Below are 57,425 nucleotides of genomic sequence, written 5' to 3' on the forward strand. Positions count from 1 at the left end.
ACGCCCTCGGAGCGGTCGGCATCTCCCTCGTCTTCGGCGTCATGAACGTCGTCAATTTCGCCCAGTTCTCGTTCTTCGGGCTGGGCGCGATGCTGTCGTGGTTCTTCGTCGTCAAGCTGGGACTGCCGTTCTGGCCGGCCCTTCTGCTCGTCCTCGCGATCTGCGGTGCGCTCGGGCTGCTGATCAACGTGGCCGTGGTCCGTCCGCTGGCGAAGTACCTGCCGCTGGCGGCGATGCTCTCCACCTACGCCATCTCCCTCATCCTCGACAACGCGTCGCAGGTCGCCTTCACGGCGCAGTTCCGGGTCTTCCCCGAGGTGCTGCCGACCTCCGATCTGCACATCGGAAACATGCGGTTCGGCACCTCCGACCTGGTGATGCTCGGCACGACCGCCGCGGTGATGGTCGTGATGACCGTGTTCCTGAAGTACGGCAAGGTCGGCAGGGCCATCCGCGCCACCGCGCAGGATCAGGAGGCCGCACTGCAGATGGGGATCCCCGTCGGGCAGGTGCAGCACGTCTCGTTCGTGATCGCCTCCGCTCTGGGCGGCCTCGCCGGGGTCTTCATCGCCCTGTACGTCGGCGTGGCGAACCCGAGCTCCGGGCTGGATGTCGGCCTCACCTCGTTCGTGGCCGCCACGCTCGGCGGCCTGGGCTCGCTCGTCGGAGCCGTGATCGGCGGCTTCGTCCTCGGCGTCCTGGAGGCCTTCGGCATCCATTTCTTCGGCGACACGGCCCGCGAGATCATCGTCTTCGTCATCCTGATCGTCGTGCTGATCGTGCGGCCGGGCGGCCTCTTCGGCAGGGTGCCGCTGATCTCGACGGAGCCCCTCACCGGCACCTTCCTCGGCAAGGGCCGCCCGCTGCGCATCCCGCGCTGGGTGTGGCCGCTCGCGTTCGTGGTGCTGGGGCTCGTCGTGCCCGTGTTCGGCAACGACTACCTGGTGACGACCGGCACCCAGGTGCTGGTGTACGCGATCATCGCGGCCGGCTTCACCGTGACCGCCGGGCAGGCCGGCGTGCTCGCTCTCGGCCAGGCCGGCCCGATCGCGATCGGCGCGTACGCCTCCGCGCTGCTCACGCTGTACGTCCATGTGCCGTTCTGGGTGGCCCTGCCGCTCGCCGGCATCGCCGCGGCCGTCGTCGCGTCGATCCTGGCCTCGCCGATCTGGGGCGTGAAGGGTCACTACGTGTCCATCGCGACGCTCGGGCTGGGCATCGCGATCGTCGCCGTGATCCAGCTGATCCTGCCGCAGGGGCTCTACAACATCCCCGTGCCGGAGTGGTTCGGCACACCGCTGAACACCCCGCAGGCGTACTACTGGATCGACTTCGGCGTGCTCGCCGTGACGCTGCTCGTGATGTGGAGGCTGCGCGGCTCGCACCTCGGGAAGGTGATCTCGTCGGTCGGCTCCGACGAGGTGGCCGCGCTGTCGTCGGGCGTGCGCGGCCGCGACTACAAAGCCCTCGCCTTCGCGGTCTCGGGCTTCTTCGCCGGGATCGGCGGCTCGCTGCTCGCGCACCAGTACACCTACATCGACCCGACCATCTTCACGATGCTGATGTCGCTGCTCGTGGTGACCATCGTGATCCTGGGCGGCGTCAGCCTCCCGTACGGCGCCGTGGTGGGCTCGATCGTGCTGATCGGTGCGATGGAGCTGCTGCGGTTCACGCCCGAGCTGCGCATCATCGTCTACGGCCTGGTGCTCATCCTGGTCGTCCGCTTCCGCCCCGGCGGCATCCTGGTGAGGAACTCATGAGCGCATCAGCTCCGACCGGGACGCTGCTGAGCGTCCAGAAGCTGGAACGTCACTTCGACGGGCTGAAAGCCGTCGACGGGATCTCGTTCGCGGTGCACCGCGGGGAGGTGGTGTCGATCATCGGCCCGAACGGGTCGGGCAAGACCACGACGCTCAACCTGGTCACCGGCGCCATCCGGCCGAACGGCGGCACCATCACCCTCGACGGCGAGCGGATCGAGCGCGCCGACAGCGCCCGGATCGCCGAGCACGGCATCGCGCGCACGTTCCAGAACGGACGCGTGTTCGCGACGCTGTCGGTCGCCGACAACATCGAGGTCGGCCTGCACACCACGCTGCGCGCGCACCGGCCGTTCCGCAGGCTGTCGAACGTGTTCCTGCTGCGCTGGATCCCGCTGCTCGCGGAGCTGTACATCGCGATCGCCGGCACCCCGGCCTCCCGTCGCGAACGCGCCGCGATCGACGCGGTCGTCGCGTCGGAGATCGACCGGTTCGAGACGCGCCTCGGACCGCGCCGCGACGACCCGGCGTACTCGCTGAGCTACGCCAACCGGCGGCGCACCGAGATCGCCCGCGCGCTGGCGCCGGCGCCGAAGCTGCTGGTGCTCGACGAGCCGACGGCCGGCATGAACCAGTCGGAGACCGCCGAGGTGCTCGCCCAGCTGCTCGAACTGAAGGCGGCCGGGCAGAGCATCCTGCTCGTGGAGCACAAGCTCGACCTGGTGATGACCGTCTCCGACCGCGTGATCGTCATGGACGGCGGTCGCATCATCGCGGAGGGACCCCCCGACGAGGTGCGCCGCGACACCGCGGTGGTGGAGGCGTACCTCGGCCGCCGCCGGGGCCTCGGAGGGGTGGACCTGGCATGAGCGAGCTGCTCGCACTGGAGGACGTCGACGTCTACTACGGACCGTTCCATGCCCTGCGCGGCAACTCGTTGACGGTGGGGGAGGGCGAGATCGTCTCGCTGCTCGGCGGCAACGCGAGCGGCAAGTCCACGACGATGAAGACCATCCTGGGTCTCGTGCGGCCGAAATCGGGCACGGTGCGGTTCGCGGGCGACGACGTCACGCACGCCTCCACCCGGCGCCGGGTCGCGGCCGGGATCGCGTCGGTGCCCGAGGCGCGCCGGGTCTTCCCCGAGCTGACGGTGGACGAGAACCTGATCGCGGGCGCGTACACCAGGCGCTCGCGCTCGCGGGCCGACAGGGCGGCCATCGCCGAGGACCTCGACCGGATGCGCACCCACTTCCCGCGACTGGCCGAGCGGCGCAGGCAGCAGGCGGGCACGCTCTCCGGCGGAGAGCAGCAGATGCTCGCGTTCGCCCGCGCCCTGATGAGCCGGCCGAGGCTCGTCTGCATGGACGAACCGACCATGGGCCTCTCGCCCAAGCTCGTCGACCAGGTGCTCGACGAGATCATGCGCATCAACACAGAGCTCGGCGTGGCCGTCCTGTTCGTGGAGCAGCAGGCCGAGCTGGCGCTCTCCATCGCCTCCCGGGGCTACGTGCTCGCGACGGGCGCGATCGTGCTGCAGGGCACGGCGCGCGAGCTGCTCGACGACCCGCAGATCCAAGAGGCCTATCTGGGAAAGGCGGCCCGCGAATGACCACGACCACTCAGGAGGGCGCACGCCGGCGGCTCGGGTTCTTCACCCGGCTGCTCGACGACGGCACGGCGCTGCAGCGCTACCGCAATGCGCTCGCGCAGTTCGTGCGTGCGGAGGAGGTGGGGCTGGACACGGTCTGGGTCGCCCAGCACCACTTCCACGAGGCGGAGGGCGGCCTCCCGTCGCCGTTCGTGCTGCTGGCGCAGGCGGCGGCCCTGACCTCCCGCATTCGGCTCGGCACCGGAATCGTGACCCTGCCGCTGGAGGCGCCGCTGCGCGTGGCCGAGGACGCCGCCGTGCTGCACCTGCTCTCCGGCGGCCGGCTGGAGCTCGGGATCGGCTCCGGCGGAACGCCGTCGTCGTTCCCGCCGTTCGGGCACGACCCGGCCGACCGGGCCGCGATCTACGACCGCCACCGGGAGGCGCTGGTGTCCGCCCTGCACGGCGAGCCGCTGACCGCAGACGGCGGCGCGCTGTACCCGGCGGCGCCGTCGCTGGTCGACGTGATCTGGGAGGCCACCTTCTCGGCCGAGGGGGCCGCCCGCATCGGCCGCCGCGGCAACGGGCTCATGCTCTCGCGCACCCAGCCGCGCAGGGAGTGGGCGGCGCCGTCGTCGCCGCAGGTGCAGGAGGCCGTGGTCGACGCGTACCTCGCCGCGCTGCCCGACGGGGTCGCGCCCCGCATCCTCGCCTCGCGCTCGGTGCTGCTGGTCGACACCGAGGCCGAGGCGGCCTCGTGGGTGCGGCGCGGGATCGATCGCGGCCGGTCGTTCGTCGACGCGCAGGGCCTGGCGATCCCGGCCGGGACCACCGACGCCGAACTGCTCGCCTGGCTCGACATCCACATCGGCACGCCGGAGCAGGTGCTCGCCGCGCTCGCCGCCGACACGATCCTGGCGCGCGCGACCGACGTGGCGTTCCAGCCGCACCCGGTGGATCCGCCGCACGAGACCGTGCTGCGCTCCATCGAGCTCACCGCCCGGGTCGGGCGCGAGCTGCTCGACTGGTCGCCGGCGGACGCCGTCGCGGTGAACTGAGCCACTCCCTCCGATCCGACCCCACCGAAAGGACCTCCATGACCGCCGATGTCATCGACCAGCTGGTCGGCATCCAGCCGGGCGACGCGCTCGACACGCTGCGCGACCAGCGTCCCAGCGCGCGCGCGAACGCGCAGGCCGCCTTCGACGCGCTGCTGCGCTCCGACGAACCGACGGAGGTGGACCAGCGCGCGCGGCTCGCCGTCGCCTACTGGACGGTCGCGCTGTCGACGTCGCCCGCCGCCGCCTTCTACCGCGACCTGCTGGCCGCTGAGGATGCCGCGCTGCTCGACGCGCTGGAGGCGGCCCTCCCGGGTGCGCTGACCGACGGTCCGTACGGCGACTACCCGGAAGGACCGCTGACCGTCGAGAACGTCGACGGCCTGCACTGGGCGCCGCAGGCCGGGCTCGCCTCCGCTGCCGGGCCGCGCCTGGCCGCCGCGCTCGCCCACACGCATCTGCTCGTCTACCGGCCGCGCGACGCGTCGCCCGACGCCCTCCAGCACCTGCTCGATGCCGGCTGGTCGACCACCGGCATCGTGACGCTGTCGCAACTCGTCGCCTTCCTCAGCTTCCAGCTCCGCGTGGTCGCGGGGCTCACCGTCCTGAAAGGAGAGCTCGCATGAGCGAGACGATCACCCGTCCCGGCACCGAGGCGCCGGACCGCTTCACACGGGAGCAGCTGGGCTGGGAGGCCTGGCTCGAGCCGCTGCCGCTGGAGGAGCTGACCGAACGCCACTACGCAGGACTCGTCGACAAGGGCCGGGCGAACAGCCCGTACTTCCGGTTGCTCGTGCGCGACCCGGACATCCTGGGCGCGCGCACCCGCGCGGACAACGACATCTTCTACAACGAGAAGGGCGGGCTGACCCGCGCGCTGCGCGAGCTGTCGGCCACGGCGGCCTCCCGCACCAACGGGTGCATCTTCTGCGCCTCCGTGCACTCGCGCTTCGCGAGCCACCACTCCAAGCGCCCGGAGGACGTGCAGCGCCTGCTCGACGAGGGGACCGCAGCGCCGCAGGACGACCCGCAGTGGCGCGCGGTGATCGACGCGTCTGTCGCGCTCACCCGCATCCCGGCCGAGTTCGATGCGTCCCACGTGCGGGCGCTGCGCGAGGCGGGCCTCGACGACGTGGCGATCATCGACGCGATCAACGGCGCCGCGTTCTTCAACTGGGCGAACCGCCTCATGCTGTCGCTGGGCGAGCCCACCCTGCCGGCGGAATAGGGCGTCCGGAACTCCGGAGGTGGCGGCCCTAGATCTCGACGTCGCTGCCCATGGTGACCGTGCGCAGGGCCGGGAGGCCGAACCGGGCGGCCGGGTCGGCCGCGTTGTGCGCCAGCGCCACGAACAGGCTGCGGCGCCACGGCACCATCCCCTTCTGGCGGGTGACCCGGATCGCGCCACGCGAGATGAAGTACGACGCCTTCTTGAAATTGGCCGAGTCGAGCGGCAGCGCTCCGACGCGGACGGCGGTGCGGAGCGCGCGGGGGATGTCCGGATCGTCCGAGAAGCCGAACCGGACGCTCAGGAACTCGATCCCGTCGTCCGCGTAGCCGAGGGTGTCGCGCTCGAAAGCCTCCTCGGCCGGGACATGGGGGACCTGTGCGAAGCTCACCGAGACGATGATGACGTGCTCGTGCAGCACGTGGTTGTGCTTGACGTTGGCGCGCAGAGCAAGCGGCACGGTCTCCTTGCTCGGGTGGGGGAAGATCGCGATGCCGGGCACCCGCGGCAGGCGCATCCGGCGCACCTCCTCCACGAAGGCGGCCATCGACCCCTCCTTGCGCTTGCGGTCGGCCTGCACCAGCTGCCTGCCGCGCCGCCAGGTCGTCATGACGAGGATGACGACGCCGGCGATCAGCAGCGGCACCCAGCCGCCGTTGATGATCTTGGAGAGGTTGCCCGCCAGGAACGTCAGCTCCAGGCCGCCGAAGGCGACCGCGGCGAGCACGATCTTCCACGGAGCCCAGTGCCAGAGCGGGCGGGCGACCAGCAGCAGCAGGACGGTGTCGACGACCAGCGCCCCGGTCACCGAGATGCCGTACGCCGTCGACAGCCGGTCGGACGAACCGAACGAGAGCGTCACCGCCATGACGCCGATGAACAGCAGGATGTTGACCGCCGGCATGTAGATCTGGCCGCCCTCGCGCAGCGAGGTCTGCTGGATCTTCAACGGCGGCAGGAGGCCGAGCTGTACCGCCTGCCGCGAGAGTGAGTACGCGCCGGAGATCACGGCCTGGCTGGCAATGACGGTCGCGGCGGTGGCGAGGATGACCATCGGGAGCCGACCCCAGTCCGGGATCAGGAGGAAGAACGGATTGGCACGCGCGGCCGGGTCGTGCAGCACGAGGGCGGCCTGGCCGAGGTAGTTGAGCACGAGCGCCGGGAACACCAGGAAGAACCAAGCCCGGCTGATCGGCGTGCGGCCGAAGTGTCCCATGTCGGCGTAGAGCGCCTCCGCGCCGGTGATCACGAGCACGACGGCGCCCAGGGCGACGAAAGACAGCACCGGGCGCTCGAGGATGAAGGCGATGGCGTAGGTCGGTGAGAGACCGAGCAGCACCGAGGGGAACCGGATGACCATCGCCAGCCCGGCCACGGCGATGGCGACGAACCACAGCACCATCACCGGGCCGAACAGCACGCCGACCCTTCCGGTGCCGAAGCGCTGCACCGCGAAGAGCGCGACCAGGATGACCGCCGCGATCGGGATGACGAGGTGCGAGATCGCCGGGACGGTGACGTGGAGGCCTTCGACCGCCGACAGGACGCTGATCGCGGGGGTGATGATCGAGTCGCCGTAGAACAGGGCGACGCCGACGATCCCGATCACGAGCAGGGTGCCGGCCTTGCCGGCCCTCGACACGTAGAGCCGCTGCGCGAGCGCGGCGAGAGCCATCACGCCGCCTTCGCCGTCGTTGTCGGCACGCATCAGGATGCCGATGTACTTGATCGACACGATGATCGTGACGCTCCAGAAGATCAGCGAGATCACGCCGAACACGTCGTCCTGCTGCGCACGCACCGCTCCGTTGTCGAGGAGGAAGACGGTCTTCAGCGCGTACAGCGGGCTGGTGCCGATGTCGCCGAACACGACGCCGAGCGCGGCGAGGGCTGCGGCGTACAGGACTCTCTTGCGGCGATCCGTCCGCACCGGAGCGGGTGTCTCGTCGTCCACGTCTTCGTGCGTGACGGCCGGGTGTTTCTCGTGCACGCGGGACACGCTACCCCGGTTGCGGCGCGGTGCTGATGCACGAACGGCGCGGCGAGTGACGCCGGGCGTCTGAGAGTCTCCGCGACGACCGGTCACCGGCCGCTCCCGGGCCGCTCACGCGGGCGTCGCTCTCGACGCCCGCACTGCCGCCCCGTCGACGGAGTGCACGATCGCGCCCGCGAGCACGGTGAGGCGGGCCGTCGCGCCGAGCAGCGCCTCCGGACCGTCGCGGAAGGGGTCCGTGTCGATGACGACGAAGTCGGCCGCCGCTCCGGTGCGCAGCACGCCGAGCTCCCCGTCCCACCGCGAGGCGTATGCGGCGTCGCGCGTGGCCCGGCGCACGGCGTCGGCCACCGCCATCGCGTTGGCCGGGAGGTTCGCCGGCAGGCTCGGGTCGGATGACGAGCGGCGGGTCGCGGCGATGTAGAGATTCGCGAACGGGCCGTACGGCGCCGTCGGCGCGTCGGTCCCGAGCGCGATGGTGGCGCCGGCGTCGGCGAGCTCGCCCCACGGATAACCGCGCTCGACACGCTCATCGCCGAGCATCGCACGCCAGTTCTGCTGGATCGCGGGGTCGCTGTGCACGGGCTGCACCGAGGCGATCACGCCGAGGCGGGCCAGACGTGCCGGAGTGGCGGCATCCACCGTCTCGAGGTGCTCGATCCGGTGCCGGCGATCCGCGCGCGGACCGTTCGCCGCGACGGCCGCCTCGAGGGCGTCCAGGGCGAGAGCGGAGGCCGCATCCCCGATCGCGTGCATCGCGACCTGGAGGCCCGAGGCGTCGGCCGCCGTCACCACGGCCGAGAGGGAGGGCAGGTCCCACAGCGCGTCCGGCCGGGAGCCGTCGGCGAAGGGTGAGCGCATCGCGGCGGTGCAGCTGTCGATCACGCCGTCGACGAACAGCTTGATGCCGGTGACGCGGAGCCACGGGCCGGGGTGCTCGGCGGCCAGCTCGATCGCTCGCGCGACCCCGGCCAGGTCGCCCGCGGTGGTGCCGGTGCGGTTGACGACCCAGTGGGCGGCGACGCGCATCGGCAGGGTGCCGTCGCCCTCGGCCTGCACGGCGGCGAGCGCGCGGAGGTCCGACTCGCGAAGCGCCATGTCGACGGCCGCGGTGACGCCGGCCTCCAGATAGGAGTCGAAGGCGGCGCGGAGGGCGTGCTCGCGCTCGGCGTCCGAGACGAGCCCGTCGAGCCGGTCGAGCATCAGCCCGAGCGCCGCGCTCTCGAGAAGCCATCCCGTCGCGGCCCCGGTGGCGTCCCGCTCGATCCGGCCGCCCAGCGGGTCGGGCGTGTCGGCGTCGATCCCCAGCTCGGCGAGCGCCGCACTGTTCACCCAGGCCGAGTGGACGTCGTTGGCGTGCAGGTAGACAGGGCGATCGGCGACGACCGCGTCGATCAGGTCGCGGTGGGGCGCGCGGCCGCCGAGAGCCGAGAACAGCCAGCTGCGGCCGAACAGCCGGGCGGCATCCGGGGCGGCCGCCGCGGCCTGCCCCAGCCGGGACTGGATCCCGGCCACGTCCGCGGCGTCCTGCAGATCGACCTGGGTCAGCGACTCGCCGAGGCTGACGAGGTGGGTGTGCGCGTCGACGATGCCCGGGAGGACGACCGCGCCGTCCAGCTCCACCGTCTCGTCGACCGGGAACGCGTCGGCGGTGACGGTGTCGCCGACGAAGGCGATGCGGCCGTCTTCCACGACGATCGACTCGGCCCAGGGCTGGACGTCCGAGGTGAAGACCGCTCCGCCGCGGTAGTGGGTCAGGCTGCTCACAGGGACTCCTTCGAGAGGCGCGACGAGCGCACCAGGACGAGATAGACGACGAACGGGACGATGAGGCCGACCGGCACGGAGAGGTCGATGCCGCCCATCGCGGCCGCGACCGGCCCGACGAACACGAGCGTCGCGCTGCACAGCAGCGAGGCCCCGATGCCGACGAGCACGGCCACGACGCCCGCGAGGTGGAAGCCGCCGCTGAACCAGAACCGGCTGCCGCGGGAGTCGTCGGCGAGAGCCGGCCCGTCGTAGCGGTTGCGCCGCCACAGCATGTCGGCGAGGTAGACGCCCATGATCGGGGCGAGGATCGTGACGCCCAGCTGGAGGGCGCTGGAGACGCTGTCGAGGAAGTTCCAGACCAGGAGCGCGAACAGCGTCATGGCGACCCCGACCGTGCCGTCCAGCAGCACCGTGCGGGAGCGGGGGAGCTTGATGCCGACGGCCTGCAGCGCGAGCCCCGAGCTGTAGGCGGTCATGGCGTTGTTGGCGATGGTGCCGACGATGACCGAGATGAGGAAGATCGGCGCGAACCACGACGGCAGGAACTTCTCGAGTCCCGCTTCCGGCGACGTCATGTCGACCGCGCTCGCCGCCAGGCTGCCCACGAACGTCGCCAGGATGCCGGGGATCACGAGGCCGAGCGTGGTCCACAGCGCCACGTCGCGCACGCGCGTGCCGGACGGCAGGTAGCGCGAGAAGTCCGCACTGTTCGTGTACGAGAGCGGGGCGGAGGCGACGAGCGCGACACCGGCGGCCATCATCGCGACGAGCTCGACGCCGGAGAGCGGCTTCGCCGGGGCGAAACTCCAGTGCGCCCCGCTGACGACGAAGATCGCCATGACCGCGAAGATCAGCGCGAGCAGGACGGCGAGCGGCTGGTAGAGCCGCATGATCAGCCCGTGGCCGTACACGCTGATCACCATGGTCGCCGCGGCGATGACGACGGCGCTGATGGCGATGGTCCAGCCGGTCGAGGGCACGCCGACGCGTCCGAGCAGGCCGACGGCGACGGTGGTCGCCGCGGCCCAGTTGATCGCGAGGTAGCAGACGCTGATCAGCCAGCCGGCGATCGCGACGTTGAACCGGTTGCCGGTGATGCCGTACATCGCGCGGGTGATGACCTCGCTGGGAGTGCCGGCCGCCGGGCCGGAGCCGGCGACGATGCCGGTGATGATGGAGAAGACGTTGCCGATCACGATGACGGCGAGGGCCTCCCAGAGACTGAGGCCCATGACCATGAGGGTCGCCCCGACCACGACGGCCAGGAAGTTGACGTTCGGCGCCGCCCAGACGGCGAACAGGTCGCGGGCGCGGCCGTGGCGCTCGCTCTCCGGGATGAAGTCGATGCCATGCGTCTCGACGCGTGTGGCGCTGTCGATGTCGGTCGTCGACGCTGACTCCTCCGACAGGGTCTCGACGGGTGATCGGTCTGACACGGGTCCTCCAGGTCATTCTGCAGAAGCGCTCGGTGCGCGGAACGTCGTCGTCCGCGTCGGAGGGCACGCTACGTATCCAAAACGATTTGGGCAAGCGGATTCCGAGAAATAGACTGCGGGGGTGGCCCGAGAGCGTTCGACCATCCGCGATGTGGCCCGACGCGCAGGCGTGTCGGTGACCACCGTGTCGCACACGTTCTCGGGCAACGGGGTGGTGAACACCGCGACGCAGGCACGCGTGCGTGCGGCCGCGGCCGAGCTCGGCTATCATCCCGATGTCGTGGCGAGCGGCCTGCGCCGCAGCCGGCTCGGGGTGGTCGGCCTGGTGCTGCGGCCGGCCGTCGGCGCGCACCCGGAGCACGTCGGCGACGTCGACTACTTTCCGCGATTCGCCGGCGCCGCAGCCCTCACCTGCCTGGAGCACGGCTACGCCCTCATGCTCGTGGCCGACCCGACCGTGCCGGGAGGGTCGGTGACCGCGTACGCGTGCGACGGTCTCGTGATCACCGACCCGGTCGCCGACGACCCCCTGGTCGCCTCCCTCCGCGCGAGCCGCACGCCGTACACGCTGGTCGGCGCCGACGTGAACGACCCGGACGATCCCCGGGTCGTCGACATCGCGACCCCGATGATCACCGACCGCGTGCTCGAGCACCTCGCGGAGGCCGGCGCGACGCGCGTCGCGCTGGTCACCGGGTACGACCCGATCGAGTGGAACACGGCGACCGAGCAGCGCTACCGTGAACGGATGCGGGAGGCCGGCGCACCGGAGCTCGTCGTCCACGCCGTGGAGCTCGACGGTGGCGAGGCGGGAGCGCAGGCGGCGGACGAGCTCCTCGCCCTCCCCGTCCGCCCGGACGGCGTGTACTGCCAGACGAGCGACCATGCGCGCGGCCTGGTCGACCGGTTCCTGGAGCGCGGCGTCCGGGTGCCCGACGACATCCGCGTGATCTGCGGATCGGACGCAGAGCGACTCCGCAACACCGAACCGTCCATCACCTCGGTGGACCTGCTGCCGGAACCGCTGGGCCGGCAGGCGGCCGCCGCTCTGCTGCGCCAGCTCGAACCCGGGCTCGACCTCTCGGTGCCGGTGCCGGACCACGGTCGCATCGTCGCCCGTCGCTCCACGGCGCGACCCGGAGTCTGAGAAGGTCCGCAGAGACCGTTCACCGGCCGGTCGGCGCCGGTTCACCGGGCCGTCGCTCCCGGAATCGAGGCTCGCTTCAACCGGGTGAACTCACACTCGTCACTCAGGAGGAGCTCACGATGCGATCTCGTGCCCGCACGTTCACCTTCGTCGTCGCCGGCGTCGCCGCGATCACGCTGTTCGGCACCGCCGCCGCTGTCGCCGCGCCCGCGATCGACAACGGCTGGCCGTACGACCACGCCGTCAAGGCCCGGAACGACAAGACCTACACGCTCGCCGCCGTCGGCGACATCGCGTGCGAGCCGGGCGACGCCGACAATGCGTCGAACCCGGCTGCACTCAAGTGCGGCAGCCCGAACCTCGGCGGCTACGACGCCGAGTTCGCGACCGCGAAGCAGGCCGACGCGATGAAGCCGGACGCCGTCGCCCTCCTCGGCGACGAGCAGTACCAGGTCGGCAAGCTGAGCGACTTCGAGGGTTCGTTCGAGCAGGCCTGGGGAGGTCTGAAGTTCCTGGAGAAGCCGGCCCCGGGCAACCACGAGTACTACCCCTACACGAAGAAGGGCGACAACGAGGCCGGCCAGAACGGCAACGGCTACTTCGCCTACTTCAACGGCCACGACCAGGCCGGCACGCCCAACGCGTCGGGCCAGGCCGGTGACGACACCTCCGCCGACCAGGGCTGGTACTCGTACGACCTCGGCAACTGGCACATCATCTCGCTCAACGTCGAGTGCAACTCGCCCGCGTTCGGCAACGACTGCTCCACCACCGACAGCGGCCTGCTGGCGCAGGAGACCGCGTGGCTCGCCGCCGACCTGAAGCGCAACCAGCAGCAGTGCACGATCGCGTACTGGCACCAGCCGACGTTCAGCGCGACGACCGCCTCCACGTCGACGGTCGCCGCTTCGGCTCCGGGGGCCGGCGGCCAGGAGGGCCAGGTCGCGGACGCCTGGTGGAAGCTGCTCTACGCCGACCACGCGACGCTCGTCCTCAACGGGCACGAGCACGCGTACGCCCACCTGAAGCCGATGAACCCGGCCGGGCAGTACGACCCGAAGCGCGGCATCCCGGAGTTCATCGTCGGCAGCGGCGGCGAGGCGCTCGACACGCTCGCGAAGAACGCCGACGGCAGCTACGCCAACAGCAACGTGCTGACCGGCTTCGACCAGGGCTACGGGACGATGAAGCTCACGCTGAAGGAGCACGGCTACTCGTACTCGTACACGCCGGCGCTCGCCGGGGCGGGCCAGCCCGCCAGCGTCCTGAACTACTCCGACACCGGCTCCGGAACCTGCCGCGGCTGACCCGCAGACCGCAGACATTCGTCACGAATGTCGCTTTTCGTGCCACGAATCGCGACATTCGTGACGAATGTGCGCGCGGCTAGAGGCCTTCGGCGACGGCGGCGGCGGCGTGCAGCCAGGACCGGCGGGTGCGCGGGGCGAGCGTGTCGAAAGACAGGCGGCCGCCGTGCATCTCCGGGTCGAATGGGATGGTCACCGCGCGACGGGCGAGCGGCTCGAACCCCGCAGCGACCCGGCGGACGTCGGACGCCGGCCCGGTGCGCTCGGACTGCGACACGATGACGACGGCGTCGCGGGCCAGCCGCGCCGAGTTCGCGTCGCGCTGCAGCAGGGCCTCCAGCAGGAGCGCGCCGGCTTCCGCGTGCTCGCCCAGGGCGGTGGTCGCGATGACCAGCTGGTCGGTATGGTCGATCATCCGCAGCCAGCGCTCGGCCGACTCGTCGTTCCCGCTGTCGATGAACACGAGCCGGTAGAACTTGGTGGCGACCGTGTGCAGGCGGTCGAAGTCGGCGGAGGAGATCCGCTGCTCGGTGGCGAGCATCGTCGGGTTCGAGCGCAGCACGTCGTATTTGTCGGCGTTCTGGTGATGCACGTAATGCCCGATGTCGGCCGTGCGGGCCTCCGCCGAGAGCAGGGAGTCCGTCGCCGGGAGCAGTGACTGCACTGTGGCGTCGTGCTCGTCCTGCTCCGTGCGCCAGCCGAGCGTGCCTCGCGTCTCGTTGTTGTCCCAGGCGAGCACACCGGAGCCGCCGTTGCGCGCGAAGACCGCCGACAGCAGAGCGGTCGTCGGGGTCTTGTTCGCGCCGCCCTTGCCGTTGACGATGGCGATCGTGCGCGGGCCGGCCCAGTGCCGGCTGACCGCGTCGAGCTCCGCTCGCTCGCGGCGTTCGGCGGCGGAGGGCTCGAGCGGGAAGCCCGCACGCGCGAGCGCCCCGCGGACGCCCCGCCGCGCGCGGTCGGGTCGGGGCCGTTCCACGTAGAGGAAGGACTCGCGCTCCGGGCCGGTGCGGGGTGGCAACGCGACAGGCTCGCCGGTGGAGGTGCCGGAGCCGTCGGCGGACGAATCGGCGGACGAATCGGCGGGGGTGTCGGGCGCGAGGTCTGGGCGTGCGAAGTCTGGGCGTGCGAGGTCGGGGCTCACGTGGTCGGGGCGCGCGCGCTCGGGGGAGGACCCCGCGAAGAGCCCGGCGGATGGGGAGGTCGCCGCGGGCGCGGGCGCGGGCGCGGGGGCGGGCGCAGGGGCAGTCGCCGCGTCCGCCTCGGGAGCCAGCTCCTCCTCGTCGCCGATCGAACCGTCGGGGTGCACGGCGAGCAACCAGTCGCCCTCGTCGTCGGACACCATGAGCTGCACCGGGTGGCCGGCGGCGGCGGCGATCTCGCCCACGCGGCTGAGGACGACCTCCCGCAGGCGTTGGGTGCTCTGCTCCACGAAGCGCTCCGACGCGCCGTCGACAATGAGCTCTCCGGTGGCATCGGCGCCGAAGCGAGCGCTGAGAGTGGGCGACAGGGGCAGGTTGAGGGCCACGGGACTCCTTCCGTGCCGGCGTGGCGGGGGCGCACGCAGGCCGACCGTGGACGGTAGCCCTTTCCGATCGCGAGTTCCAGCCCTTGCCCAGGGCTTTCCCATCCGGCCCCCGTGCGCCGAGGGGTCCGCGAAGGGCGCCCAAACGCCCCTAAAACCGCGCTTGAGGGGCAATTACGCGCCCTTCGGCCGCCCTTCGGCCGCCCTTGGGGCGCCCCTCGCGTGGGGCGCGCGGGGCGCGGCCCATTGCGTTCGGGGCGAGAAGGGGCACAATCGGCGGCATGGACGAGCTGAACCCCGGAAACGACGCGGCCACGCGCTCCTCGCGCGAGGGCCCGGCCGACGAATCGGTCGCCCTCGAACACGCAGCCCAGCGCATCAGCGAGAAGTTCCCCGACGTTCCGCGGGAGGACATCGACCGGCTGGTGGAGGAGCACAGCGAGGAGTACGACGGAGCGCCGATTCGCGACTTCGTCCCCGTGCTCGTGGAGCACGAGGTCAAAGCGGAACTCCGCGAGAGCGGCGCCTGAGGGCGCCCGCCCGGGCACCGAGGGGTCCGCGAAGGGCGCCCAAACGCCCCTAAAACCGCGTTTTAGGGGCAGTTAGGCGCCCTTCGCGCGCCCTTCGCCGCGGGCGGCGGAAGGGCTTTAGGGGGCGGTGAGGGGCTCGGGTTCCGGGGCGGCTTCGGGTGCCGGGGCCGGGGCCGGGGCCGGCTTGCGGCGCCGGTACAGCAGGGCCGAGAGCACGGCGCCGAAGGCGAACAGGCCCGCGCTGAACCAGTACGCCGTCGAGTAGCTGTGCACTGCGGCCTCCTGCAGCACCTGCGGCGTCGGCGGCAGGTGGCCCGACACATAGTCGGTGAGCGCGGTGGCGGCGAGCGTGTTCAGCAGGGCGGTGCCGATCGAGCCGCCGACCTGCTGGCTCGTGTTCACCAGTGCGGAGGCCACGCCGGCGAAGTGACGGTCGACGCCGAGCGTCGCCGTCTGGATCGCCGCCGGCATGATCGAGCCCATTCCGACGCCCATCACCATCAGCGCCGGCAGGATCTCGGTGGCGTAGTTCGCCGTGACGCCCAGCCGGGTCAGCAGCAGCATCCCGGAGCCGGCAATCACCATGCCGATCGGCACCATCACCTTCGGACCGAAGCGGGGGACGAAGAGGTTCGTCGAGAACTGCGCGGCGACGACCAGCATCACGATCATCGGCAGGAAGGCCAGACCGGTCTGGATCGGCGTGAACTTCAGCGTCGTCTCGAGGTAGTACGTGACGAAGAGGAAGACGCCGAACATCCCGGAGCCGGCGATGAGGATCGAGCTGTAGGAGGCGCCGCGGTTGCGGTCGAGCACGATCGGGAGGGGCAGGAGCGGGTGCGTCGCGCGCCGCTGCCAGAGCACGAACGCGATCAGCAGCACACCGAATGCGGCGAGGAAGCCCCAGGTCAGCGGCGAATCCCAACCGTCGCTCTCGGCGTTGGAGAAGCCGTAGACCAGCGAGAACAGTGCACCGGAAGCGAGGATCGTGCCGGGGATGTCGAGCTTCGGGCGCGGTTCGCTGCGGTGACCGGCCGTGACGAAGACGGTGGCGAGGATCACCGCGGCGATGGCGATGAAGACGTTGATGTAGAGGTTCCAGCGCCAGTCGAACTGCTCGGTCAGCACACCGCCCAGCAGCAGGCCGACCGCGCCTCCCGCGCCGGCGATCGCGCCGAAGATGCCGAACGCGCGGGCACGTTCCTTCGGGACGGTGAACGTCGTGGTGAGCACGGCAAGAGCGGTCGGGGCGAGCAGCGCACCGAACGCCCCCTGGAGGGCGCGGGCGCCGACGAGCATCCCGAACGTGCCGGCTGCGCCGCCCAGCGCGGACGCTCCGGCGAAGCCGATGAGACCGATGATGAAGGCGCGTTTGCGGCCGATCAGGTCGGAGATGCGGCCGCCGAGGAGCAGGAGGCTGCCGAAGGCGAGCGAGTAGGCGGTGACGATCCACTGGCGGTCGGCGTTCGAGAAGCCGAGGTCCTGCTGGGCGGACGGGAGGGCGATGTTCACGACGGTCGAGTCGAGCACGACCATGAGCTGAGCCAGGGCGACGGTGACGAGCGTCCACCAGCGCCGCGAGTGCGGGGCGGAGCCGCCGGAGGTCGCGGGCGCGACCGGGGGAACGGGGGAAGTCTGGGTCATGCGGGCCAGCATATACGAAACTCAACAGTTTCGGATCTACTGAGTTCTAAAATTAACCTTAGAATGGTCGAAGCGAAATGGAAACACCGGAAACCGACACCAGGGGGACAGCCGCAATGACGCAGCTCGATACCACCGGGTCCGCCCCGCGGCTCGGCCGCAAGCGCGACCACTCGCGCGATGCCGACATCCTCGACGCCGCCCTCGAGGTCCTGGCCGAAACCGGCTACGACCGGATGACGATGGACATGGTCGCGGCACGTGCCAAGGCCGGCAAGGCGACCGTCTACCGGCGGTGGGCCTCCAAGGGCGAGATGGTCGTCGAGGCCGTCGCCTGCATGAAGAAGAACGACATCGACTTCGAGCACCTGCCCGACACGGGCACCCTGCGCGGCGACCTGGTCGCGATGATCAGGCCGCACGCCATCGAAGACGGCGAGCGCAAGCTGCAGATCATGGCGGGGCTGACCTCCATGCTCGCCCGCGACCCCGACCTGGTGGACGCGGTGACGGCCGCGATCGTCGAGCCGCGGGCCTCCCTCAACCGGCTCTTCATGCAGCGCGCCATCGAGCGCGGCGAGATCCCCGCCGACACGGATGTCGAGACGCTCGCGATGATCGTGCCGTCGATGACCGCCTACCGGGTGCTCATCCTGCAGCAGCCGGTCGATCGCGACTACCTGCTGTCGCTCATCGACGGCGTGCTGCTGCCGGCGGTGGGGATCCGGCCCGGGAGCTGAGTCGTCTCAGCGCCGGTCGACGTCAGCGCCGGTCGCCTCAGCGCCGGTCGCCTCAGCGCCGGTCGACCTCAGCGCCGGTCGAAGCGTGCGCCCTCCGGCTTCGAGGGCAGCAGATAGAAGACCAGCAGGATGATCCATCCGACGAGCGGGATGAAGCCGAGGAAGAAGAACGGGCCGGCCAGGTTCGCGTCGTGCAGCCTCCGCCAGATCAGCGCCAGGCTCGGCACGAGGATGGCGAGCCCCCAGAGCGAGTACAGCACCACCAGCACCCAGCCGAAGGCCCCGAGTCCGCTGCCGCCGTTGCCGAGGGTTCCGAGCGACGACAGGAGGATCCCGTAGACGGCCCCGATGATGATGGCGAACAGGTACCACCACCAGAACTCGCTGCGGCTGGCCCGGCCGGTGAAGTCGGCGTACTTCTTGAAGAAGCGGCGGATCGCCTCCCCGAACGATGCGCCGTAGAGCGGCTGGTCCAGCGGGGCGGCTGCGGGAGTCTGCGGTGCGGTCATGGTGGGTCCTTTCGAGCGGTGCGGTGCGTCGAGCGGGAACGGCCACAGTCAAGCGCATCGACGGCCGCGGGCGCGCGCATTGTGTCGCGGCGTGTCGTTTCGCAGGGCTAGTGCATTCGTGACGAATCCCGACATTCGTGCCACGAATCCGCGCATTCGTGACGAATCCCGCGTATTCGTAGAAGGGGATGGCCGTCAGTCGACCGCTTCGCGCGCGGCCCGGGCGACGGCCGAGCGGAACCAGATGTGCCCCGCGTCGCGCTCGTGCATCGGGTGCCACCACAGCGACTCCATGACCGTTCCGAGGTCGAACGGGCTGTGAGCGGTGCGGATGCCGGAGCCGTGCATCGTCTCGAGCGCGCGTCTCGGGCCGATGCCGATGCGTTCGGAGCCGGCGATCAGGGCGGGAAGGGTCACGAAGTTCTCGATGACGATCGCGGCGTGCGGCCTGATGCCCGCGCCCCGGAACTGCGCGTGCAGGGATGACGCGCTGGAGGAGCGCACGTACGGGAGGACCCAGGCGGCCCGGCGCATCTCGTCGAGGCTGAGTTCCTCGCCGTACGGTCCGTCCTCGGAGACGACGCACACCCAGGCGTCCGAATAGAGGTCGATGTGCGGCATCCCGGAGAGCAGCTCCTGCGGCAGCATGAGGGCGTCGACGCCGCGGAGCACGACGTCGGGCTGTGCGATGAACTGCTCGGTGCTGTGGTGGAGGCGGAGCACGCTGCGGGGCGCCTCCCGTGCCATCAGCTCGGCGAGGGTGCGACCGAACGTCACCTGGTGGGCGTCCGACGCCACAAGGCTGAACACCCGTTCCGTGTGCAGCGGATCGTAGGCGAGGCGCACGTCGAGGACCCGGCTCACCGACGACAGCAACTCGGGGAGCTGCGAGGTCAGACGTTCCGCCAGCGGCGTCAGGACGTAGCTGTTGCCTCGTCGGCTCAACAGTTCGTCGTCGTAGTGCACCCGCAGCCGCCGCAATGACTCGCTCATCGTCGGCTGGCTGAGCTGCAGGCGGCTCGCGGCCTTCGTCACGCTGCGCTCTTGGAGGAGGGCGTCCAGCGCGATCAGGAGATTGAGGTCGAGCGTCGCCGCCTCCCATCGGTCAGGCTGATAAGCGTCATCGGTGAAATCGGATTCCTTGGGTGCGTCGGCAGCGTAACACTGGAAGGGTGCCGATGCTCACGCCGAGGTGGGCCGGGTGCTGGACGCCCGTTGTGCGGCTGGTGAGGAATGCAGATGGTGAACCCGCAGAGGATCCTGGTGGTCGGAGCCGGCATCGGCGGCCTGAGTGCCGCGATCGCCCTGGCGCAGACCGGCGCCCGGGTCGACGTGATCGAGATCAAGAACGAGACCGCCGCGCAGGGCGTCGGCTTCGGGCTCCGTCCGAACGGTTTGAAGGCGATCGAGGAGATCGGGCTCCTCGAGCAGTGCCTCGCCTTCGGCAATGTGACGACGGGGATCACGTACTACGACACCACGGGTCGGCACGTCTGCGATCTGGACTACGGGCACACCGACGGGCGCGCCGACCACAACATCATCATGCCGCGCCTGGAGTATCTGGAGGCGGCGACCGCCCGCGCGCTCGAGGTCGGCTGCGACCTCCGCCTCGGCACGACCGTCGTGGAGCTGACGCAGGATGCCGACGGCGTGGACGTCGCCTTCAGCGACGGCGAGACCCGGCGCTACGACCTCGTCGTCGGCTACGACGGCATCCACTCGCAGATCCGCCACGACTACTTCGGCAGCCGGTTCGATCCGACGCCGGCCGGGGGAGTGGCCTGGCGCTGCGCTCTGCCGCTCGCTCCCGGCCTGACCGACACCATGTTCATCCAGGGGCACGGCGGCAAGATCGTGCTCGCCCCGCTCGCGGGCGGCCAGATGTACATGGTGCTGACCGTCGCCGAGACCGGTCGCCCGCGGCACGACCCCGAGAAGTTCCGGCAGATCATGTACGACCGCGCGCGGGCGCTCCTGGGCGATTCGGAGTTCATGTCCGAGTCCATCGAGCACATCCTGGACTCGGACAACGTCGCCTACTCGCCGTACTCGCTGACCTGGGTTCCGTATCCCTGGTTCCGCGGCCGCGTGATGATCATGGGCGATGCGGTGCACGCGATGACCCCCTACCTCGGCTCCGGGGCCGCGATGAGCATCGAGGACGGCGTCGTCCTCGCCCAGGAACTGCGAAAGGACCAGTCGCTGCTCGACGCCCAGCTGGCCTTCATGGCGCGCCGGCTCCCGCGGGTGCGCGTCATCCACGAGCTGTCGACGCAGGCGATGCTCGCCGAGTTCGACTCGGTCACGCCCGAAGCCCTGCAGCGGCGGCTCGACTATCTGGCCGCCGACGAGCCGATCGCGAACGAGTTCTCGAACCGGTTCCTGGCGCAGGGGTACTGACATGCGGCAGACACGAGTGGATGACGCGGTCCGGGTTCTTCAGGTCGACGCTCAGGCCGTCAGCGAGTGGAAGCCGCTTCGTGGCGCGGCCGGCATCCCCGGCCCGGTCCCGGAGCACCCCGGCTACCCCGACGTGACACCGTTCTGGACGGACGCGGGCGTGACGCTCGTGCGCTCCTACGACTGGGTCTCCCGGCTCGACACGACCGACAACCCGCTGAGCCTGTTCCCGGTTTGGGAGGCCGACCCGGCCGATCCGGCGAGCTACAACTTCGCCGCGACGGACCGGTGGGTGGAGGCGGTTCACGCGAGCGGCGCCGAGGTCCTGTTCACGTTCGCCAGTGCCATCCCGTCCGGCACCGGCCCCGCGGCCGATGTGGAGAAATACGGCAGGGTCGTCGAGGGGATCGTCCGCCATTACGCGCGCGGATGGGCCGACGGTCCGGAGCGGCCGATCCGGATGTTCGAGTTCGGCGATCAGCCCGACTTCGGACTCCTGCACTTCTCGGGAACGCCCGAGCAGTTCTTCGAGATGTACGAGGCGTTCGCGCGGGCCGCCGGGCGGGTCGGCGACGAGTTGATCGTCGGTGGGCCGTCCCTGGCGTTCCCGCTCAACCCGGACTCGCCGTACCGCGAGGGCTTCCTCTCCTTCGTCCGGGAACGGAAGCTGCCGCTGGACTTCTTCTCGTTCCTCTGGTTCGCGGACGCCACCCGTGATCCGATGGACGTCCCGGTGGTCGCGCGCGAACTGCGGGAGCTGCTCGACCGTCAGGGGTTCGCGGACACCGAGCTGATGCTGTCCTACTGGAACTACCTCGGCATCCCCACGTCCGAGGCCCCGTCGGACGAGCGAGCGGCGTTCCAGGCGGCGTCGGCGATCCATCAGCAGGACGCTCCGCTCGATTCGGCGATCTTCTTCCGGGCGGACAGCGGAGCCGATCCGCACTACGACGTCGTCGACCCGGCGGGAATCTTCACGGACGGTCGCGACGCCGACGTGCAGGCGGTCGCCTTCTCGCTGATCGGCCACGCGCTGTCCGGTCGACGGCTCGCGGTGAGCGGGAGCGACGACTCCGGGTTCGCCTGTGCCGCGAGCCGTGACGGCGACACGATCCGCATCCTCATCGCGAACTTCGTCGCCCCCGAATCGGCACTGGCGCCACGGCAGAGCGACGAATTGCGGTTCCGGGTGCCGTACGGCACGAAGCATGTGGAGATGGCGTTCCGCCTGCCTCCGCAGCGCGAGGGGTTGGTGTCGGCCGGTGTCGAGACGGCGCGAATCGTGGTGTCGAACCTGCCGTGGAGCGGGCAGCCGGTCTCGATCGGGCTGCAGACGCTGCGCGGTGAGAGCGGGGCGCCCCGCCGCGAGAGGGTGGGCGACTCGGGCACGCTCGAGCTGGACGTGCCGGTCGAGCCGCAGTCCGTGATCCTCGTGGAGGTCCGGGCGCAGCACGGCTGAGCAGCCCGCCGTTCTGCGTCAGCCGGCGTCGGAGCTCGTCGCGGCCTCCGACGCTGAGCCGTTCGAGTTCGACCACGGCGTCCCTTCTCGATCGTCGCGTGCGGCCAGCACGCGCACGATCGATTGCACCAGCTCCCGTCGTCGCACGTCCGTACGGCCGTCGTCACCGTCCGCCCGGAAGGGTGCGAGCTGCCACACTTCGCACAGCCCCCAGATGATGACGTAGAAGTCGCGGGGATCCCAGGCCGGCGAGACCCCGCCGTCCCGCTGCCACGTGGCGATCAGCTCCTCGGGCACGGGCAGCCCGCGCAGCTGGGCGGTCGCCTCCTCCCACGGGTCCGACTCCAGGCGAGCCCAGGAGAGCAGGCGGAGGCTCTGGGGGTGTCCCGCGATGAAGTCGTAGACACGTCCTGCGAAGTCGACGATGCCCTCCGCGTCGGTGCCGATCGTCTCCGCGACCTCGGTGATGACCGAGACGACCGTGGCCACGAAGAGCGCGCGCTTGTCGCCGAAGTACGCGTAGATGCGCTCCTTGTTCGCTCCGGCGCCGACGGCGATCCGGTCGATCCTGCCGCCGCCGAAGCCGTTCTCGGCGAATTCGGCGCGGGCGGCGGCGAGGATGCGTTTGCGTGTGGCAGCAGCGCGGTCGGAGGGAGGAGTCGTCGCATCCGTCGGTGCTGCCATCTCGTCGTCTCCTCCGGCTGCTGTTGCGTCGAGCGTCTACCGGGATACTATTACCCAACTGAACAGTTGGTTGGCTTCGAAGGGGAACCATGGCCGCGCATCCGCCCATCGTCTCGATCACGAGCGTCGAGTACCGCCGGGACACCGCCTTCGTGGCGACGCCCGAGCCGCAGCTCACCTGGGCGACCGAGACCGACGCGCCGGGCTGGCGTCAGGCGTGGGCGGAGGTCGAGAGCGGGGGCGATGTCGTCCGGACCGAGGGCGACGAGTCGGTGCGCGTCCCGTGGCCGTTCCCGCCGCTGCGTCCGCGCGAGCAGCGCGTGGTGCGGGTCCGTGTCGGCGGGACGGACGGCTCGGTCTCCGCCTGGAGCGGCGAGCGCGTCATCCGTGCCGGCTTCCTCGCGCCGCACGAGTGGACGGCATCGATGATCGCCCTGTCCGAGTCGACGCGGCCGGGGCAGCCGGCCCTGCTGCGCTCGGAGTTCACGGTCGAGAAGGAGATCGCTTCTGCGACGCTGTACTCGACGGCTCAGGGGGTCTACCAGGTCGAGATCAACGGAGCAGCGGTGGATGCGGACACGCTGAAGCCCGGATGGACCTCGTACCAGTGGCGGCTGATCCATGAGACGCAGGATGTGACCGGTCTGCTCCGGCCGGGCCGTAACGCTGTGGGCATCGAGCTCGCCGCGGGCTGGTTCGCCCAGCGCTACGGGTTCGGCGACGACGCGACCACCTTCTACGGCGACCAGCCCGGTGCGGCGCTGCACCTGGTCGTCGAGTATCGCGACGGAGAGGTCGCGGTGTTCGACACCGACGACGACTGGACGGGCTTCGGCGACGGACCCGTGGTCGAGGCCGGACTCTACGCCGGGCAGCACGAGGACGCCCGCCGGGAGCGGGCGGGATGGTCGAGCCCCGGCTTCGACGACGAGGGATGGTCCGCGGTCGCGACGCGCTCTGCGCCCGTGCCCGAGCCCCGGATCGCGCCGCCGGTCCGGGAGATCGACGAACTGCGTCCGGTGTCCGTGACGGCGTCCCCTTCGGGAGCGACGATCCTCGATTTCGGCGCGAACATCGTCGGCCGGCTCCGTGTCCGCGCGCACCTGCCGAATGGCACGAAGCTGGTCTTCCGCCACGCGGAGATCCTGAGCGGCGGCGAGCTCGACACGCGTTCGATGAGGGGAGCAGCCGCCACGGACTCCTTCGTCTCGGCGGGCGAGCCCGTCGTCTGGGAGCCGCGGTTCACGTTCCGGGGCTTCCGCTATGCGAGCGTCGAGGGATGGCCCGGCGAGCTTCCCTCCGAAGCGATCTCGGCCGTCGTGATCTCCAGCGACCTGGAGCGGATCGGCTGGCTGGAGACGTCGGACCCGCTGGTGAACCGCCTCCACGATGCCATCGTCCGAAGCACCCGCGGCAACTTCGTGTCGCTTCCCACCGACTGCCCGCAGCGGGACGAGCGGCTCGGCTGGACGGGCGACATCGAAGTGTTCGCGCCGACAGCTGCAGCGCTCTTCGACGTCGACGGGTTCCTCGCGAGCTGGCTGCGCGACGTCGCGCACGAGCAGGCGGCCCTTGCGGGGATCGTGCCGTTCATCGTCCCGAACGTCATGGGCCTCTTCACCGCACCCACTGCCGGCTGGGGCGACGCGTCGGTGGGAGTGCCCTGGACGCTGTACCAGCGCTTCGGCGACCGGACGGTGCTCGAACGCCAGTACCCGAGCCTGAAGGCGTGGGTCGAGCTGGTCGCTGAGCGCGCCGGTGAGGGCCGCCTGTGGAAGGGCGGCTTCCAGTTCGGCGACTGGCTCGATCCCACGGCGCCGAAGGACGACCCGACAGCCGCGAAGGCCGACAAGGAGCTCGTCGCGACGGCGTACTTCTACCGGTCCGCCGGCATCGCGGCCCGGACTGCGGCCCTCCTCGGGGAACGGGAGGACGCGGAGTACTACGAGCGGCTGGCCGAGGAGATCAAGCATGCCTTCGGTCGCGAGTACGTCACGGCGAACGGGCGCCTGAGCTCCGACGCGCAGGCGGCCTACGCCCTGGCGATCGCCTTCGGGCTGGCCGAGAGCCCGGAGGTCGAACACCTGATGGGCGTCCACCTGGCACGCCTGGTCCGACGCAACGGCTACCGGATCGGGACGGGCTTCCTCGGCACCCCGGTCGTCGTCGAAGCGCTCTGCCGCACGGGACAGCTCGAGGCGGCCGACCGGTTGCTGACGCAGACCGAGTGCCCGTCGTGGCTGTACCCGATCGCCGTCGGCGCCACCACGACGTGGGAGGCGTGGGATGCCCTGTTGCCCGACGGTTCGCCGAGTCCGGCGTCGACGTCGTTCAACCATTACGCATTCGGCGCGATCGGCGATTGGCTCTACGGATCGCTCGCCGGCCTGAGCGCGGCGGAGCCGGGGTATCGCACCCTCCGCGTCGCTCCGGTGCCGTTGCCCGGCTTCACCCACGCGTCTGCGGTCCGGACCACGCCGTACGGCCGGGCATCCGTCGAGTGGGAGCGCGACGGCGACGAGATTCGGGTGCGCGCCCTGGTACCGCCGAACACGTCGGCGACCGTTCTGCTGCCGGACGGCCGCGACCCCTTCGACGTGCCGGCCGGCCACCACGAGTGGACGGTCGTCGACGGGGCTCAGCGGCGGCCCTCGATCGACCATCTGTCGATGGAGTCCGACCTGGCCGACATCGTCGACGACCCCGCGGCCTACCGGGCGGTGCTGTCGGCGCTCGACACGCACGCGCCGCACGCAGCCGAGGCTCTGCGCACGCGCACCCGCTGGGAGGAAGGGGTCGCGCTCGGCGTCGAGCTCTTCATCCTGCCCCGGCGGACCCAGGCCGCGATCGACGAGGAGCTGCGGCTGTTCGTCCCGGCCGCCCGCTGACCTGAACGAAGGAGAGAACACCGATGCTCACCCTGACCGCCAACCTGGAGCTGAACTTCCCGGACATCACTGCCTTCCCGGCGCGCATCGAGGCAGCGAGGGCGGCCGGCTTCGACCAGGTCGACCTGTGGACCACGTTCGACAAGGACCTTCCCGCGATCCGGTCGGCACTCGAGGCCACAGGCACGCGGCTGATGTCCGTCCTCGCCGAGCCGCGCACCGACGTGGCCTGGCCGGACGCCGACCTGGAGGCGTTCTTCGGGGGTCTGGAACGGACCGTCGAGAACGCCCGTTCGCTGGGTGCGCCATTCGTGATCGTCGACTCGGGGCTGGGTTTCCCCGGGCAGTCGCGGCGCGTCCAGCTGGACCGTCTCGCCGAGGTCTACGCCCGGGCGGTCGAAAGGATCCGCGGTTCGGGGATCACGGTGCTGCTGGAGTCCGTGAACACCCGGGTCGACCATCCCGGTCTGCTCCTCGACCGCAACGCCGACTGCCAGGAGCTCATCCGGGCGGTCGACGACCCGTCGCTGCGCTGGCTGTACGACGCCTACCACTCGTTCTGCGAGGGGGAGGACTTCGCCGCCGAGCTCGCTGCAGGGGCCGACCTGTTGGCCTGCGTGCATCTCGCGGACGCGCCCGGACGCCAGGAGCCGGGCACGGGGGCGGTCGACTGGAGCCGGTGGCTCGACGCACTCGTCGCAACCGGGTACTCGGGATCGGTGCAGCTGGAGTTCGTGCCCTCCACCGACTTCCCGTCCGCCGTGGCCGTGATCCGCTCGCTCATCCAGGCAGTGAACCTCGCGACAGCCGGTGCTTAGGTTGAAAATATACCTAAGTCTGTCTTAGACTGGCAATGACGTCGGGGCTCCGGCCCGTTCCTCACCGCGATGTCGCGGCGAGGGCACAAACCGTCGCGTCGATCCCCCGATCGTTCGGGTCTCGCGTATGCCGCTCTCGCCAGTGAGGTTCCGTCTCCTCGTCATCTCCCTCCTCGTCGTGTCGTTCCTCGGGGCGCTCGACAACACCGTCGTGAGCACCGCGATCGCCACGGTCGCCGGGCAGCTCGGGGCGCTCGAGCACATGAGCTGGATCGTCGTCGGCTACACGCTGGCGAGCACGGTCCTCCTGCCCGTGCTCGGCAAGCTCGGCGACCGGATCGGGCCCCGCGCGGTGTTCATCGCCTCGGTCGCCGTCTTCATCGTGTCGTCGGTCGCCTGCGGCTTCGCCAACGGGATCGTCTGGCTGATCGTCGCCCGGGTGGTGCAGGGGATGAGCTCGGCCGGCCTGCAGCTGATGTCGCAGACCATCATCGCCGAGACGACGACGCCGCGGCAGCGACCGAAGTACCTCGCGATCATCGGCGCCGCCTTCCCGGTGGCGATCCTCATCGGGCCGGTCCTCGGCGGCGTCATCACCGACTACTGGGGCTGGCCGTGGGTGTTCTGGATCAACGCCCCGGTCGGTATCGTCGCGCTGGCGCTCGCGCTCGTGGCCGTGCCGCACATCGAGCCGGGCCGTGCCGGGAGGTTCGATGTCGCGGGAGCCGTCACGCTCACCATCGGGCTGGTCGCGCTCGTGCTCGCCGTGACCGGGGTCGGCGACGGGTCGCAGGCGGCCGGGACCGCGACCGAGTTCGTGATCGCCGCCGTCGCACTGGCCGCCTTCTTCGTCGTCGAGACCCGGGCCGCCGAGCCGCTGGTCCGGCTCGGCCACTTCCGCGACCGGACCGTGGCGACCGGCACCCTGATCTCGGCCATCGTCGGCATCGGGCTGTTCTCGATCACCGCCTATCTGCCCACCTACTTCCAGATGGCGTACCGGACGACGGCGACCGTCTCGGGCCTCGTGCCGATCGCGACGGTGTTCGGGATGCTGGTCAGCAACCTCCTGACCGGCTGGCTCGTCAGCCGCACCGGGCACTACCGCCTCTATCCGCTCATCGGCACGGCCCTCGGGGCCGCAGGCCTCGGAGCGATGGCCCTGCTCCCGGCCGGATCTCCGCTCTGGGCGCCGACCGTGGCGATGGCGGTCGTCGGCCTCGGGACGGGAGCGTTCATGAGCCTCATCGTCGCCGTCGTGCAGAGCGCCGTCCCGCGCAGCGAGACGGGCACGATCACCGCGACCACGAACCTCGTGCGCCAGGTCGGGGCCACGGTCGGCACGGCGCTGATCGGCGGGATCATCGGCACGAGCGTCATCGCGCTCCTCCCGCCCGGCCTGGACGCCGCGACCCTCACGCCGGCGGTGGTGCACGCCCAGGATGCGGCGGCGCAGCAGCAGATCGCGCAGGCCTACCACGCCGTCTTCGTGCCGCTCTTCATCGCGCTCGCCGTGACCTACCTCGTCGGCGTCGCGGCGTCCCTCCTGCTCCCGAACAGCAGGCTGTCCGACGACCGGGCTCCGGCCCCCGACGCCGCCCCCGCGTCCCTCACCACCTGACCACCGCACCGCACAGGAGACCACCATGACCACCCCACCGGAGACGACCGTCGCCGTCGTCGGAAGCGGCCCGATCGGAGCCGCCTACTCCCGGTTGCTGCTCGAGGCGCTGCCCGGCGCGCACGTCATCATGTTCGAGGCGGGTCCGCAGCTGACCGCGGTCGCCGGCGAGAACGTGCGCAACATCCCGGACCCGGAGGAGAAGGAGCGGGCTCGCGAGCGGTCGCAGGGGCCGCAGGCCGGCGCCTTCCGCGAGTCGCTGGGCATCCCGTCCTCCGTCGTCGCGGAGGGGATGTTCACCGCGCGCGGCGGGACGCACCTGCTCGACTTCGGCGGCCCGGGTTCGGCGCACGCGGAGAGCTTCCCGGCGGCCGCCGCCTCGACGAACGTCGGCGGGATGGGGGCGCACTGGACGGGCGCGACGCCCAGCCCGGCGTTCAGCGAGCGCATCCCGTTCATCCCCGACGGGGAGAGGGACGACCTGCTGGCCGAGGCCGTCCGGCTGCTGCACGTGCAGACCGCCGCGTTCGCCGATTCGGCGATCGGCGAGGCGATCCGGTCGCTGCTGGCGGAGGAGTTCGCCGGCGAGCTGCCCGAGGGCTACGGACCGAGCACACTGCCCGTCGCGGGAGACCCGCAACCCGACGGCACGATGCGGTGGGCGGGCACCAACACGGTCCTCGGCCCGCTGCTCGACCCTGCGAGCCCTCTCGCCGAGCGGTTCGAGCTGCGCGACCTCTCGCTGGTGCGCCGCATCGAGCACACCGACGGCCGCGCGACCGGTGTCACCGTCGAGGACCTGCGCAGCCACGAAATCCACGCCGTGGATGCGGACCTCGTCGTCGTCGCGGCCGACGCCTTCCGCTCCCCGCAGCTGCTCTGGGCGTCGGGCATCCGCCCGCGGGCGCTCGGGCACTACCTGACCGAGCATCCCGTCGTGATCTCCACCGTGGCCCTCGATGGCGAGAGGATGGGCCGCTTCGCGACCGAGGACGACCTCGCGCGGGAGCACGCCCGTCGTGCGGTCAATCCGGCCGACCCGGTGGCAGCGGTGAACCGCATCCCCTTCTCGGAGCCGGGCCACCCGTTCTCGCTGCAGGTGATGTACGTCGAGAACCCGCCGTTCCCGCTCGACCCGAAGCACCCGGCGGCGGGCAACCGCTGGGGCTACGTGAACATGGGCTACGGGATGCGCAAGCGTCCCCGCTTCGAGGACGCCGTGACTTTCGACGACGACGAGCCCGACTACCGCGGCCTCCCGAACATGACGATCACGTACGAGCTCACCGAGGCGGAGCGGGCGGAGATCGCCGAGGCGACTCAGCGGCTGCGCCGCGCCGGGAACGCGCTCGGCACGTTCGTCGCCGAGCCGCGGCTGCTGCCGAACGGCTCCAGCCTCCACTTCCAGGGCACGATGCGCCTGGGCGAGGAGGACGACGGCACCTCGGTCGCCGACCCGTATTCGCGGGTCTGGGGCTACGAGAACCTCGTCGTCGGCGGCAACGCGCTGATCCCGACCGCCACCGCCATGAACCCCACCCTGATGAGCGTCGCGATCGCCGTCCGCGGAGCCCGTGAGGCCGTCCGCCGGCTGACCGCGGCCGCCGAGACGGCGCAGATCGCGCACTGAGCACCCCACGAGACCTGAGGAGGATCGAATGCTCGAAGAACAGTTGATACAGACGGCGGGCTTCCGCAATGTCGGACCGGAGGGCGCCCGTACGGGCTTCCAGCTCCGTGTGCGCAGCCCGTACTACCGGGGCCTGTGGGCCGACCTGATCGAGAAGCCCACGGTGACCGTCGACGGCGAGCGCTTCGACGGCGAGACGATCCGGTGGACGCTGCCCGCCGGCGAGTTCTCGTTCGGCGAGCTGCAGGAGTCGACCGACGCGCGCTGGCCGCTCGGGCACGCCGCCACGCTGACGGTGCCCCGCGAGGGCGGGCTCGCCCGCGGCATCCACGACGTCACGCTCGAGCTGCGGCTCCGCATGTCGTACATCCCGGAGGAGCTCCAGCCGTCGATCTGGACCGCGTCGCGGAAGTCGGTGATCGTCAAGTGACCACGGAAAGAACTGTGTCGACCGACGACCTGCCCTTCGGCCTCGGCGTCTCGCTGTACTCGTACACCGACGACATCGGCGTCACCATGACCGTCGAGGAGTGCATCGAGGATGTCGCCGACCTCGGCGCCTCCGGCATCGAGATCCTGGGCGAGGGCCACATCCAGGACTACCCGAACCCGTCCACGGAATGGATCGACGCGTGGCACGCGCGCACCGAGCGGCTGGGCCTCACGCCCACGCTGTACGGCTCGTGGATCGACACCCGCCGCTTCCCGGGCCGGGACATGACAGCGGCCGAGGGCGCCGCGCAGCTGGAGCTCGATCTGCGCCTGGCCTCCCGCCTCGGCTTCTCGTTCGTCCGGCCCAAGATCGGCGTCATATCGGAGGACCTGCGCGTCGACCCGATCTGGCAGGAGGCCGTGGAGCGCAACCTGCAGCTCGCCGCCGACCTCGACATCGTGATCTGCCCGGAGATCCACTGGCCGACGGTGATCAAGTCGCCGGTGGTCGAGGAGTACATCGCCTTCAAGGAGCGCACCGGCTCTGACCATTTCGGGCTGCTCATCGACACCGGCGTCTTCGAGCTGTCGTCGTACCCCAGACGCGGCGGCAGCGCGTCCTTCCGGATGGGCGACGGGACGGCCCGGCCGCCGGTGGTGCCGTTCGTGCCGGTGTCGGACCTGGCGGACGTGATGGAGCACACCGTCTACTTCCAGGCGAAGTTCTACGAGGTGGACGACGAGCTCATCGACCACTACATTCCCTGGCGCGACATCATCGACGTGGTCGTCGACTCCGGCTACAGCGGCTGGCTGTCGAGCGAGTACGAGGGCCACCACGAGCCGTACCGCGCGCCCGACCAGCTGCGCCGCCAGCACGCCCTCATCCGCAGCATCGCGGCCGAACGCGCCGGGAGGAGCTGACCATGCCCAACGGACTCATCGACGAGTCGAGCCTGCGCGTCCACCCGGACGGCCTCGCGCTCTCGCTCACCATCCCCTGGTACCGCAGTCTGTGGCTGTCGTCGGTCTCGACGCTGCGGCTGACCCTCGACGGCGTCGAGGTGCCGGAGGGCGACCTGACGTTCGTGCTGGACGGCGTGCGCTACGCGGTCGCAGACCTCCCGCAGCAGAGCGACGTGCTCTGGTACCTGCAGTCGCATCCGCTGCTGATCGTCCGCCGCGACCCGGCCGTCGCGCTGGGCGAGACGCACGAGGTCGAGCTGCACGGCGAGCTCCGGCTGCCGTACATGCAGATCGCGCCGGGAACCGACGGCGGCCCCGGCGTCTACGTGCCGAACGTCGTGCACCAGCGGCTGGTGCTGACCGCGACGGATCGTGATGCGGCGCCGCCCGCGCTGGTCGGCGACGTCCCTGCGGTCCCGGCGGCGACCGAGCACGATCCCTTCACGCTCGGCCTCACGCTCTACTCGGCCAGCGCGGAGTTCCGGGCCGGCTGGTACGACTTCGACAGCCTCCTCGACCGCGTCGCGGAGCTCGGCATCGGCCCGGGCATCGAGATCGTCGCGTCGCAGATGCTCCCGGCGTATCCGGCGCTCTCCGACGATTTCGTCTCGAAATGGCGGGCCGCCTTCGACCGGCACGGCTTCGACGCCAGCTCGTTCGGCGCCAACCTCGACATGGGCAAGCGGCGCGACCGCGACATGACGCCCGATGAGGAGTTCGAGGTCAGCGAGCTGCTGTTCCGGGACGCCAAGACGCTCGGCTTCCCGCTGGTGCGCATCCAATCGGCGAAGCCCGAGCTGCTGCGGAGGCTGCTGCCCGTCGCCGAAGAGCTCGACTTGAAGCTGGCGTACGAGATCCACGCCCCGATGGGACCGAACTCGCCGGAGATCATGAAGGTGCGCGACGTCTACGCCGAGCTCGACTCCCCGCTGCTCGGCTTCGTCGCCGACTTCTCGTCGACGATGCACAGCATGTCGCCCACGCTGCTGCGCGCGGTGCGCCGCGCCGGGCTGGACGACGAGGCGGTGCAGCGCCTGCAGGACATCTGGGCGACGGACGCGCCGATGCGCGCACGTCAGGAGGAGTTCATCCAGTACCTGCGCGGTCGCGACTTCGACCCCGGCCGCCTGGGCGCCTTCGCGCACCTCGCCTTCAACATGCACGGCCACGTCGACCCCCGCGAGTGGGCGGACATCATGCCGCAGATCCTGCACGTGCACGCCAAGTTCTACGACATCGACGAGCACGGCCAGGAGCCCGCGATCGACTACCCGGAGCTCGTGAGGGTGTTCGTCGAGGGCGGCTACCGCGGCTACTGGTCGAGCGAGTGGGAGGGGCACGCGTTCGCCGAGCTGGGCGAGGTCGACCCGCTCCTGCTGGTGCGGAAGCAGCACGACCTCATCCGCAGCTCGATGCGTGCGGTGACGGCCCCGGTCTGAGGAGCGGATGAACCAGGAGATTGCGGACGTGGTCCGCGGGAGTCTGCGCGGGGCCGTCGACGTCAGGGAGTCCGACAGCGGTCTGACCCCGTTGCGATTGCCGGCGAGGGCGCTCGGTCAGGCCGACTCGGATTGGATGCGGATCGCCGCGGAGCAGGCCTCCGGTGTGCGGTGCGAATTCGAGACGGCGGCTACCTGGATCGAGCTGACGGTGGAGACGACCGGGCTGTACCTGCCCTGGCTGCCCGACGACGTGCGGTGGGCGGTGTTCTCCGCGACCATCGACGGCGAGGCCGTGGGCGATGCACGGGTGACGGGCGGAGCGGAGCTGCATCTCGGCGAGCCCGGCGGAACCCGGTTCGTGGCGGGCGAGCCGGCCGTCGTGCGGTTCGAGCTCGGAGGGACAGGCGAGAAGGAGCGCCGGGTCGGCGTATGGCTGCCTCAGACCGAGATCGTCGAGATCCGCGACGTGCGCGCCGACTCGCCGCTCCGGCCGGCTGCGCCGAGCGGTCAGCTGCGCTGGTGGCATCACGGCAGTTCGATCAGCCACTGCATCGAGGCGGAGACACCTCTCGGCGTGTGGCCGGTCGCTGCGGCGGAACGGCTGGGCATCGAGGTCACCAATCTCGGCTTCGCCGCGAACGCGCACCTCGATCAATTCACGGCACGGGCGATGCGCGATTCGGGTGCGGACCTGTTCAGCCTGAAAGCCGGCATCAACATCGTGGGCGCCGACACGATGAAGCGGCGGACGTTCGTCCCCGCCGTCCACGGCTTCCTCGACACGATCCGCGACGGTGCTCCGACGGCCCCGATCCTCGTGATCTCACCGATCATCTGCCCGATGCACGAGGACACGCCGGGCCCGACGGTGACCGACCCCGTGACGGGCGAGCGGCGCGGAACGCCGATCGAGACGCCCGACGTGTTCGACGCGCCGCTCACCCTGCGTTCGGTCCGCGAGATCCTGCGCGACATCGTCCAGACCCGTTCCGCGGAGGATCCGGCCCTCTTCTACCTGGATGGGCTCGAACTCTTCGGGGAGGCCGATCTCGGCGAGCTGCCCGACGGGCTGCACCCGAGCCCGGCCGGGTACCTGCTGATGGCAGACCGGTTCGCGGGGTCGTCGGTCGTCTCCGACTGGATCGCCGCCGCCGGGAAGCATGCCGGCCCGGCCGTCGAGGCCGGACAGCCGACGGTCACCGCGTGAGGAGCCGACCATGACCGACACCGACTTCGACATCCGCTCCCTCCCGTTCCCCGAGGCCCTGCGGTGGCTGCGGGAGCATGGCGAGCCGCGCGATCCCCGGCCCGACATCGACTCGGCGGCGCTCATCCGCCGCTTCCCGCGCCTTGCCGGCGTTCGGACCCGCGAGCTCACGATCGACGCTCCGCACGGCCCGCAGCCGGCCCGCGCCTATCGTGACGAGACCGCGGAGGCATCCGGTCGCGGGCTCGTGTGGGTGCACGGCGGAGCCTTCATCGGCGGCCACCTCGACATGCCCGAGTCGAACTGGGTGGCGCTCGAGCTGGCCGCGCGGGGGATCCCCGTGCTCGCGGTCGACTACACCAAGTGCCTCGGCGATGTGCACTTTCCCGTTCCCTCGGACGACGTGCTCGCCGCGTGGCGGTATGCGCGCGCGAACAGCGCCGAGTTGCTGGGCGTGGATCCGGACACGCTGCTGCTCGGCGGCGCGAGTGCGGGAGGCAACCTGAGCGCTGGCGTGGTGGCGCGGCTGCGGGATGCCGGCGAGACGATGCCCGCCGGGCTCGCGCTCGTGTATCCGGCGCTCGATCCGGACGGCGCCCATCCCGGCGAGACCCCCGACCCGGAGTCCCCCTTCGCGCGGCTCTCGCTCAACTTCGCCGGCTCGCCGCAGGCGCTGCACGACCCGCACGCCTTCCCGGGTCTCGGTTCGATCGGCGGCTTCCCGCCCACGCTCGTGGTCGTCTGCGAGCACGACGGCCTGCGTCCATCGGGGGAGGCCTTCGCCCGGAGGCTCGCGGCTGCGGGCCGCGACAGCACACTCCACGTGGAGCCCGACGCCGACCACGGCCACATCAACGAGCCGTCGGATCCCGCCGCCTCGCGCACCCTCGCCGCCATCGCCTCCTGGATTGCCGGCCGCCGCTGACCTCCGCACGTGATTCCCCGGCCGAAGGGCGCATAGAGGCCCCTAAAACGCCGTTTTAGGGGCCTCTACGCGCCCCTCGGCGGCCCCTCGGCGGCCCCTCGGGCGCGCGGGAGGCCGCGGCTCAGCCGCGGACGCCGGCGGCGACGATCCGGCCCGCCTCCTCGAAGAGCCCGCGCATCCAGGTGTGCTCGGGGTCGTGGGTGTGCACGGGATGCCACCACAGGGCGTTGGTGATCGGCGTCGGCTCGAACGGCAGGCGGACGACCCGCACGGCGGCTGCCTGCTGGGCCAGCGGCAGCAGCGCCTTGTGGATGATGGCGATGCGGCCGGTGCCGGCGATGAAGTGGGGGATGGCGAGGAAGCTCTCGACCACGACCTCCACGTTCGGCTCGATGCCCAGCTGCTGCACCTGGCGCTCCGCCGAGGTGAAGGCGGACCGCGACTGGTAGTTCATGACCCACGGCAGCGTGGACAGCTCCTCGCGCGAGACCGAGTCGCCGACCTGTTCGTTCGTATCGGCGACGATCGCCGCCCACTCGTCCTGCCAGAGGTCGACGAAGGGCAGCTCGGTCAGGAAGCCGTGCGGGATCACCATGCCGTCCACCGAGCGCAGCCGGTTCGACGCGTCCTCGACCACGGTCGGATTGTGCAGCATGAACCGGAAGTGGACGCCGGGCGCCTGTGCAGCGGCGAGTTCGGACACCACGCGCCCGATGGTCGTGAAGCCGTAGTCGGATCCGAAGATCGAGAACTGGCGCACGGACTCGGACGGGTCCCAGGCGGCCTGGCTCTCGAACACCCGCCGCGCGGCCTCCAGCGCGATCGTCGTGTGATCGGCGAGCCGCAGGGCGAGCGGGGTCAATTCGTAGGTGTTGCCGCGGCGGGCGAGGATCGGGTCGTCGAAGTGGATGCGGAGGCGCGAGAGCGACGCGCTCAGGGCCGGCTGGCTCAGCCGGAGCCGCTCGGCGGCACGCGTGACGCTGCGCTCGGTGAGCAGAGCGTCGAGCGCGATCAACAGGTTGAGATCGAGCCGCGACATCAGCGGATAGTCGGTCACGACGGTGTGATCCTTTCCTCCTCGGTCCGGGCGATCTCACTATAACGACCCGGGTATCCATCGAGCTTATGTCTGGGATAAGCAGAAGCATCGTTGTTTATCTGCTTTAGCGCTGCAACACTCGAATTGCACCCGGAGGTCGGCGCAGTCGCCGCCCTCGCCGACAACGAAGTCTTGGAAGAGGTCAACCCGATGAAAACCACCCGCAGGAGCCGGAACGCTCGGCTCGCCTGGCTCGCCATTCCGGTCAGCGCCGGACTCCTCCTCGCCGGCTGCTCCTCGAGCGGAACCTCCTCCGGCAAGGAGCCCCAGACCATCACCTTCGCCTACGGCGCGGCGAACGACCAGGACAAGGCCGCCTACGACGGCATCGCCAAGGCGTTCGAAGCCGAGCACAAGGGCGTCACGGTCACGACTCAGAACCTGCCGGTCCAGAGCTACGGGACGACGATCTCCACTCGGGTGCAGGGCGGCAACGCACCGGACACGTTCACCGGAGAGGGCGGAACCGGCCAGTCGAACTCGATCCTGCCGTGGGCGAAGTCCGGGCTCGTGCTCCCGCTCGACGACCCGTCGATCGCGAAGAACATGCCCGACTCCGCGAAGAGCCTGTACACCTACAACGGCAAGATCTACGGCGTACCGATCGGCACCCAGCTGAACGGCGTCATCTACAACGACGAGCTCGCCAAGTCGATCGGCGTCAACATCGATGCGACGACCAGCCTCGACGACATCATCGCCCAGTGCGGCAAAGCCCGCGCGGCGGGCAAGACGATCTACGGTCTGGCCGGCTCGACCTTCCAGAACAACGGCATCCTCGCCGTCGCGCTCGCCACCTCCACGGTGTACGGCCCGAACAAGAACTGGAACGCCGACCGCGCCAAGAACAAAGTCACGTTCGCGGGCACCAAGGGCTGGACGACCGCGCTCGAGTCGATCAAGAAGATGTACGACGCGGGCTGCTTCCAGGACGGCGCGACGAGCGCCGGCTTCGACGCCCTGACCAACGGCGCATCGTCGGGCAAGATCCTCGGCTTCTTCGCTCCGAGCGCCGCAGCGGCGACGATCATGCAGGCCGCAGGCGGACACGTGAAGCTCATCGCGCTTCCCGTCGGTGCCCCCCAGGGCACGAAGACGTACCTCTCGCTGAGCTCCGACCAGGGCGTCACCGCCAGTGCCAAGACCAAGAGCCCGAAGCTCGCAACGGAGTTCCTGAGCTACATCATCTCGGACAAGGGCCAGGAGGCCTACTCCAAGCAGGTCGGGTCCATCCCGGTCAACGTCAGCGCGGACTCCACCCTGCTGCCGCAGTACGCGGGCATCAAGGACGAGATGGCGAAGGGCGACACGCGCGGCTATGCGCCGACCGAGTGGCCGAACGCCAAGGTCTACACCGACCTCGGCAACGGCGTGCAGGGCATCCTGACCGGTCAGATGACCGTCAAGCAGGTGCTGCAGCAGATGGACTCCGACTGGGGTTGATCCGCTGACCGGGCGGCCGGCCCCACCGGGCCGGCCGCCCGAACGGCGTAGAAAGGAACAAGTCGATGACGACGCAGTCAGAGGTGCGGACGATGACCACGAAGACGCAGATCCAAACACCGGTCGCGGTGCCGCAGCGCGCTGAACACCGCAAGCCGTACCGGGTGAAGCTCGGCGGCTGGTGGTGGGCGCTCCCGGCCCTCGTGCTGATGCTGATCGTGATCTACGCGACCACGGTCGCCGGCGGGTTCTTCGCCTTCACCAACTGGTCCGGACTCGGCCCGTTCGACTTCGTCGGCCTGCAGAACTTCGTCAAGATCTTCCAGACCCCTGAGCTCATCGGCTCGCTGTGGAACACCCTACTGCTGGCCTTCGGCTTCCTCATCTTCACCAACATCTTCGGCCTGCTCTTCGCCCTCGCGCTCAACCGGACCCTGAAGTCGCGGTACGTCCTCCGCACACTGCTGTTCATGCCGGTGGTCGTCAGCCCGATCGCCGTCTCGTACATCTGGAAGTTCATCTTCGACTACAACGGGCCGCTCAACCAGGCGATGACCGCCGTCGGCCTCCCCAAGCAGAACTGGCTGGCCGACCCGGGACTCGCCATCTGGTGCGTCCTCGTCGTGATGGTCTGGCAGAACATCGGCTTCGTCATGGTCATCTACCTGGCGGGCCTCGCGACCGTCCCGATCGAGATGGAGGAGGCGGCCGCACTCGACGGCGCGAGCACCTTCCGCCGCTTCCGGTACGTCGTCCTCCCGATGATCCAGCCGTCGGTGGCCATCGCCACGACGCTGACGCTCATCCAGGGCCTGCGGGTGTTCGACCAGGTCGTGGCCCTGACCGGCGGAGGCCCGGCGGGCGCGACCCAGACCCTCGCGCTCGAGGTCTACCAGCAGGCGTTCACCTACCAGCAGTTCGGCTTCGGCGCGGCTCTGGCCCTCATCCTGAGCCTGCTGATCCTGCTGTTCTCCCTCGCGCAGCAGTACGCGACGCGCGATCGCTCGCTCAAGGAGGCGTGAGCCGATGTTCCGCTACACCAAGAAATCCCTGGCGATCGAGGTCATCGTCCTCATCGCCGCCGTGATCATGCTGCTTCCGTTCTGGATCCTGCTGGTCGGCTCGTTCAAGACGCTTCCCGACATCCTGAGCTCGGCCGCGGTCGCGCCGCCGACCAGCCCGACGTTCGACAACTTCGTCCAGCTGCTCTCGCCCGCCTCGTCATCGTCGGGGAACATCTGGGCCGGCCTGGCCTCGAGCGTCATCATCACGACGGGCAGCATCCTGCTGCTGGTGGCTCTGGGTTCTGTGGCCGCGTACGGCATCGCACGCTCGACCAGCAAGTGGAGCCGCCGCTCGTTCTACCTCTTCCTGGTGGCCATCATCCTGCCCACTCAGCTCGGCACGCTGCCGCTCTACATCGGGGCGCGCGACGTAGGACTCGTCGGCAACCCCTGGGGCATGATCCTCATCTACACCGGGATGCTGATGCCGCTGTCGGTGTTCCTCTACGCCAACTTCTTCCGCAACCTGACCCCGGAGTACGAGGAGGCCGCGATCATCGACGGCGCCACCCGTTACCAGGTGTTCCGGAAGGTCGTCTTCCCGCTGATGTCGCCGGCGACCGGCACGGTCGCGATCCTCGCCGGCCTGATCGTCTGGAACGACTTCTTCACCTCGCTGATCTTCCTGAACGGCACCCCCTGGCAGACGCTGCCGGTCGTGATGTACAGCTACGTCGGGTCCCTCGTCTCGCAGTGGAACCTGATCTTCGCGGTCGTCATCGTGTCGATGATCCCGATCCTCGCGTTCTACGCCTTCGCGCAAAAGAAGTTCATCCAGGGCTACGCGGGCGGGCTCAAGGGCTGACCGTGCGATCCGAACCCCGTCGCGGACCCGATCGCGGGGACGGGACGTTCCTCAACCCCGTCCTGCCCGGCGACCGGCCGGACCCGTCGGTGCTGCGCGTCGGCGACGCGTTCTACCTGACGTACTCGTCGTTCGACGCGTCTCCCGGCCTGACGGTCTGGCGCTCGCCCGACCTCGTCAACTGGACGTTCGCGACCTGCGCGCTGGCCGCGCCGCACAGCACGGTGTTCGCGCCGGAGCTGGTCGAGCACGACGGCCGCTACTACATCTACTTCCCGTACATCCCGAGCGCGTGGTCGGAGAGCATCGCGGCGCCGGAGGTCTGGGTGGTGCACGCCGACAGCCCGGAGGGGCCCTGGAGCGAACCCGTCTTCACCGGGATCTCCGGCGCGATCGATCCGGGGCACATCGTCGGCGAAGACGGCGAGCGGTACCTGTTCGTGAACGGCGTGCGGCGGTGCCGGCTGAGCCCGGACGGCCTGCGGGCGGTCACGCCCCTGGAGCAGGTCTACGACGGCTGGCGCTACCCCGACGACTGGATCACCGAGGCCTACGCGCTCGAAGGGCCGAAGCTGTTCCGCCGCGGCGACTGGTTCTACCTGGTCAGCGCGGTCGGCGGCACCGGGGGCCCCGCCACCGGGCACATGGTCATCGTCGCGCGGTCGCGCTCGGTGCACGGCCCGTGGGAGAACGCGCCCCACAACCCGATCGCCCGCACGTGGTCGGCGGACGAGGCATGGTGGTCCCGCGGACACGCGACCCTCATCGACAGCGGCGACGACTCGTGGTGGATGCTCTCCCACGGCTACGAGAACGGGTACCGGACGCTCGGGCGGCAGGCTCTGCTCGAGCCGATCGAGTGGACGGAGGACGGCTGGCCGACGGCGCCCTCCAGCGACCTCGGCGCGCCGATCCGCAAGCCGGCCGACGGAGCGACGCCGGTCGCGGTGCCCGCGCCGTCCGACGACTTCGCGGCCGGGGCCTGGGGCGAGCGCTGGGTGTTCGACAACCCGGGCCGCGACGAGCTCGCCCGCGCGCGGTTCGACGATGGTCTCGTCCTGCGCGGCAAGGGGCACGGCCCCGCCGACTCCTCTCCGCTCACCACCTGGTCGATGGATCGCGCCTACGAGGTCGAGGTCGAGCTGGAGGTGCGCGGCGGCTCTGCAGGGGGCCTGCTCCTCTACTTCGACGACCGGCTGTTCTACGGGATGGGCTGGGACGGCGAAGCGATGCAGAGCTACGCCGGCGGCATCCGCACGCACTGGCGCGAACCCGCCGAACCCGGCGCGACGATCGAGCTGCGCCTGAGGAACGACCACCACATCGTCACCGGCTGGCACCGGCGGCCCAGCGAGGATCGGCCCAGCGAGGATCGGCCTCGCGAGGAGTGGACGCGGCACGGCATCCGCTACGACACCTCCGGCGCGCACTCGGCCACGATCAACGACCTCAAGAGCCTCCGCCCCGCGCTGTTCGCCTCCGGCGGCGGCGAGGTCGTCTTCCGGCGCTTCCGGTACCGGGTTCTCGAGGAGGCGGGGACATGACCGTCGACCTCGATGCGCTGATCGCGCGGATGACGTGGGAGCAGAAGCTCCTCCAACTGCAGATCGTCTGGCGACCGGACGCAGCCGAGCGCGAGGCGCTGCTGCGGCGCGGAATCGGCTCGACGTTCTGGCCGCCCAGCGCCGAGGAGGCCAACGAGGCGCAGCGGATCGCCGTGGAGGAGACCGAGCTGGGCATCCCGGTGCTGGTGGGCCTCGACGTGATCCACGGCCAGTTCACGATCTTCCCGACCCCGCTCGCCCAGGCGGCGAGCTTCGACCCGGCCGTCGCCGAGCTGGATGCGCGCGTGTCCGCCTCCGAGGCGCGGTCGGCCGGCGTCACGTGGACGTTCTCGCCGATGGTCGACGTGTCGCGCGACCCGCGCTGGGGACGCGTGGTGGAGGGGTTCGACGAGGACGCCTACCTCGCTTCGGTCTTCGCCGCTGCGAAGGTCGCCGGCTACCAGGGCCGGGCGCTCACCGCGGGCGACTCCGTCGCAGCCTGCCTCAAGCACTTCGTCGCGTACGGCGCGGGGGAGGCGGGCCGCGACTACAACAGCGCCGACGTGTCGGACCGCCGCCTGCGCGAGCTCTACCTCGAGCCCTTCCGGGCCGGGGTGGAGGCCGGAGCCGCGACCGTCATGGCCGCCTTCACCTCGCTCAACGGCACGCCGATGCACGCCGGCCGCGCACTGCTGACCGGCGTGCTCAAGGACGAGTGGGGCTTCGACGGCGTGGTCGTCGGCGACGCCGACGGGGTCGCGCAGCTGGTGCAGCACGGGATCGTTCCTGACGAGCGGGGCGCCGTCATCGCGGCGATCGAAGCCGGTGTCGACATCGTCATGGGCGGCACGGTCCTCGTCGATTCGGACGGGGTCGCGTTCGTCTCGCCCGACGAGCTCTCCGAGGAGCGGGTGGATGACGCGGTGCGTCGCGTCCTGCGGCTCAAGCAGCGGCTGGGACTGTTCGAGCACCCCTACGTGGACGCCTCGGCGGCATCCCACGGCACGACCGAGCGCTACCGCGACCTCTCCCGTCAGGCCGCCGAGCGCTGCACCGTGCTGCTGACGAACGGCGGCGCCCTTCCCCTTCCCGACCGCGGACGCATCCTGCTCGCGGGGCCGTACGCGCGCAGCCTCGACCATCTCGGAACGTGGGTCCAGCACTTCGCGTCGACTGTCCGCGAATCGCTCGCCGACGCCGTCGCCGCCGAACTGCCCGCGGTGGACTGGGACATCGTCGACGGCTGCGGCTTCTTCGACGCGACCGACGCCTCCCTCGGCGAAGCGGTTTCGCGTGCCGCGGACGCCGACCTCGTCGTCGTGGCGGTCGGCGAGCCCAGCCGGATCTCCGGCGAGGCGAGCTCGCGCGCCGACATCACCCTTCCGGAGGCGCAGCGGCGACTGATCCACGCGCTCTGCGACGCCGGAGCGCGCGTCGCCGTCGTGCTCGTCACCGGGCGGCCGCTCGTGGTGGAGGACTGGATCGATCGCGTGGATGCGGTGCTGTGCGTCTGGCACCTCGGCTCGGAGGCGCCCGCCGCCATCGCACGCACGCTCTCGGGCCGCGCCAACCCCGGCGGCCGGGTGCCGATGACCTTCCCGCGCGCGGTGGGGCAGATCCCGGTCCACTACGACCACGAGCGCACCGGGCGGCCGGCGCGCACCGGCAGGGCGCTGCTGCCCGAGACGATCGCGGAGTTCACCGGCCCCAACAACACCGACGACTACTACACGTCCAAGTTCCTGGACCTTCCGCTCGGCCCGCGCTTCGACTTCGGCCACGGCCTCAGCTACACGACGTTCGCGCTCGAGGGCTTCTCGCTCTCGACAGAGGCACTCACGGCCGACGAGCTGGATGCGGGCCTCCGCGCCGAGGTGACGGTCACCAACACCGGCGACCGCGCCGGCGACGACGTCGTGTTGCTCTTCGTCACGGACGAGGTCGCGTCGGTCACCCAGCCGGTGCGCCGCCTGCGCGGCTTCTCCCGCGTGACCCTCGCACCGGGCGAGAGCGCCGCCGTCGGGTTCCGGCTGGACGCCGATGACCTCCGCTTCTGGGCGGACGGCTCGCGGCGGGTGCTCGAGCCGGGCGAGTTCACCGTCACCGTCGGCGACGGCACGTCCGAGCAGCGGCTCGCACTGCGACTCGAGGAGGCCGCATGACACTCCCGCAGCTCCGCGACGTCGTCACCGGCAGCGTCCCCAACGCGATCATGCCGCTCTTCTGGCAGAAGGGCGGCCCGGTCGAGGCCGTCCGCGAGGAGATGGAGCGCATCGGCGACGCCGGGATCGGCGCGGTGATCCTGGAGGCCCGGCCCCACCCCGACTTCCTCGGCGAGGGCTGGTGGCGCGACGTGGATGCCGTGCTCGAGATCGCGCGCCGCCGCGGCATGACCGTGTGGTTCTTCGACGACGACACGTTCCCGACCGGTCACGCGGGCGGTGCGGTCGAGACCGCGCCCGCCGCGCTGAGGCGGCGCTTCCTGACCGAACGCCACACCGATGCGGTCGGCCCGGCGCGCGGCGCCTCCTTCATCGTGGAGCGGCGCAAGTTCTGGGGACCGGAGGCCGCTCAGGAGCCCGGGGAGCTGGTGCGGGTGGTGGCGTTCCGCCGCGCCGAGGACTCGGACCAGCTGATCGGCGACCCGGTCGACCTCACCGACCGCATCGTCGACGGGACGCTGTACTGGGACGTCCCGGACGGCTGGTGGCGGGTCTTCTTCCTGTCGGTCGCGGCCGGCGGCGGCAGCGAGCCGCACGCGAACCACATCGACTACCTGAATCGGGACTCGGTCCAGCTGCTCGTGGACGGGGTCTACGAACGCATCCGCGAGCGCTACGCCGACGAGTTCGGCACGACCATCGGCGGGTTCTTCAGCGACGAGCCCGGGCTCTACAACGACCCCGACACGTTCGACTTCGGTTCGGCGCTGGGCAAGCCCGTGCCCCTGTCGTGAAACGACGAAGTGGCGGCCGGCCTGCACGAACGGCTCGGCCGCGATGCCGCGCTGCTCCTGCCGCTGCTCTGGTCTCCGGCGGGAGGCCGCGAGCGCGAGATCCGCTACGCCTACATGGACACCGTGTCGCGGCTGTACTCCGAGAACTTCGCTCAGCGCCTCGGCGACTGGTGCCGCGCGCACGGCGTCGAGCACATCGGCCACGTCATCGAGGACAACGGGGCGCACGCGCGGCTCGGCCCCGGCGCCGGGCACTACTTCCGGGCGATGGCCGGCCAGGACATGCCCGGGGTCGACATCATCGGCGGCCAGGTCGTCCCCGGCTTCTCGCGCGGTCCGTTCGGCAACATGACCGGGGCGGCGGACGGGGAGTTCTTCCACTTCGGTCTCGCGAAGCTGGCGTCGTCGGCGGCGCACCTCGACGCGCGCACCCGGGGGCGGTCGATGTGCGAGACCATCGGCGCGTACGGCTGGTACGCCGGGCTCCGGCTGTTCACCTGGCTCACCAACCACCTGCTGGTGCGCGGGGTCACCCACATCGTGCCGCACGCGTTCTCGCCCGCTCCGTTCCCCGACCCGGACTGCCCGCCGCACTTCTACGCGAACGGGGCGAACCCGCAGTATCCGCACCAGCACGTTCTCAGCGACTACACGAACCGGCTGAGTCACCTGCTGCAGGCGGGAACCCACGTCGCCCCCTTCGCGGTGCTGTATCACGCGGAGGCGGAGTGGCTGGGCGAGGCGATGCCGTCGGAGCGGCCGCTCCGGCTGCTGATGGAGGCGCAGCTGGACGCCGACATCATCCCGGCGGATGCGCTGCCCGCGGCGACCCCGGACGGTTCGCGGCTGCGGCTCGGCGGGGAGACCTACGACGCGCTCATCGTCCCGGGCAGCGCCTCCCTGCCTGCGGTCGTGGCGGGCGAGCTGCTGCGGCTCGACGATGCCGGAGTCCCGGTCGTCTTCGTCGGCTCGGTCCCGGAGGTCGCGGCGACCGGGGACGCCGTCGACGCCGCGGCGCTCCGCGTCCGCTTCCGGCACATCTCGCAGAAGCGGCTCGTGGACTCGGTCGTGGGCATGACGGATCGGGCGGTCCGGTTCGACGGCCCGGCCCCGGAGCTGCGCGTGCTCCGCCGCGATGTCGGCGACGGCGATGTGCTCATGCTCGTGAACGAGTCGGCCCGGGACACCGTGCGGGGTTCGGCGACGCTGCCGCGCGCCGGTGCGGTGGTCGCTTACGACGCTGTGAACGCCGCCCTCACGGCGGTGCCCTCGCGCACGGCCGGCCCGTCGACCCGGATCGACCTCCGGCTCGCGCCGGGCGAGGCGCTCGTGCTCGTCGTCGGTGCTCCTGCGCTGTGGGAGGGCCTGCCGCTGCGACCGGCGGCGCAGGCCGTCTCCGAGGTCGAACTGGCGCCGGCGTGGGCGGTCGCGACGAAGGCCGCGGGGGACTCGCGGTACTCCGACTGGGGCACGCTCGACGACCTCCGGCCGCTCAGCGACCCGGGCCTCCTGCCGCACTTCAGCGGCACGGCGCGGTACACGGCCGAGTTCGAGGCGGAGCAGCCGGAGGGCGGCCACGCGCTCGACCTCGGGGAGGTGTTCGAGCTGGCCTCCGTGCGGCTCAACGGCGTCGACCTCGGTACGCGCGTCGCACCGCCCTACGTGTTCGACATCCCGGACGGCCTGGTGCGCGACCGCAACACCCTCCAGGTCGAGGTCACCAACACCCTGGCGAAGGCGCAGCCGGACTTCTTCTCCGCCTTCGCCCAGCAGGAGCCGAGCGGGCTGCTCGGTCCGGTCGTCCTCACGACGAGGAGGGAGCGGGGATGAGCGAAGAGACGCACGCTCGCACGGGGAACCGCGAGGCGTTCGAGCGCTTCTGCGACCTCTTCTACACGCAGAAGCGGGTCGCCGAGGCCTTCGCCTTCCTCGTCGCGGGCGACTACCGGCAGCACAACCCGACCATCCCCGACGGCCCGGACGCGGCGGTCGCGATGCTGACCCCGAAGTTCGACGGCAGCCCGGATGCGCGCTTCGAGATCCAGCGGATCCTCGTCGACGGCGAGCTGGCGATGGTCCACGTCAAGGCTTCGCGACCCGGCGCCCCCGACGCCGCGGTCGCGGACATCTACCGATTCGAGGGCGGCCGGATCGTCGAGCACTGGGACGTGCTGCAGCAGGTCCCGGCGCACGCCGCCCACGACCATCCGATGTTCTGAACAGGAGAACCCATGTACGAACTCGCACCCAACATCGAACTGCTCTTCACGGAGGCCGGCGACTACCACGACCGCGTGCGCGCGGCGGCGGCGGCCGGCTTCACGGCGGTCGAGATGTGGGGCCCGACCGGCGTCGACGCCCCGGCGACCCCGAAGGACCTCCCCGCGCTCAAGGCCGCGCTCGAGGAGACCGGCACGACGCTCACCGCCCAGCTCGCGGAGCCGCGCACCCAGTTCATGATCCCGCCGTGGGACCACTCGGAGTTCTACCGAAAGCTCGACGAGAGCGTCGCCATCGCTCAGGACCTCGGCTGCCCCCGCATCGTCGTCGGCAGCGGGACGGGCTTCGGGGGCTGGAAGCGGCAGGTCCAGCTCGACAAGCTCGTCGAGATCTACCAGAAGGCCATCGCGCAGATCGACGGCTCGGGCATCACGCTCGCCCTGGAGCCGGTCAACATCCGCGTGGACCACCCCGGCTCGCTGCTCGACCGGACGTCGGAGGCCGTCTATGTCGCGCGCGGCGTCGACTCGCCGTTCTTCGGGGTGCTCTACGACATCTACCACTCGGCCGTGGAAGGCGAGGACATGGCGGCGGAGCTGGCGAACGCGGGCGAACTGATCGCCTACGTGCAGCTCGCCGACGCTCCCGGCCGCGGCGAGCCCGGCACAGGCGACCTCGACTGGGCGGAGCGGCTGCGGATCCTGCGCGCCTCCGGCTACGACGGGCCGATCGGTCTCGAGTACTACCCGACTCAGGAGTCCGCGGCCTCCGTCGCGCTCATCCGCGAACTGGCGGCAGCAGCATGAGCCGGTATCCCGACGCGGTCGACGTCGTCATCGTCGGCAGCGGCCCGACCGGCGCCGCGTACGCGCGCATCCTCAGCGAGGAGGCACCTGACGCGACGATCGCCGTTTTCGAGGTCGGGCCCACGGTGTCCGACCCGCCCGGCGCGCACGTCAAGAACATCGAGGACCCGGCAGTGCGGGCGGAGGCGCAGGAGCGCTCCGAGGGCCCGGGCGCCGGCGCGGACACGGTCAGCTCGCCCGGAGCGGTCACCGCCGGCCAGCGCCGCGCCCGGCCGGGCACCTACCTCCTCGACGAGGGCTACCAGGAGCCGGGCGAGGACGGCCTGCCCGTCGTCGCGTTCTCCAGCAACGTCGGCGGCATGGGCGCGCACTGGACGGGCGCCTGCCCGCGCCCGGGGGACAGCGAGCGCATCGCCTTCCTGCCCGACCTCGACGACCTCCTCGCCGAGGCCGACCGGCTGCTGAACGTCACGACCGACGCCTTCGACGGCGCGCCCTTCACGGCCCTCGTCCGCGAGCGGCTGGCCGCGGCGGTGGACGACGGCCGCCCGGAGGAGCGGCGCGTGCAGCGGATGCCGCTCGCCGTGCACCGGCGCGACGACGGACGGCTGGTCTGGTCGGGGTCGGACGTGGTGTTCGGCGACGTGACGCGCCGCAATCCGAACTTCGGCCTGTACGACGAGTCGCTGGTCACGCGCGTCCTGCTCGAGGACGGCCGGGCCGTCGGCGTCGAGGTGCGCGACCGCCGCACGGGCGAGACCCACGTCGTCCGCGCCCGCTTCGTCGTCGTCGCGGCCGACGCCCTCCGGACGCCGCAGGTGCTGTACGCCTCCGGCATCCGGCCGCCCGCGCTCGGCCGTATGCTCAACGACCAGTCCCAGGTCGTCTACGCCACCCGCATCCGTGACGCGGAGAGCGCCGCGGCGGCCGGCCACGCCGGCCGGACGGGCGGCGAGCACGGCCTCGACGAGGTGGTGGACGGCGCGATCAGCGAGCGCAGCGGCGTCACCTGGGTGCCGTACACCGACGACATGCCCTTCCACGGTCAGGTCATGCAGCTCGATGCCTCCCCGATCCCGCTCGCGGACGACGACCCGGTGGTCCCGGGATCCATCGTCGGCCTCGGGCTGTTCTGCGCGAAGGATCTCCAGTGGGACGACCGGGTGGAGTTCCGCGACGACGAGTTCGACTGGTACGGGATGCCGGCCCTGCGCATCCACTACACGCTGACGGATCGCGACCGCGATGTCCTCGAACGCGCGCGGGAGCAGATCACCGCGCTCGCCGAGGCGGTGGGCGACCCGATCGGCGACAGCCCGTTCAGCCTGCCGCTCGGCGCCTCCCTGCACTACCAGGGGAGCACGCGGATGGGCGAGACGGACGACGGCCGGAGCGTCTGTAGCCCGGACAGCGAGGTGTGGGGAGCCCCGGGCGTGTTCGTCGCGGGCAACGGCGTCATCCCGACGCCGACGGCCTGCAACCCGACGCTGACCTCGGTGGCGTTGGCTGTGCGGGGAGCTCGTCGGATCGCTTCTTGCCTTTAGTGATAAATCGACATTAGTGTGTAGAAACAAGGAAGAAGTCAAGGAGGACTTGTGATCCCCGACCGCATCATCGAGCAGGGAACGCTCACGACGACGGGCACGCGTGCTGCCGTCGACGTGCGCATCCCCTGGTACCGCGCACTCCCGGCGTCCTGCATCGCAGGCGCGACGCTGTCCATCGACGGCGTGCCCGCTCCGGCCGAGACGCTCCGCTGGGAGCTCAACGGCAAGGAGCGCACCTTCGACGACATGAAGGACGACACCGAGGAGTGGTGGTTCCCGCTCGACTCGGCCGTGCTCTCCGGTGACATCCCGGTCGCGGCCGACGACAGCGAGCACGAGGTGGCGGTCGACCTGACCGTGTTCATCCCGTACATCGTGATCGGCGACGACGAAGTGCTCCACATCGAGGAGCACGACACCAAGACCATGAAGGCGGTGACGGCATGAGCCCGACCTCCGGCCTCGGATCCCCGATCCAGGGCGTGACCCTCTACAGCTTCACCCGCGCGTTCCACGGCCGCGAGTACGACCTCGAAGGCTTGATCCGGAAGGTGGCCGCCGACGGCTACGGCCCGGGGCTCGAGGTCATCGGCTTCTCGAGCTTCCGCGGCTTCCCGGCGGTCGACGACGCCTTCGCCGGCTGGTTCCGCGACCTGGTCGCCGAGCTCGATCTCGTGCAGACGTCGCTCGCGATCAACGCCGACATCGGCATCCACCGCGACCGGTTGCTGAACCAGGACGAGCTCATCGAGTACATGCGCCGCCAGATCGAGGCCGCGGCGAAGCTGGGCTTTCCGATCGCGCGCGTCCAGATCTCGATCACACCCGACTCGATGGCGGCGCTCGCGCCGATCGCCGAGCAGTACGGGGTGACGCTCGCCCTCGAGGTGCACGCCGACCAGTACGCGTCGCACCCGCGCATCCTCGCGCTGCGCGATCGCTACGAGGAGGTCGGCTCGCCGTTCCTCGGCTTCACCGCGGACTGGGGCGCGACCACGGTCGGCTTCGCGCCGTCGCTGCTGGAGGCCTACCGCCGCCGCGGAGCCAGCGACGAGCTGCTCGCCCAGGTCGTCGACCTGTGGAACGAGTTCTACGAGGCCGGGCCGCCCGCCGACCAGGCCGACCACGGCCAGCGCTTCGGCCGGTTCATCGCGCTCGCCGCTCAGAACGGCCGGCCGGACCTGGGCATCGACTTGGGCATCAACGCCACGGGGCTGTTCGGCCCGGCGCGCGTGGACGACTGGCTGGAGATCATGCCCTGGATCAAGCACGTGCACGGCAAGTTCTTCGGCATCGACGAGAACCACGAGGAGCCGTCGGTGCCGGTGCGCGACCTGATCGCGCTGCTGGTGCAGAACGGCTACGACGGCGCCATCTCCAGTGAGTACGAGGGCTGGCACTGGAACAACTGGCAGTCGCCCTTCGAGATCATCCGCGACGAGCAGGCCGTGCAGCGCTCTGCGGCGCAGAACGCCGGCAGCCGCATGGTCACCGACGCTCAGGAGGCTCGCCGCCAGCTGGGCCAGTGGCTCCCGAGCACCGAGAGGTCGAACGCATGACCCGCGACGCTCCGATCAAGTGGAGCTACATGGACCACTGGCGCGCGAACGGCCCCCGCGGCCCGTACGACCAGTGGCACTCCCGCCAGACGATGACCCGCTTCCTCCGCCAGGTGAGGGCCGTCGGCTTCGACGCCATCGACACCTTCGACTTCCGGATCTGGCAGATCCTGGAGCAGTACGGCTCGGTCGCGAACTACCAGGAGTTCGTGCAGGAGCAGGGCCTCGAGCGGATCGTCAACACCTTCCACGGCGTGTACTACGACCCCGAGCGCTACGCCCCCGAGGTGCCGGCGACGCACGACGCCATCATCGAGGACTTCAAGCTCACCCTCGACCTGTGGTCGGGCATCCAGCTCGACAACATCATCGTCATGCCCGGCTCGCGCTACTTCGACGAGCAGGGCGTGAGCGACGACGGCCTCAAGCACGCGGCCGACATCTGGGGGAGGGTCGGCGAGCTCACGCAGCAGTACGGCGTCAACCTGACCTGTCACCACGAGTTCTACGGCGGCATCCGCACCCGCAAGCAGATCGATGCCTTCTACGCGTACGCCGACCCGCAGTACGTGAAGTTCTTCGTCGACACGGCCCAGCACTGCATCGCCGACGTCGACCCGGTCGCCGTGTACGAGGCGCACCACGAGCGCGTCACGGGCTTCCACTTCAAGGACACCCGCACCAAGGACGTCAATAACGACTACCGCCTGTGGCCCGACGCCGAGCTCTCGGCCGTCACGACCGAGAAGTGGTTCTACGAGATGGGCACCGCGGAGGGCCTGGTCGACTTCGAGTCGATGATGCGCTCCGTGCGCGACCACGGCTACACCGGCTGGATCAGCGTCGAGCACGACAAGGCCGACAAGCTCGGCGGGGACTACTCGGAGAGCACCGCCGTCGCGCGCTGGTACGCCAAGAACGTCTTGGATCGGATCTACCTGGAGAAGACGGCATGAGCGGCATCCGGTGGGGCTACGCCCTGAACCAGTGGGACACCAACATCGACGCGTTCGTGCGCAAGCGCGACCACGAGCGTGCGTTCAAGACGATCTCGATCAGCGGCTTCTCGGGCGTCGAGCTCACCGCGGAGAGCTTCGGCCCGTGGGAGCCGCTCGGCTCGCCCGAGCAGATCGCCAACCTCTACGGGTCGCTCGACGGGTTCCGCCGGGTGCTCGCCGCCTGCGCGCTCGACGGTGTGTCCAGTTACGTCTACGACCCGTTCATCGGGTTCGACGTGGAGATGGGCCGGGGACCCGACCCGCTCGACCCCGAGGCCGCGCCCCGGATCACCGCGACCGCCGTCTGGTTCGCCGAGGCCCTCGCCGCTCTCGGCGGCGCCGTGCTCGTGGTCCGTCCGTGCGGGTCGGCCTGGCAGACCGGTGCCCTCGACGACGAGAAGATCGCGACACTGGCGGCGCTCTGGAACGCCGTCGGTGCGGCCATCGCCCCCTCCGGAGTCGCGCTGGCGCTCCACTTCGACTTCCTGTCGGCGCTCCGGCTCGACGACGGCCTCGCCCGGCTGCTCGACGCGACGGACCCCGGGCTCGTCGGGCTGGCACTCGACACGGCCGAGTTCGCGGTGGCAGGAGCCGACCCGGTCGCGGTGCTCGAACGCCACGCCGACCGGGTCCGCCACGTCCAGCTGAAGAACGCATACGACGTCGTCGACGACGAAGAAGCCCTCACCCCGCACGCCGAGCAGTTCGTGCGCACCGAGGGCGGCGCCCGCCGCATCCAGCGGTGGTTCTTCGAGCCGACGGACGAAGGCGGACTGGTCGACTTCCCGTCGTTCGTCCGCGCACTCGCAGAGAGCGGCTATGCCGGCTGGATCGTCGTCGAGTCCGACCAGAGCCCCCACCCGGCCGAGAGCGCGATGGTGAGCGGCTGGTACGTGCAGAACGTCCTCGCACCGATCGTCGAGACGACGCGAAAGGAAGTGCCGACATGGTGAACGACGGGATCGCCGGTACCGGGATCGAACTCGGGACCACCCTCTACTCGATGACGAGCGAGTTCGCGGCGGGGATCTACACCCCGGAGACGCTGATCGCGGCCGTCGCCGAGAACGGGATCGGGCCCGGTGTGGAGTTCAACATCGCCCAGCTGCTGCGCACCTACCCGGACGTCGACGACGCGTTCGTGAAGCTCTGGTTCGACTCGCTCGAGAAGTACGAGCTGGAGCCGAGCGCCATCGGCACGAACCTCGACATGGGCCGCCGCAAGGACCGCGACATGACGCCGGACGAGGAGCACGACTTCCTCGCCCGCCAGCTGAAGACCGCGCACACGCTCGGGTTCACGCGGGTCGTCATCCGCTCGGCCGGCCGGGAACTGCTGCGCAGCCTCCTGCCGCTCGCCGAGGAGTACGACCAGCGCCTCGGCTACGAGATCCACGCACCGCAGGGCCCGAACGACCCCAAGGTCCTCGGCATCCGCGAGCTGTACGACGAGCTGGGCAGCGACCGGCTCGGCTTCACGGCCGACTTCTCCTCGACGATGCACAGCCTGTCGCCGACCCTGCTCTCGCAGCTGGAGAAGATGGGCATGGATCCGAAGCACTTCGCCGTGATGGACGAGATCTGGCGCGAGCCCACGCCGATGCACGTGCGCAACCAGAAATTCGAGGACTACCTCACGAGCGAAGGCGTCGACCCCGTCGGGTTCGGGCCGTTCACCCGGCTGGCGTTCAACATGCACGGCCTCGTGCCGCCGGAGGAGTGGCTGGACATCATGCCGCAGATCTTCCACGTGCACGCCAAGTTCTTTGGACTCGATGCGAACGGGCAGGAGCCCGCCATGGACATCCCCCGCATCGTCCGCCAGTTCGTCGAGGGCGGCTACCGGGGATATCTGTCGAGCGAGTGGGAGGGTCACGCCTTCCAGGACCTCGGGGAGGCCGACCCGATCGACCTCGTGAAGAAGCAGCACGCGCTCATGCGGCGCACCATCGAAGACGCCGTCGCCGGCGTCCCGGCCTGAATCACGAAGGAGTAGACACCATGTCGGACACCACCATCGAGACGTCCATCTCGGACCTCGTCGCCGAAGTCGCGCGGCTGCGCGAGGACGTCACCGCGGCGCAGCGCCTCGCACAGCGGGCCGAGGATCGCGGGCAGGTCGAGAACCTGTTCAACCGCTACATGTTCCTGCACAACGCCTTCGAGGACGAGCAGATCATCCCGCTCTGGGTCAAGGAGGGCACCGAGGGCATCCGCGCCCGGTACACCAACGCCGGGCAGTACACCACGTGGGAGAGCGTCACCCGCTATCACCGCGACCGGCCGCACCCGGTCGGCAAGCTCATCCTGCACGCGGCCACCACTCCGGTGATCGAGGTCGCCGCCGACGGCGAGACCGCCAAGGGCGTGTGGATCATGGCCGGCACCGAGTCGGGCCTGACCGATCCGGCCGTCGCCGAGGAGTTCCCGGACATGTACTCGCCCAACGAGGTGCTCGGCAAGAAGGTCTGGGCGCACTGGGTGTGGTGCAAGTACGCCGTCGACTTCCTCAAGCAGGACGGCGAGTGGAAGTTCTGGAAGTTCCGCTGCTACGAGCTGGCGCGGGCGCCGTTCGAGGAGAACTGGATCAGCTTCGGCCTGAAGAACCAGGGCGCGTTCGACCTCGACCTGATGTACTTCGGCGACGACGGCAAGCCCGTCTTCATGCCCCCGGCCGACGAGCCGGCGCCCAGCGAGAACCACCCGTACAGCCCGGAGACCGTCCAGAAGCTCGAGCCGGCGCCTCCGGTGCCGTACGAGCACTTCGTCGACACCTACGAGTAGGAGCACACCATGGCGACGCACAACTCCCTGTTCTCCGAGAAGGACGTCCGGCGCACCGACGACGGCATCGCCGTCTCGGTGCAGCTGCCCTGGTACCGCAGCCTCTGGCTGTCCGCCGTCGACGATGTCGCCGCGACCGTGAACGGCGTGGAGATCCCGCGCGACGACCTCCGCTTCGAACTGAACGGCCGCAGCTACCGCATCCAGGAGCTGCCCGAGCAGTCCGAGACCCTGTGGTTCGTGGCCGACCGTCCCGACGTCGTGATCCCGCTGGACCACGCGCCCGCGGCAGGGGAGAAGCTCACGGTGGAGGTGGTCCTCACGATGCGCCTGCTCTACATGCAGATCATGCCGGGCGCCGACGGCGGCCCGGGCCGCTACGTGACCAACCGGGTCCCGGTCGAGCGCGAGCTGGTGCTGGCATGACGCTGCGGGTGGCCATGGTCGGCTACGGGTTCATGGGCGCTGCGCACTCGGTGGGCTGGCGGCAGGCGCCGCACGTGTTCGACCTCCCGGAGGCCGTGGAGATGGCGGTGATCGTGGGCCGCACCGAGAGCGCGGTCGCCGATGCCGGCCGCAGATGGGGCTGGGCGGAGCACGCCACGGACTGGCGGGAGGTGATCGCCCGCGACGACATCGACCTGGTCGACATCGTCACGCCCGGCGACTCGCACGCCGAGATCGCGATCGCGGCGCTGGAGGCCGGCAAGCACGTGCTGTGCGAGAAGCCGCTCGCCAACACGGTCGAGGAGGCCGAGGCGATGGCCGCGGCGGCGGCCCGGGCGGCCGAGCGCGGCGTCCGGGCGATGGTCGGCTTCACCTACCGGCGCGTGCCAGCCGTCACCCTGTTGCGCGACCTGATCGCCGAGGGCACGATCGGGCGCGTCCAGCAGGTACGGGCGGCGTACCGGCAGGACTGGCTGGTCGATCCCGAGATGCCGCTCGCCTGGCGGCTGCAGAAAGAACACGCCGGCTCGGGTGCGCTGGGGGACATCGGCGCGCACATCGTCGACATGACCCAGTTCGTCACCGGCCAGGCCGTCGAAGCCGTCTCCGGCACGGTGGACACCATCGTGAAGCAGCGCCCGCTCCAGGCCTCGGGCTCCGGCCTCGCGGGGCAGGCGGGCGAGGGATACGGCGACGTGACCGTCGACGACCTCGCGATCTTCACCGGCAGGCTGACCGACGGGGCACTGGTCTCGTTCGAGGCCACCCGCTTCGCGACCGGCCGCAAGAACGCGCTGTCCGTCGAGGTGTCGGGAACGTCCGGGGCCCTCCGGTTCGACCTGGAGGAGCTCAACATCCTGAAGTTCTACGACCGCGCCGACCGCGCCGATCTGCAGGGCTTCAGGACGATCCTGGTGACCGAGCCGGTGCACCCTTACGTGGCCAACTGGTGGCCGGCCGGGCACCTGCTCGGGTACGAGCACGGGTTCGTGCACCAGGTCGTGGATCTCGTCGGCGCGATCGCCGAGGGGACCGACCCCCATCCGACCTTCGCCGAGGGGCTGAGCGTACAACGAGTGTTGGCGGCCGTCGAGGCCAGCTCGGAGAATCAGTCGTCGTGGGTTCGCGTGGGTGCGGACGCCGCGGTCGCCGTCTGAAGAGGAGAACGAAATGCCGCGTCCGATCACACTGTTCACCGGCCAGTGGGCCGACCTGCCGTTCGAGGAGGTGGCCGGCCTCGCCGGCGAGTGGGGCTACGACGGTCTCGAGATCGCCTGCTGGGGTGACCATCTCGACGTGTCCCGCTGGGACGACGCCGACTACGTGCAGTCGCGGAAGGACATCCTGGAGCGCAACGGGCTGAAGGTCTGGACGATCTCCAACCACCTCGCCGGGCAGGCCGTCTGCGACGACCCGATCGACCAGCGGCACCGCGACATCCTGAACGACCGGGTGTGGGGCGACGGCGACCCGGAGGGCGTGCGGCAGCGCGCGGCCGAGGAGCTGAAGCTGACCGCCCGGATGGCCGCCGCGCTCGGGGTGAAGACCGTCACCGGCTTCACCGGGTCGTCGATCTGGAAGGCCGTCGCGATGTTCCCGCCGGCCTCCGACGAGTGGATCGCCGCCGGCTACCGCGACTTCGCGGACCGCTTCCATCCGATCCTCGACGTGTTCGAGGAGGTGGGGGTGCGGTTCGCGCTGGAGGTGCACCCGTCCGAGATCGCCTACGACTACTGGACCGCCAAGGCGACCGTGGAGGCGATCGGCCACCGCGAGAGTTTCGGCATCAACTTCGACCCGTCGCACTTCATGTGGCAGCAGCTCGACCCGGTGGCGTTCGTGCTCGACTTCGCCGACCACATCTTCCACGTGCACGTGAAGGAGTCGATCACCAACCTCGACGGCCGCAACGGCGTGCTCGGCTCGCACCTGCCCTGGGCCAACCCGCGCCGCGGCTGGACGTTCGTGTCGACCGCGCACGGCGAGGTGCCGTGGGAGCCGATCTTCCGCGCCCTCAACTTCATCGGCTACACCGGCCCGACCTCCGTCGAATGGGAGGACGCCGGAATGGACCGCCTGCAGGGGGCGCCGGAGGCGATCGCCTTCGTGCGCGAGCTCAACGCGATCACCCCGCCCGATGCCGCCTTCGACGCGGCCTTCTCGACGAAATCCGACTGATGCAGGACCTGTTGAACGTCCTCATCCTCTCGGGCCACATGACCCGCGAGCACGACAACGAGCATCGCAGCTTCCGGCAGCACAACGTCTGGCTGACGCAGCTGCTGGAGGACACCGGGCGCTTCCGGGTGCGGGTCGTGGAGGACCCGCGCGGGCTCGGCGCGGAGATCATCGACAAATATGACGTCGTGATCGTCGTGTTCGAGGGTCGCGACGGCTACCACGAGAAGGCGGTCGGCTTCGGCGCCGAGACGGATGCCGCGCTCCTGAAGTTCGTGCACGACGACGGCAAGGGCATCGTCTGGTTCCACGGCTCGGCCGCGCAGGAGGACGACTGGGGCTACCCGGACGAGTACAACCTCCTGCGCGGGTCGCGGATGACGGTGGCCGGCGGCCTCCGCCCACGGCCGTGGGGCGAGGCGCAGCTCGACACGGTCGAGCCGCGGCACGCGATCACCGACGGCATCAGCGCGCGCTGGACGGTCACCGGCGACGACATCCTCACCGGTGTCGAGATCCTGGACGGCGCCCAGGTGCTGCTGACCACCTTCGACGACCTGGAGTCGTACGAGAAGGCGCCGGTCTGGCCGATGTCGCACTACCCCGTGGCCATCCCGGAGGAGGGAATCGCCGCCCTCCCGGGCATGAACACCGACCAGCCGATCGCCTGGATCAACGAGTACGGCGCCGGCCGCTCGTTCACCATCACGATCGGCCACGACATCGACACGTTCCGCCGCATCGAGTTCATCCGGATGTTCCCGCGCGGCGTCGAGTGGGCCGCCAGCGGCGAGGTCACCCTGAACGGCCCCGACCGCCGCGGCGAACGCCGCTTCCTCCCCTGGCCGTACTACAACCACGAGGGCTGACGCCCGCGCGCAGCCGCGCGCTGCGGCTGGCCGCCGCCCGCCCGCCGCCCGAGGGGCGCCCGAAGGGCGCGCAAACGCCCCTAAAACCCCGTTTTAGGGGCGTCTACTCGCCCTTCGCGCGCCCCTCGGCGCGCTTGGCTACGCTCCGGAGAGGGCGCGCGCGGCGAGTGCGAGGTGGGCGCGGGTGAGAGGGGTGGGTGCGGCGTCCAGCCACTCGTGGCCGCCCCACTCGCTGTAGAGGGTGCCGGCGAAGCCGGTCTCCCGCAGCAGCGCGCCGAGCTCGCGCAGCGGCCGCGAGACGCGGCCGTCCGCGTCGTCCAGATCCCAGAACTTGAGGTGGAAGGCGCCGACGAGGGGGAGGATGCCGCGCAGCGGCTCGACAGGCGAGCGCCCGAACCG

General features: G+C 70.5%; 51 protein-coding genes (1 of these 51 running past the window's edge). 41 read left to right on the plus strand and 10 right to left on the minus strand.

Going from position 1 to position 57,425, the window contains the following annotated elements:
- From Q0Q23_RS07715 to Q0Q23_RS07740, 6 genes are all read left to right on the plus strand, one after another.
- A partial coding sequence (locus Q0Q23_RS07715; protein WP_295121694.1) for an ABC transporter permease occupies positions 1-1,760 on the plus strand: 1,760 nt, incomplete at its 5' end.
- Complete coding sequence (locus Q0Q23_RS07720; protein WP_295121696.1) at positions 1,757-2,629, plus strand: ABC transporter ATP-binding protein; 873 nt, start codon at positions 1,757-1,759, stop codon at positions 2,627-2,629. The genes Q0Q23_RS07715 and Q0Q23_RS07720, both read left to right, overlap by 4 nt.
- A gap of 5 nt (positions 2,630-2,634) precedes the next feature.
- Positions 2,635-3,369, plus strand: coding sequence for an ABC transporter ATP-binding protein (locus Q0Q23_RS07725; protein WP_363316244.1), 735 nt, complete (start codon positions 2,635-2,637; stop codon positions 3,367-3,369).
- Complete coding sequence (locus Q0Q23_RS07730) at positions 3,366-4,406, plus strand: putative FMN-dependent luciferase-like monooxygenase (RefSeq protein ID WP_295121700.1); 1,041 nt, start codon at positions 3,366-3,368, stop codon at positions 4,404-4,406. The genes Q0Q23_RS07725 and Q0Q23_RS07730 overlap by 4 nt, the downstream gene beginning before the upstream one ends.
- A gap of 38 nt (positions 4,407-4,444) precedes the next feature.
- Entirely contained in the window at positions 4,445-5,032 is a 588-nt protein-coding gene (locus tag Q0Q23_RS07735; RefSeq protein ID WP_295121702.1) for a CMD domain protein, read from the plus strand.
- A complete protein-coding gene (locus Q0Q23_RS07740; RefSeq protein ID WP_295121704.1) occupies positions 5,029-5,634 on the plus strand; it encodes an alkylhydroperoxidase domain protein in 606 nt (201 codons plus the stop codon). Before Q0Q23_RS07735 ends, Q0Q23_RS07740 begins: the two co-directional genes overlap by 4 nt.
- 28 nt (positions 5,635-5,662) lie before the next feature.
- Here Q0Q23_RS07740 and Q0Q23_RS07745 read toward each other — a convergent pair whose 3' ends face one another.
- From Q0Q23_RS07745 to Q0Q23_RS07755, 3 genes are all read right to left on the minus strand, one after another.
- The gene (locus Q0Q23_RS07745) at positions 5,663-7,624 is read right to left on the minus strand and encodes a potassium transporter Kup (RefSeq protein WP_295121706.1); all 1,962 of its coding nucleotides are present in this window, start codon (positions 7,622-7,624) and stop codon (positions 5,663-5,665) included.
- 114 nt (positions 7,625-7,738) lie between these two features.
- Entirely contained in the window at positions 7,739-9,394 is a 1,656-nt protein-coding gene (locus Q0Q23_RS07750) for an amidohydrolase (protein WP_295121708.1), read from the minus strand.
- Positions 9,391-10,833 carry a cytosine permease gene (locus Q0Q23_RS07755; RefSeq protein ID WP_295121710.1) on the minus strand — a complete coding sequence of 481 codons (1,443 nt, stop codon included), beginning with the start codon at positions 10,831-10,833 and terminating at the stop codon, positions 9,391-9,393. The genes Q0Q23_RS07750 and Q0Q23_RS07755 overlap by 4 nt, the downstream gene beginning before the upstream one ends.
- 121 nt (positions 10,834-10,954) lie before the next feature.
- Between Q0Q23_RS07755 and Q0Q23_RS07760 the strand changes: the two genes are divergently transcribed.
- A complete protein-coding gene (locus tag Q0Q23_RS07760; protein ID WP_295121712.1) occupies positions 10,955-11,980 on the plus strand; it encodes a LacI family DNA-binding transcriptional regulator in 1,026 nt (341 codons plus the stop codon).
- Positions 11,981-12,099: 119 nt separating this feature from the next.
- Entirely contained in the window at positions 12,100-13,287 is a 1,188-nt protein-coding gene (locus Q0Q23_RS07765; RefSeq protein WP_295121714.1) for a metallophosphoesterase, read from the plus strand.
- A 79-nt stretch (positions 13,288-13,366) separates the two neighbouring features.
- Here Q0Q23_RS07765 and Q0Q23_RS07770 read toward each other — a convergent pair whose 3' ends face one another.
- Positions 13,367-14,812, minus strand: coding sequence for an AAA family ATPase (locus Q0Q23_RS07770; protein ID WP_295121716.1), 1,446 nt, complete (start codon positions 14,810-14,812; stop codon positions 13,367-13,369).
- Between the two features lie 278 nt (positions 14,813-15,090).
- On the opposite strand from Q0Q23_RS07770, the gene Q0Q23_RS07775 reads away from it, so the two are divergent.
- Positions 15,091-15,339, plus strand: coding sequence for a three-helix bundle dimerization domain-containing protein (locus tag Q0Q23_RS07775; protein ID WP_295121718.1), 249 nt, complete (start codon positions 15,091-15,093; stop codon positions 15,337-15,339).
- Between the two features lie 117 nt (positions 15,340-15,456).
- Here the strand turns inward: Q0Q23_RS07775 and Q0Q23_RS07780 are convergent, their stop codons facing one another.
- Positions 15,457-16,983, minus strand: a complete 1,527-nt coding sequence (locus Q0Q23_RS07780; protein ID WP_295121720.1) for an MFS transporter — start codon at positions 16,981-16,983, stop codon at positions 15,457-15,459.
- Positions 16,984-17,099: 116 nt separating this feature from the next.
- On the opposite strand from Q0Q23_RS07780, the gene Q0Q23_RS07785 reads away from it, so the two are divergent.
- Positions 17,100-17,723, plus strand: a complete 624-nt coding sequence (locus Q0Q23_RS07785; protein ID WP_295121722.1) for a TetR/AcrR family transcriptional regulator — start codon at positions 17,100-17,102, stop codon at positions 17,721-17,723.
- Positions 17,724-17,791: 68 nt separating this feature from the next.
- Here the strand turns inward: Q0Q23_RS07785 and Q0Q23_RS07790 are convergent, their stop codons facing one another.
- Together Q0Q23_RS07790 and Q0Q23_RS07795 are read right to left on the minus strand one after the other, a co-directional pair.
- Positions 17,792-18,232, minus strand: a complete 441-nt coding sequence (locus Q0Q23_RS07790; RefSeq protein WP_295121724.1) for a DUF805 domain-containing protein — start codon at positions 18,230-18,232, stop codon at positions 17,792-17,794.
- A 195-nt stretch (positions 18,233-18,427) separates the two neighbouring features.
- Entirely contained in the window at positions 18,428-19,303 is an 876-nt protein-coding gene (locus Q0Q23_RS07795) for a LysR family transcriptional regulator (protein WP_363316245.1), read from the minus strand.
- Between the two features lie 168 nt (positions 19,304-19,471).
- Here Q0Q23_RS07795 and Q0Q23_RS07800 point away from each other — a divergent pair, with 168 nt between their 5' ends.
- Complete coding sequence (locus tag Q0Q23_RS07800; RefSeq protein ID WP_295121726.1) at positions 19,472-20,635, plus strand: FAD-dependent monooxygenase; 1,164 nt, start codon at positions 19,472-19,474, stop codon at positions 20,633-20,635.
- Between the two features lies 1 nt (position 20,636).
- Positions 20,637-22,094: a hypothetical protein gene (locus Q0Q23_RS07805; RefSeq protein WP_295121728.1), complete on the plus strand. Its 1,458-nt coding sequence runs from the start codon at positions 20,637-20,639 to the stop codon at positions 22,092-22,094.
- 18 nt (positions 22,095-22,112) lie between these two features.
- On the opposite strand, the gene Q0Q23_RS07810 is transcribed toward Q0Q23_RS07805, so the two are convergent.
- Entirely contained in the window at positions 22,113-22,778 is a 666-nt protein-coding gene (locus Q0Q23_RS07810; protein ID WP_295121730.1) for a TetR/AcrR family transcriptional regulator, read from the minus strand.
- 89 nt (positions 22,779-22,867) lie between these two features.
- On the opposite strand from Q0Q23_RS07810, the gene Q0Q23_RS07815 reads away from it, so the two are divergent.
- From Q0Q23_RS07815 to Q0Q23_RS07855, 9 genes are all read left to right on the plus strand, one after another.
- Positions 22,868-25,666, plus strand: coding sequence for an alpha-L-rhamnosidase (locus Q0Q23_RS07815; protein ID WP_295121732.1), 2,799 nt, complete (start codon positions 22,868-22,870; stop codon positions 25,664-25,666).
- Positions 25,667-25,689: 23 nt separating this feature from the next.
- Positions 25,690-26,484: a TIM barrel protein gene (locus tag Q0Q23_RS07820; protein ID WP_295121734.1), complete on the plus strand. Its 795-nt coding sequence runs from the start codon at positions 25,690-25,692 to the stop codon at positions 26,482-26,484.
- A gap of 127 nt (positions 26,485-26,611) precedes the next feature.
- Complete coding sequence (locus tag Q0Q23_RS07825; RefSeq protein ID WP_295121736.1) at positions 26,612-28,105, plus strand: MFS transporter; 1,494 nt, start codon at positions 26,612-26,614, stop codon at positions 28,103-28,105.
- A gap of 25 nt (positions 28,106-28,130) precedes the next feature.
- Complete coding sequence (locus tag Q0Q23_RS07830) at positions 28,131-29,735, plus strand: GMC oxidoreductase (RefSeq protein WP_295121738.1); 1,605 nt, start codon at positions 28,131-28,133, stop codon at positions 29,733-29,735.
- A 28-nt stretch (positions 29,736-29,763) separates the two neighbouring features.
- A complete protein-coding gene (locus tag Q0Q23_RS07835) occupies positions 29,764-30,165 on the plus strand; it encodes a DUF6379 domain-containing protein (protein WP_295121740.1) in 402 nt (133 codons plus the stop codon).
- A gap of 14 nt (positions 30,166-30,179) precedes the next feature.
- A complete protein-coding gene (locus Q0Q23_RS07840) occupies positions 30,180-31,091 on the plus strand; it encodes a sugar phosphate isomerase/epimerase (RefSeq protein WP_295121742.1) in 912 nt (303 codons plus the stop codon).
- 2 nt (positions 31,092-31,093) lie between these two features.
- Positions 31,094-32,572 (plus strand): DUF6379 domain-containing protein, encoded by a 1,479-nt coding sequence (locus Q0Q23_RS07845; RefSeq protein ID WP_295121745.1) that lies wholly within the window; start codon positions 31,094-31,096, stop codon positions 32,570-32,572.
- A 7-nt stretch (positions 32,573-32,579) separates the two neighbouring features.
- Positions 32,580-33,782 (plus strand): GDSL-type esterase/lipase family protein, encoded by a 1,203-nt coding sequence (locus Q0Q23_RS07850; protein ID WP_295121747.1) that lies wholly within the window; start codon positions 32,580-32,582, stop codon positions 33,780-33,782.
- 10 nt (positions 33,783-33,792) lie between these two features.
- Positions 33,793-34,707, plus strand: coding sequence for an alpha/beta hydrolase (locus tag Q0Q23_RS07855; RefSeq protein WP_295121749.1), 915 nt, complete (start codon positions 33,793-33,795; stop codon positions 34,705-34,707).
- 121 nt (positions 34,708-34,828) lie between these two features.
- Here Q0Q23_RS07855 and Q0Q23_RS07860 read toward each other — a convergent pair whose 3' ends face one another.
- Entirely contained in the window at positions 34,829-35,764 is a 936-nt protein-coding gene (locus Q0Q23_RS07860) for a LysR family transcriptional regulator (RefSeq protein WP_295121751.1), read from the minus strand.
- A gap of 192 nt (positions 35,765-35,956) precedes the next feature.
- Between Q0Q23_RS07860 and Q0Q23_RS07865 the strand changes: the two genes are divergently transcribed.
- The 20 genes from Q0Q23_RS07865 to Q0Q23_RS07960 all read left to right on the plus strand — a co-directional run bounded on the left by Q0Q23_RS07865 (position 35,957) and on the right by Q0Q23_RS07960 (position 57,026).
- Positions 35,957-37,249 carry an ABC transporter substrate-binding protein gene (locus Q0Q23_RS07865; protein ID WP_295121753.1) on the plus strand — a complete coding sequence of 431 codons (1,293 nt, stop codon included), beginning with the start codon at positions 35,957-35,959 and terminating at the stop codon, positions 37,247-37,249.
- Between the two features lie 65 nt (positions 37,250-37,314).
- Positions 37,315-38,271: a carbohydrate ABC transporter permease gene (locus Q0Q23_RS07870; protein ID WP_295121755.1), complete on the plus strand. Its 957-nt coding sequence runs from the start codon at positions 37,315-37,317 to the stop codon at positions 38,269-38,271.
- 4 nt (positions 38,272-38,275) lie between these two features.
- Entirely contained in the window at positions 38,276-39,118 is an 843-nt protein-coding gene (locus Q0Q23_RS07875) for a carbohydrate ABC transporter permease (protein WP_295121756.1), read from the plus strand.
- Between the two features lie 2 nt (positions 39,119-39,120).
- Positions 39,121-40,662, plus strand: coding sequence for a family 43 glycosylhydrolase (locus Q0Q23_RS07880; RefSeq protein WP_295121758.1), 1,542 nt, complete (start codon positions 39,121-39,123; stop codon positions 40,660-40,662).
- Positions 40,659-42,824: a glycoside hydrolase family 3 N-terminal domain-containing protein gene (locus Q0Q23_RS07885; protein WP_295121760.1), complete on the plus strand. Its 2,166-nt coding sequence runs from the start codon at positions 40,659-40,661 to the stop codon at positions 42,822-42,824. Before Q0Q23_RS07880 ends, Q0Q23_RS07885 begins: the two co-directional genes overlap by 4 nt.
- Complete coding sequence (locus Q0Q23_RS07890; protein WP_295121762.1) at positions 42,821-43,618, plus strand: hypothetical protein; 798 nt, start codon at positions 42,821-42,823, stop codon at positions 43,616-43,618. The genes Q0Q23_RS07885 and Q0Q23_RS07890 overlap by 4 nt, the downstream gene beginning before the upstream one ends.
- 9 nt (positions 43,619-43,627) lie before the next feature.
- Positions 43,628-45,448 (plus strand): glycosylhydrolase-like jelly roll fold domain-containing protein, encoded by a 1,821-nt coding sequence (locus Q0Q23_RS07895; protein WP_295121765.1) that lies wholly within the window; start codon positions 43,628-43,630, stop codon positions 45,446-45,448.
- Positions 45,445-45,837, plus strand: coding sequence for a nuclear transport factor 2 family protein (locus tag Q0Q23_RS07900; RefSeq protein WP_295121766.1), 393 nt, complete (start codon positions 45,445-45,447; stop codon positions 45,835-45,837). Before Q0Q23_RS07895 ends, Q0Q23_RS07900 begins: the two co-directional genes overlap by 4 nt.
- Before the next feature lie 12 nt (positions 45,838-45,849).
- Positions 45,850-46,644, plus strand: a complete 795-nt coding sequence (locus Q0Q23_RS07905) for a TIM barrel protein (protein WP_295121768.1) — start codon at positions 45,850-45,852, stop codon at positions 46,642-46,644.
- On the plus strand, positions 46,641-48,188 hold the full coding sequence (locus Q0Q23_RS07910) for a GMC oxidoreductase (RefSeq protein WP_295121769.1): 1,548 nt from the start codon (positions 46,641-46,643) through the stop codon (positions 48,186-48,188). Before Q0Q23_RS07905 ends, Q0Q23_RS07910 begins: the two co-directional genes overlap by 4 nt.
- A 51-nt stretch (positions 48,189-48,239) precedes the next feature.
- Positions 48,240-48,638, plus strand: a complete 399-nt coding sequence (locus Q0Q23_RS07915) for a DUF6379 domain-containing protein (protein ID WP_295121770.1) — start codon at positions 48,240-48,242, stop codon at positions 48,636-48,638.
- A complete protein-coding gene (locus Q0Q23_RS07920; protein WP_295121771.1) occupies positions 48,635-49,750 on the plus strand; it encodes a sugar phosphate isomerase/epimerase in 1,116 nt (371 codons plus the stop codon). Before Q0Q23_RS07915 ends, Q0Q23_RS07920 begins: the two co-directional genes overlap by 4 nt.
- A complete protein-coding gene (locus tag Q0Q23_RS07925) occupies positions 49,747-50,706 on the plus strand; it encodes a sugar phosphate isomerase/epimerase (protein WP_295121773.1) in 960 nt (319 codons plus the stop codon). Before Q0Q23_RS07920 ends, Q0Q23_RS07925 begins: the two co-directional genes overlap by 4 nt.
- Complete coding sequence (locus tag Q0Q23_RS07930) at positions 50,703-51,701, plus strand: sugar phosphate isomerase/epimerase (RefSeq protein WP_295121775.1); 999 nt, start codon at positions 50,703-50,705, stop codon at positions 51,699-51,701. The genes Q0Q23_RS07925 and Q0Q23_RS07930 overlap by 4 nt, the downstream gene beginning before the upstream one ends.
- Positions 51,698-52,729 carry a sugar phosphate isomerase/epimerase gene (locus Q0Q23_RS07935; RefSeq protein ID WP_295121820.1) on the plus strand — a complete coding sequence of 344 codons (1,032 nt, stop codon included), beginning with the start codon at positions 51,698-51,700 and terminating at the stop codon, positions 52,727-52,729. Before Q0Q23_RS07930 ends, Q0Q23_RS07935 begins: the two co-directional genes overlap by 4 nt.
- 20 nt (positions 52,730-52,749) lie before the next feature.
- Positions 52,750-53,532, plus strand: a complete 783-nt coding sequence (locus Q0Q23_RS07940) for a nuclear transport factor 2 family protein (protein WP_295121777.1) — start codon at positions 52,750-52,752, stop codon at positions 53,530-53,532.
- Positions 53,533-53,541: 9 nt separating this feature from the next.
- Positions 53,542-53,958, plus strand: a complete 417-nt coding sequence (locus tag Q0Q23_RS07945; protein ID WP_295121779.1) for a DUF6379 domain-containing protein — start codon at positions 53,542-53,544, stop codon at positions 53,956-53,958.
- Entirely contained in the window at positions 53,955-55,136 is a 1,182-nt protein-coding gene (locus Q0Q23_RS07950; RefSeq protein ID WP_295121781.1) for a Gfo/Idh/MocA family protein, read from the plus strand. Before Q0Q23_RS07945 ends, Q0Q23_RS07950 begins: the two co-directional genes overlap by 4 nt.
- A gap of 13 nt (positions 55,137-55,149) precedes the next feature.
- Entirely contained in the window at positions 55,150-56,157 is a 1,008-nt protein-coding gene (locus tag Q0Q23_RS07955; RefSeq protein WP_295121783.1) for a sugar phosphate isomerase/epimerase, read from the plus strand.
- Positions 56,157-57,026 carry a ThuA domain-containing protein gene (locus tag Q0Q23_RS07960; protein ID WP_295121785.1) on the plus strand — a complete coding sequence of 290 codons (870 nt, stop codon included), beginning with the start codon at positions 56,157-56,159 and terminating at the stop codon, positions 57,024-57,026. Before Q0Q23_RS07955 ends, Q0Q23_RS07960 begins: the two co-directional genes overlap by 1 nt.
- A 138-nt stretch (positions 57,027-57,164) precedes the next feature.
- Here Q0Q23_RS07960 and Q0Q23_RS07965 read toward each other — a convergent pair whose 3' ends face one another.
- Positions 57,165-57,425, minus strand: partial view of a restriction endonuclease subunit R gene (locus tag Q0Q23_RS07965; protein WP_295121787.1) — the end only. The gene runs 1,050 nt beyond the window's last position; the window shows 261 of its 1,311 coding nt (coding positions 1,051-1,311); the start codon falls outside the window, past its right edge; it ends in the stop codon at positions 57,165-57,167.

The organism is uncultured Leifsonia sp., from assembly GCF_945957465.1.
Classification (GTDB): Bacteria; Actinomycetota; Actinomycetes; order Actinomycetales; family Microbacteriaceae; genus Leifsonia.

What these genes read in the sequence shown, in the direction of transcription:
- Q0Q23_RS07870 (WP_295121755.1), top strand. Translation starts at nt 37,315, where the DNA reads ATGACGACGCAGTCAGAGGTGCGGACGATGACCACGAAGACGCAGATC.
- Q0Q23_RS07775 (WP_295121718.1), top strand. Translation starts at nt 15,091, where the DNA reads ATGGACGAGCTGAACCCCGGAAACGACGCGGCCACGCGCTCCTCGCGC.
- Q0Q23_RS07730 (WP_295121700.1), top strand. Translation starts at nt 3,366, where the DNA reads ATGACCACGACCACTCAGGAGGGCGCACGCCGGCGGCTCGGGTTCTTC.
- Q0Q23_RS07875 (WP_295121756.1), top strand. Translation starts at nt 38,276, where the DNA reads ATGTTCCGCTACACCAAGAAATCCCTGGCGATCGAGGTCATCGTCCTC.
- Q0Q23_RS07940 (WP_295121777.1), top strand. Translation starts at nt 52,750, where the DNA reads ATGTCGGACACCACCATCGAGACGTCCATCTCGGACCTCGTCGCCGAA.
- Q0Q23_RS07955 (WP_295121783.1), top strand. Translation starts at nt 55,150, where the DNA reads ATGCCGCGTCCGATCACACTGTTCACCGGCCAGTGGGCCGACCTGCCG.
- Q0Q23_RS07960 (WP_295121785.1), top strand. Translation starts at nt 56,157, where the DNA reads ATGCAGGACCTGTTGAACGTCCTCATCCTCTCGGGCCACATGACCCGC.
- Q0Q23_RS07910 (WP_295121769.1), top strand. Translation starts at nt 46,641, where the DNA reads ATGAGCCGGTATCCCGACGCGGTCGACGTCGTCATCGTCGGCAGCGGC.
- Q0Q23_RS07905 (WP_295121768.1), top strand. Translation starts at nt 45,850, where the DNA reads ATGTACGAACTCGCACCCAACATCGAACTGCTCTTCACGGAGGCCGGC.
- Q0Q23_RS07950 (WP_295121781.1), top strand. Translation starts at nt 53,955, where the DNA reads ATGACGCTGCGGGTGGCCATGGTCGGCTACGGGTTCATGGGCGCTGCG.
- Q0Q23_RS07735 (WP_295121702.1), top strand. Translation starts at nt 4,445, where the DNA reads ATGACCGCCGATGTCATCGACCAGCTGGTCGGCATCCAGCCGGGCGAC.
- Q0Q23_RS07720 (WP_295121696.1), top strand. Translation starts at nt 1,757, where the DNA reads ATGAGCGCATCAGCTCCGACCGGGACGCTGCTGAGCGTCCAGAAGCTG.
- Q0Q23_RS07800 (WP_295121726.1), top strand. Translation starts at nt 19,472, where the DNA reads ATGGTGAACCCGCAGAGGATCCTGGTGGTCGGAGCCGGCATCGGCGGC.
- Q0Q23_RS07845 (WP_295121745.1), top strand. Translation starts at nt 31,094, where the DNA reads ATGCCCAACGGACTCATCGACGAGTCGAGCCTGCGCGTCCACCCGGAC.
- Q0Q23_RS07780 (WP_295121720.1), bottom strand. Translation starts at nt 16,983, where the DNA reads ATGACCCAGACTTCCCCCGTTCCCCCGGTCGCGCCCGCGACCTCCGGC.
- Q0Q23_RS07930 (WP_295121775.1), top strand. Translation starts at nt 50,703, where the DNA reads ATGAGCGGCATCCGGTGGGGCTACGCCCTGAACCAGTGGGACACCAAC.
- Q0Q23_RS07850 (WP_295121747.1), top strand. Translation starts at nt 32,580, where the DNA reads ATGAACCAGGAGATTGCGGACGTGGTCCGCGGGAGTCTGCGCGGGGCC.
- Q0Q23_RS07785 (WP_295121722.1), top strand. Translation starts at nt 17,100, where the DNA reads ATGACGCAGCTCGATACCACCGGGTCCGCCCCGCGGCTCGGCCGCAAG.
- Q0Q23_RS07885 (WP_295121760.1), top strand. Translation starts at nt 40,659, where the DNA reads ATGACCGTCGACCTCGATGCGCTGATCGCGCGGATGACGTGGGAGCAG.
- Q0Q23_RS07820 (WP_295121734.1), top strand. Translation starts at nt 25,690, where the DNA reads ATGCTCACCCTGACCGCCAACCTGGAGCTGAACTTCCCGGACATCACT.
- Q0Q23_RS07835 (WP_295121740.1), top strand. Translation starts at nt 29,764, where the DNA reads ATGCTCGAAGAACAGTTGATACAGACGGCGGGCTTCCGCAATGTCGGA.
- Q0Q23_RS07830 (WP_295121738.1), top strand. Translation starts at nt 28,131, where the DNA reads ATGACCACCCCACCGGAGACGACCGTCGCCGTCGTCGGAAGCGGCCCG.
- Q0Q23_RS07810 (WP_295121730.1), bottom strand. Translation starts at nt 22,778, where the DNA reads ATGGCAGCACCGACGGATGCGACGACTCCTCCCTCCGACCGCGCTGCT.
- Q0Q23_RS07805 (WP_295121728.1), top strand. Translation starts at nt 20,637, where the DNA reads ATGCGGCAGACACGAGTGGATGACGCGGTCCGGGTTCTTCAGGTCGAC.
- Q0Q23_RS07815 (WP_295121732.1), top strand. Translation starts at nt 22,868, where the DNA reads ATGGCCGCGCATCCGCCCATCGTCTCGATCACGAGCGTCGAGTACCGC.
- Q0Q23_RS07865 (WP_295121753.1), top strand. Translation starts at nt 35,957, where the DNA reads ATGAAAACCACCCGCAGGAGCCGGAACGCTCGGCTCGCCTGGCTCGCC.
- Q0Q23_RS07855 (WP_295121749.1), top strand. Translation starts at nt 33,793, where the DNA reads ATGACCGACACCGACTTCGACATCCGCTCCCTCCCGTTCCCCGAGGCC.
- Q0Q23_RS07825 (WP_295121736.1), top strand. Translation starts at nt 26,612, where the DNA reads ATGCCGCTCTCGCCAGTGAGGTTCCGTCTCCTCGTCATCTCCCTCCTC.
- Q0Q23_RS07900 (WP_295121766.1), top strand. Translation starts at nt 45,445, where the DNA reads ATGAGCGAAGAGACGCACGCTCGCACGGGGAACCGCGAGGCGTTCGAG.
- Q0Q23_RS07925 (WP_295121773.1), top strand. Translation starts at nt 49,747, where the DNA reads ATGACCCGCGACGCTCCGATCAAGTGGAGCTACATGGACCACTGGCGC.
- Q0Q23_RS07765 (WP_295121714.1), top strand. Translation starts at nt 12,100, where the DNA reads ATGCGATCTCGTGCCCGCACGTTCACCTTCGTCGTCGCCGGCGTCGCC.
- Q0Q23_RS07945 (WP_295121779.1), top strand. Translation starts at nt 53,542, where the DNA reads ATGGCGACGCACAACTCCCTGTTCTCCGAGAAGGACGTCCGGCGCACC.
- Q0Q23_RS07740 (WP_295121704.1), top strand. Translation starts at nt 5,029, where the DNA reads ATGAGCGAGACGATCACCCGTCCCGGCACCGAGGCGCCGGACCGCTTC.
- Q0Q23_RS07890 (WP_295121762.1), top strand. Translation starts at nt 42,821, where the DNA reads ATGACACTCCCGCAGCTCCGCGACGTCGTCACCGGCAGCGTCCCCAAC.
- Q0Q23_RS07790 (WP_295121724.1), bottom strand. Translation starts at nt 18,232, where the DNA reads ATGACCGCACCGCAGACTCCCGCAGCCGCCCCGCTGGACCAGCCGCTC.
- Q0Q23_RS07920 (WP_295121771.1), top strand. Translation starts at nt 48,635, where the DNA reads ATGAGCCCGACCTCCGGCCTCGGATCCCCGATCCAGGGCGTGACCCTC.